At 70.9% G+C, this 57,189-nt stretch carries 52 protein-coding genes and 1 pseudogene (2 of these 53 cut by a window edge); 35 read left to right on the forward strand and 18 right to left on the reverse strand.

Features of this window, described 5'->3' with window-relative positions:
* Window positions 1-1,373 carry the 5' portion of an alpha/beta hydrolase gene (locus ACFFQA_RS04895; RefSeq protein ID WP_377850405.1) on the reverse strand. 7 nt of this gene lie to the left of the window's left edge, so 1,373 of the gene's 1,380 nt are visible here — the first part of the coding sequence; it begins with the start codon at window positions 1,371-1,373; its stop codon lies beyond the left edge, outside the window.
* Between the two features lie 126 nt (window positions 1,374-1,499).
* Between ACFFQA_RS04895 and ACFFQA_RS04900 the strand changes: the two genes are divergently transcribed.
* From ACFFQA_RS04900 to dacB, 3 genes are all read left to right on the forward strand, one after another.
* Window positions 1,500-2,540 carry a GlxA family transcriptional regulator gene (locus ACFFQA_RS04900; protein WP_446681670.1) on the forward strand — a complete coding sequence of 347 codons (1,041 nt, stop codon included), beginning with the start codon at window positions 1,500-1,502 and terminating at the stop codon, window positions 2,538-2,540.
* A gap of 129 nt (window positions 2,541-2,669) precedes the next feature.
* On the forward strand, window positions 2,670-4,937 hold the full coding sequence (locus ACFFQA_RS04905) for a chitinase C-terminal domain-containing protein (protein WP_377850490.1): 2,268 nt from the start codon (window positions 2,670-2,672) through the stop codon (window positions 4,935-4,937).
* A gap of 93 nt (window positions 4,938-5,030) precedes the next feature.
* Complete coding sequence (dacB, locus tag ACFFQA_RS04910) at window positions 5,031-6,590, forward strand: D-alanyl-D-alanine carboxypeptidase/D-alanyl-D-alanine endopeptidase (protein ID WP_377850407.1); 1,560 nt, start codon at window positions 5,031-5,033, stop codon at window positions 6,588-6,590.
* 58 nt (window positions 6,591-6,648) lie between these two features.
* Here dacB and ACFFQA_RS04915 read toward each other — a convergent pair whose 3' ends face one another.
* On the reverse strand, window positions 6,649-7,440 hold the full coding sequence (locus tag ACFFQA_RS04915) for a SigB/SigF/SigG family RNA polymerase sigma factor (RefSeq protein ID WP_377850408.1): 792 nt from the start codon (window positions 7,438-7,440) through the stop codon (window positions 6,649-6,651).
* Window positions 7,437-7,877, reverse strand: a complete 441-nt coding sequence (locus ACFFQA_RS04920; RefSeq protein WP_377850409.1) for an ATP-binding protein — start codon at window positions 7,875-7,877, stop codon at window positions 7,437-7,439. Before ACFFQA_RS04920 ends, ACFFQA_RS04915 begins: the two co-directional genes overlap by 4 nt.
* Window positions 7,878-8,102: 225 nt before the next feature.
* On the opposite strand from ACFFQA_RS04920, the gene ACFFQA_RS04925 reads away from it, so the two are divergent.
* Window positions 8,103-9,626: an ATP-binding protein gene (locus ACFFQA_RS04925; RefSeq protein WP_377850410.1), complete on the forward strand. Its 1,524-nt coding sequence runs from the start codon at window positions 8,103-8,105 to the stop codon at window positions 9,624-9,626.
* Window positions 9,627-9,664: 38 nt separating this feature from the next.
* Window positions 9,665-10,855 carry a glycosyltransferase gene (locus ACFFQA_RS04930; protein WP_377850491.1) on the forward strand — a complete coding sequence of 397 codons (1,191 nt, stop codon included), beginning with the start codon at window positions 9,665-9,667 and terminating at the stop codon, window positions 10,853-10,855.
* 160 nt (window positions 10,856-11,015) lie between these two features.
* Here ACFFQA_RS04930 and ACFFQA_RS04935 read toward each other — a convergent pair whose 3' ends face one another.
* Entirely contained in the window at window positions 11,016-11,438 is a 423-nt protein-coding gene (locus ACFFQA_RS04935) for an STAS domain-containing protein (protein WP_377850411.1), read from the reverse strand.
* Between the two features lie 280 nt (window positions 11,439-11,718).
* On the opposite strand from ACFFQA_RS04935, the gene ACFFQA_RS04940 reads away from it, so the two are divergent.
* Window positions 11,719-12,825 (forward strand): glycosyltransferase family 9 protein, encoded by a 1,107-nt coding sequence (locus ACFFQA_RS04940; RefSeq protein WP_377850412.1) that lies wholly within the window; start codon window positions 11,719-11,721, stop codon window positions 12,823-12,825.
* A gap of 208 nt (window positions 12,826-13,033) precedes the next feature.
* Here the strand turns inward: ACFFQA_RS04940 and ACFFQA_RS04945 are convergent, their stop codons facing one another.
* Entirely contained in the window at window positions 13,034-14,143 is a 1,110-nt protein-coding gene (locus tag ACFFQA_RS04945; protein ID WP_377850413.1) for a YihY/virulence factor BrkB family protein, read from the reverse strand.
* 205 nt (window positions 14,144-14,348) lie between these two features.
* On the opposite strand from ACFFQA_RS04945, the gene ACFFQA_RS04950 reads away from it, so the two are divergent.
* The 6 genes from ACFFQA_RS04950 to ACFFQA_RS04975 all read left to right on the forward strand — a co-directional run bounded on the left by ACFFQA_RS04950 (window position 14,349) and on the right by ACFFQA_RS04975 (window position 21,838).
* Window positions 14,349-16,100, forward strand: coding sequence for a DEAD/DEAH box helicase (locus ACFFQA_RS04950; RefSeq protein ID WP_377850414.1), 1,752 nt, complete (start codon window positions 14,349-14,351; stop codon window positions 16,098-16,100).
* A 114-nt stretch (window positions 16,101-16,214) separates the two neighbouring features.
* Window positions 16,215-16,868 (forward strand): hypothetical protein, encoded by a 654-nt coding sequence (locus tag ACFFQA_RS04955; RefSeq protein WP_377850415.1) that lies wholly within the window; start codon window positions 16,215-16,217, stop codon window positions 16,866-16,868.
* Between the two features lie 276 nt (window positions 16,869-17,144).
* The gene (locus ACFFQA_RS04960; protein ID WP_377850416.1) at window positions 17,145-18,275 is read left to right on the forward strand and encodes a sugar ABC transporter substrate-binding protein; all 1,131 of its coding nucleotides are present in this window, start codon (window positions 17,145-17,147) and stop codon (window positions 18,273-18,275) included.
* Between the two features lie 109 nt (window positions 18,276-18,384).
* Window positions 18,385-19,158, forward strand: a complete 774-nt coding sequence (locus ACFFQA_RS04965; protein WP_377850417.1) for an ATP-binding cassette domain-containing protein — start codon at window positions 18,385-18,387, stop codon at window positions 19,156-19,158.
* A gap of 27 nt (window positions 19,159-19,185) precedes the next feature.
* Window positions 19,186-20,622 (forward strand): sugar ABC transporter permease, encoded by a 1,437-nt coding sequence (locus ACFFQA_RS04970; protein WP_377850418.1) that lies wholly within the window; start codon window positions 19,186-19,188, stop codon window positions 20,620-20,622.
* A 40-nt stretch (window positions 20,623-20,662) separates the two neighbouring features.
* Window positions 20,663-21,838, forward strand: coding sequence for an ROK family protein (locus ACFFQA_RS04975; protein WP_377850419.1), 1,176 nt, complete (start codon window positions 20,663-20,665; stop codon window positions 21,836-21,838).
* Between the two features lie 151 nt (window positions 21,839-21,989).
* Here ACFFQA_RS04975 and ACFFQA_RS04980 read toward each other — a convergent pair whose 3' ends face one another.
* A complete protein-coding gene (locus ACFFQA_RS04980; RefSeq protein WP_030430966.1) occupies window positions 21,990-22,169 on the reverse strand; it encodes a DUF7455 domain-containing protein in 180 nt (59 codons plus the stop codon).
* A gap of 514 nt (window positions 22,170-22,683) precedes the next feature.
* On the opposite strand from ACFFQA_RS04980, the gene ACFFQA_RS04985 reads away from it, so the two are divergent.
* The gene (locus tag ACFFQA_RS04985; protein WP_377850420.1) at window positions 22,684-22,839 is read left to right on the forward strand and encodes a hypothetical protein; all 156 of its coding nucleotides are present in this window, start codon (window positions 22,684-22,686) and stop codon (window positions 22,837-22,839) included.
* 27 nt (window positions 22,840-22,866) lie between these two features.
* Here ACFFQA_RS04985 and ACFFQA_RS04990 read toward each other — a convergent pair whose 3' ends face one another.
* Window positions 22,867-23,418, reverse strand: a complete 552-nt coding sequence (locus tag ACFFQA_RS04990) for a TetR/AcrR family transcriptional regulator (protein WP_377850421.1) — start codon at window positions 23,416-23,418, stop codon at window positions 22,867-22,869.
* Between the two features lie 83 nt (window positions 23,419-23,501).
* On the opposite strand from ACFFQA_RS04990, the gene ACFFQA_RS04995 reads away from it, so the two are divergent.
* Both ACFFQA_RS04995 and ACFFQA_RS05000 read left to right on the forward strand, forming a co-directional pair.
* Entirely contained in the window at window positions 23,502-23,918 is a 417-nt protein-coding gene (locus tag ACFFQA_RS04995; protein ID WP_377850422.1) for a nuclear transport factor 2 family protein, read from the forward strand.
* A gap of 386 nt (window positions 23,919-24,304) precedes the next feature.
* Complete coding sequence (locus ACFFQA_RS05000) at window positions 24,305-24,979, forward strand: hypothetical protein (protein ID WP_377850423.1); 675 nt, start codon at window positions 24,305-24,307, stop codon at window positions 24,977-24,979.
* A 16-nt stretch (window positions 24,980-24,995) separates the two neighbouring features.
* On the opposite strand, the gene ACFFQA_RS05005 is transcribed toward ACFFQA_RS05000, so the two are convergent.
* Both ACFFQA_RS05005 and ppgK read right to left on the reverse strand, forming a co-directional pair.
* On the reverse strand, window positions 24,996-26,372 hold the full coding sequence (locus tag ACFFQA_RS05005) for an RNA polymerase sigma factor (protein ID WP_377850424.1): 1,377 nt from the start codon (window positions 26,370-26,372) through the stop codon (window positions 24,996-24,998).
* A gap of 193 nt (window positions 26,373-26,565) precedes the next feature.
* Window positions 26,566-27,327: a polyphosphate--glucose phosphotransferase gene (ppgK, locus tag ACFFQA_RS05010; RefSeq protein ID WP_377850425.1), complete on the reverse strand. Its 762-nt coding sequence runs from the start codon at window positions 27,325-27,327 to the stop codon at window positions 26,566-26,568.
* 106 nt (window positions 27,328-27,433) lie between these two features.
* Here ppgK and ACFFQA_RS05015 point away from each other — a divergent pair, with 106 nt between their 5' ends.
* Window positions 27,434-28,258, forward strand: coding sequence for an inositol monophosphatase family protein (locus ACFFQA_RS05015; RefSeq protein ID WP_377850426.1), 825 nt, complete (start codon window positions 27,434-27,436; stop codon window positions 28,256-28,258).
* 88 nt (window positions 28,259-28,346) lie between these two features.
* On the opposite strand, the gene cei is transcribed toward ACFFQA_RS05015, so the two are convergent.
* Entirely contained in the window at window positions 28,347-29,042 is a 696-nt protein-coding gene (cei, locus tag ACFFQA_RS05020) for an envelope integrity protein Cei (RefSeq protein ID WP_377850427.1), read from the reverse strand.
* Window positions 29,043-29,491: 449 nt separating this feature from the next.
* Between cei and ACFFQA_RS05025 the strand changes: the two genes are divergently transcribed.
* Window positions 29,492-29,800 (forward strand): DUF4193 domain-containing protein, encoded by a 309-nt coding sequence (locus ACFFQA_RS05025; RefSeq protein ID WP_377850428.1) that lies wholly within the window; start codon window positions 29,492-29,494, stop codon window positions 29,798-29,800.
* A gap of 91 nt (window positions 29,801-29,891) precedes the next feature.
* Here ACFFQA_RS05025 and ACFFQA_RS05030 read toward each other — a convergent pair whose 3' ends face one another.
* Window positions 29,892-30,380 (reverse strand): DUF3093 domain-containing protein, encoded by a 489-nt coding sequence (locus tag ACFFQA_RS05030; RefSeq protein WP_377850429.1) that lies wholly within the window; start codon window positions 30,378-30,380, stop codon window positions 29,892-29,894.
* A 24-nt stretch (window positions 30,381-30,404) separates the two neighbouring features.
* On the opposite strand from ACFFQA_RS05030, the gene dut reads away from it, so the two are divergent.
* Both dut and ACFFQA_RS05040 read left to right on the forward strand, forming a co-directional pair.
* The gene (dut, locus tag ACFFQA_RS05035) at window positions 30,405-30,899 is read left to right on the forward strand and encodes a dUTP diphosphatase (RefSeq protein ID WP_377850430.1); all 495 of its coding nucleotides are present in this window, start codon (window positions 30,405-30,407) and stop codon (window positions 30,897-30,899) included.
* 7 nt (window positions 30,900-30,906) lie between these two features.
* Complete coding sequence (locus tag ACFFQA_RS05040; protein WP_377850431.1) at window positions 30,907-31,539, forward strand: DUF3710 domain-containing protein; 633 nt, start codon at window positions 30,907-30,909, stop codon at window positions 31,537-31,539.
* A 367-nt stretch (window positions 31,540-31,906) separates the two neighbouring features.
* On the opposite strand, the gene ACFFQA_RS05045 is transcribed toward ACFFQA_RS05040, so the two are convergent.
* Complete coding sequence (locus tag ACFFQA_RS05045) at window positions 31,907-32,614, reverse strand: alpha/beta fold hydrolase (protein WP_377850432.1); 708 nt, start codon at window positions 32,612-32,614, stop codon at window positions 31,907-31,909.
* A gap of 103 nt (window positions 32,615-32,717) precedes the next feature.
* Here ACFFQA_RS05045 and ACFFQA_RS05050 point away from each other — a divergent pair, with 103 nt between their 5' ends.
* Together ACFFQA_RS05050 and ACFFQA_RS05055 are read left to right on the forward strand one after the other, a co-directional pair.
* Entirely contained in the window at window positions 32,718-33,098 is a 381-nt protein-coding gene (locus ACFFQA_RS05050; protein WP_377850433.1) for an OB-fold nucleic acid binding domain-containing protein, read from the forward strand.
* Complete coding sequence (locus tag ACFFQA_RS05055) at window positions 33,091-33,759, forward strand: DUF3159 domain-containing protein (protein WP_377850434.1); 669 nt, start codon at window positions 33,091-33,093, stop codon at window positions 33,757-33,759. Before ACFFQA_RS05050 ends, ACFFQA_RS05055 begins: the two co-directional genes overlap by 8 nt.
* 314 nt (window positions 33,760-34,073) lie before the next feature.
* Here the strand turns inward: ACFFQA_RS05055 and ACFFQA_RS05060 are convergent, their stop codons facing one another.
* Complete coding sequence (locus ACFFQA_RS05060) at window positions 34,074-34,730, reverse strand: potassium channel family protein (RefSeq protein WP_377850435.1); 657 nt, start codon at window positions 34,728-34,730, stop codon at window positions 34,074-34,076.
* A pseudogene (locus ACFFQA_RS05065) lies at window positions 34,730-35,431 on the reverse strand (potassium channel family protein); the annotation flags it as partial. The pseudogene ACFFQA_RS05065 and the gene ACFFQA_RS05060, both read right to left, overlap by 1 nt.
* Window positions 35,432-35,538: 107 nt before the next feature.
* On the opposite strand from ACFFQA_RS05065, the gene ACFFQA_RS05070 reads away from it, so the two are divergent.
* Complete coding sequence (locus ACFFQA_RS05070; protein ID WP_377850436.1) at window positions 35,539-37,566, forward strand: APC family permease; 2,028 nt, start codon at window positions 35,539-35,541, stop codon at window positions 37,564-37,566.
* Window positions 37,550-38,764: a class I SAM-dependent RNA methyltransferase gene (locus ACFFQA_RS05075; protein WP_377850437.1), complete on the forward strand. Its 1,215-nt coding sequence runs from the start codon at window positions 37,550-37,552 to the stop codon at window positions 38,762-38,764. Before ACFFQA_RS05070 ends, ACFFQA_RS05075 begins: the two co-directional genes overlap by 17 nt.
* Window positions 38,765-38,834: 70 nt before the next feature.
* Here ACFFQA_RS05075 and ACFFQA_RS05080 read toward each other — a convergent pair whose 3' ends face one another.
* Entirely contained in the window at window positions 38,835-40,016 is a 1,182-nt protein-coding gene (locus ACFFQA_RS05080) for an ROK family transcriptional regulator (RefSeq protein ID WP_377850438.1), read from the reverse strand.
* A 95-nt stretch (window positions 40,017-40,111) separates the two neighbouring features.
* On the opposite strand from ACFFQA_RS05080, the gene ACFFQA_RS05085 reads away from it, so the two are divergent.
* The 12 genes from ACFFQA_RS05085 to ACFFQA_RS05140 all read left to right on the forward strand — a co-directional run bounded on the left by ACFFQA_RS05085 (window position 40,112) and on the right by ACFFQA_RS05140 (window position 53,293).
* A complete protein-coding gene (locus tag ACFFQA_RS05085; protein ID WP_377850439.1) occupies window positions 40,112-41,431 on the forward strand; it encodes an ABC transporter substrate-binding protein in 1,320 nt (439 codons plus the stop codon).
* Window position 41,432: 1 nt separating this feature from the next.
* A complete protein-coding gene (locus tag ACFFQA_RS05090) occupies window positions 41,433-42,308 on the forward strand; it encodes a carbohydrate ABC transporter permease (protein WP_377850440.1) in 876 nt (291 codons plus the stop codon).
* Window positions 42,305-43,144: a carbohydrate ABC transporter permease gene (locus ACFFQA_RS05095; protein WP_377850441.1), complete on the forward strand. Its 840-nt coding sequence runs from the start codon at window positions 42,305-42,307 to the stop codon at window positions 43,142-43,144. Before ACFFQA_RS05090 ends, ACFFQA_RS05095 begins: the two co-directional genes overlap by 4 nt.
* Before the next feature lie 31 nt (window positions 43,145-43,175).
* On the forward strand, window positions 43,176-44,276 hold the full coding sequence (locus ACFFQA_RS05100; RefSeq protein WP_377850442.1) for an ABC transporter ATP-binding protein: 1,101 nt from the start codon (window positions 43,176-43,178) through the stop codon (window positions 44,274-44,276).
* Window positions 44,273-45,658 (forward strand): glucosylglycerate hydrolase, encoded by a 1,386-nt coding sequence (gene ggh / locus ACFFQA_RS05105; protein ID WP_377850443.1) that lies wholly within the window; start codon window positions 44,273-44,275, stop codon window positions 45,656-45,658. Before ACFFQA_RS05100 ends, ggh begins: the two co-directional genes overlap by 4 nt.
* 264 nt (window positions 45,659-45,922) lie before the next feature.
* Window positions 45,923-47,857, forward strand: coding sequence for a 1-deoxy-D-xylulose-5-phosphate synthase (gene dxs, locus ACFFQA_RS05110; RefSeq protein WP_377850444.1), 1,935 nt, complete (start codon window positions 45,923-45,925; stop codon window positions 47,855-47,857).
* A 74-nt stretch (window positions 47,858-47,931) separates the two neighbouring features.
* On the forward strand, window positions 47,932-48,630 hold the full coding sequence (locus ACFFQA_RS05115; protein WP_377850445.1) for a response regulator transcription factor: 699 nt from the start codon (window positions 47,932-47,934) through the stop codon (window positions 48,628-48,630).
* A gap of 8 nt (window positions 48,631-48,638) precedes the next feature.
* Window positions 48,639-49,772 (forward strand): sensor histidine kinase, encoded by a 1,134-nt coding sequence (locus ACFFQA_RS05120; RefSeq protein WP_377850446.1) that lies wholly within the window; start codon window positions 48,639-48,641, stop codon window positions 49,770-49,772.
* A 42-nt stretch (window positions 49,773-49,814) separates the two neighbouring features.
* Window positions 49,815-50,423 (forward strand): helix-turn-helix transcriptional regulator, encoded by a 609-nt coding sequence (locus ACFFQA_RS05125; protein WP_377850447.1) that lies wholly within the window; start codon window positions 49,815-49,817, stop codon window positions 50,421-50,423.
* Window positions 50,420-51,565, forward strand: coding sequence for an aminotransferase class I/II-fold pyridoxal phosphate-dependent enzyme (locus ACFFQA_RS05130; protein WP_377850448.1), 1,146 nt, complete (start codon window positions 50,420-50,422; stop codon window positions 51,563-51,565). The genes ACFFQA_RS05125 and ACFFQA_RS05130 overlap by 4 nt, the downstream gene beginning before the upstream one ends.
* Before the next feature lie 57 nt (window positions 51,566-51,622).
* Complete coding sequence (locus ACFFQA_RS05135) at window positions 51,623-52,048, forward strand: hypothetical protein (RefSeq protein ID WP_377850449.1); 426 nt, start codon at window positions 51,623-51,625, stop codon at window positions 52,046-52,048.
* 270 nt (window positions 52,049-52,318) lie between these two features.
* Window positions 52,319-53,293 carry an MASE1 domain-containing protein gene (locus tag ACFFQA_RS05140; protein ID WP_377850450.1) on the forward strand — a complete coding sequence of 325 codons (975 nt, stop codon included), beginning with the start codon at window positions 52,319-52,321 and terminating at the stop codon, window positions 53,291-53,293.
* A 277-nt stretch (window positions 53,294-53,570) separates the two neighbouring features.
* On the opposite strand, the gene ACFFQA_RS05145 is transcribed toward ACFFQA_RS05140, so the two are convergent.
* The 3 genes from ACFFQA_RS05145 to ACFFQA_RS05155 form a co-directional block, all read right to left on the reverse strand.
* On the reverse strand, window positions 53,571-54,338 hold the full coding sequence (locus ACFFQA_RS05145; protein WP_377850451.1) for an aminotransferase class IV: 768 nt from the start codon (window positions 54,336-54,338) through the stop codon (window positions 53,571-53,573).
* Between the two features lie 116 nt (window positions 54,339-54,454).
* Complete coding sequence (locus tag ACFFQA_RS05150; protein WP_377850452.1) at window positions 54,455-56,578, reverse strand: 3-hydroxyacyl-CoA dehydrogenase NAD-binding domain-containing protein; 2,124 nt, start codon at window positions 56,576-56,578, stop codon at window positions 54,455-54,457.
* Window positions 56,575-57,189 carry the 3' end of a thiolase family protein gene (locus ACFFQA_RS05155; protein ID WP_377850453.1) on the reverse strand. The gene runs 642 nt beyond the window's last position, so the window shows 615 of its 1,257 coding nt (coding positions 643-1,257); its start codon lies beyond the right edge, outside the window; the stop codon is at window positions 56,575-56,577. Before ACFFQA_RS05155 ends, ACFFQA_RS05150 begins: the two co-directional genes overlap by 4 nt.

Consider the following 57,189-nt stretch of genomic DNA (forward strand, 5'->3'; position numbering starts at 1 on the left):
GAGCTGCTGGGCATCTCCAGCGTGAGCAGGTACCGCGCGGTGGCCTCGCGCGCGCACTTGTTGTTGCCCATCCAGGCGGTGTGCCCGACGCCCGGCCAGGTCAGCAGGTGGCTGCCCGGGATCTGGCGGTGCACGCTCTCCGCCCACGTCCGAGGCGTCGCGACGTCGTGGGCGCCGGACACCAGCAGGGTCGACGGGGGAGTGCCGCGCCAGGTGTGCGGGGTCCAGCGCACCGGCTGCGGCCAGCCGGCGCAGCCCGAGGCGATGTCCCAGAGCTCCGAGTACCCGCCGAGGTCCGGGTTGAGCGCGCGGACCTCGCCGACCGCCTCGTGCAGCGGGAAACCGACCGGGATGTCCTGGCAGATGATCGACCGGTACGAGGTGTACATCGGCGAGTTGATCATCCCCTGGGTGAGCATGGACCCGTCGCCGGTCAGCGCCTTCACCAGCCCCGAGGCCATCGCGGGCAGGAACGTGTTCGCGTTCAGCGCCAGGAGCGCGCCCGCCTGGACCTCGCGCGGGGTCACCACGCGGTCACCGGCCTTGAGCGCGCCCCGCTCGGCGAGCGCGGTCACGTCCCGCAGGACCTGCCTGGGGTCCTTGCCGTGCAGGGCGCAGGAGGCGTCGCGGGCGCACCAGTCGACGAACTGCGTCCAGCCGTCCTGGGTGGACACGGCGTTGTCCTTCACGAGTTGCCGAGTCGGCAACGAACGGTCGACGACGCCGTCGAGCGCCAGCGCGCGCAGGCGGTGCGGGAAACGCTCGGCGTAGGCCTGGCCGAGCATGCTGCCGTACGACAGGCCGAGGTAGCTGATCTGCTTCTCGCCCAACGCTTCCCGCAGCGCGTCCATGTCCCGCGCGATCGTGTCCGTGTCGAGGTGGGCCATGACCGGTCCGGTCTTGGCCGCGCAGGAGTTCGCGAACGCCGCGTTCTCCCCTGCCAGCTTCGCCGTGGCGGCGGCGGTCACCGGGAACCGGTCCGAACTCGGGTCGTGCGGCGGCAGGTCGCAGCGGATCGGCGTGCTCGTGCCGGTTCCCCGGAAGTCGAGTCCGATCAGGTCGAACCGGTCGCGGACCTCGTCGGGGAAGACCTCCTTGGCGTAGCGCGCCACGAGTTCGGCGGTGCCCGAGCCGGGACCGCCGGGACTGAACATCAGCGCACCGATCCGGCGCGACTGGTCGCGCGCGGGGGCGCGGGAGACGGAGATGGCGACGCGCTCGCCGGGCTTGTCCCAGTCCAGGGGGACGCTCAGCGTCGCGCACTCCGCCTCGCCGCAGGGTTTCCAGGTCAGGGTGGGGGCGGCGGCCGCGGCCGCGGGCACGACGGCGAGGGCGGCGCCGAGGGCCAGCAGCGCGGCTCCGATCCTTCTCACGGTGTGAGTCCTTTCGGTTGGGAGCGGCCAGCATGCCCCGCCCCCGGACACGGACCCGGCCGTTCCGGGGTGATCTCAGGGAAATATCGGGGGCGCTCCCCCTCCGCTCCGGGACGTGCGCTGGACATGCTGGGACCCGTGTTGCGAAAGATCGTGGTGCTGGTCGAGGACGGGGTCCCGTTGCTCGACGCCGCGGGGGTGACCGAGGTCTTCAGCGTCGCCGCCCGCCACGGCGCGCCCTACCGCGTCCTGCTGGCCTCGCCCGGCGGCCGGGACGTGCGGACAGCGGCCGGTGTCCGCCTGCGCGCCGACTCGGCCGTCGAGGTGCTGGACGGGGAGATCGACACCCTTGTCGTGACCGGTTCCGTCGTGCACGGCACCGAGCGCGGGCCGTTCGTGCGCACCGAGCTGGCCGGGCAGGTCCGCCGCCTGGCGAAGCGGTCCTGCCGGGTGGCTTCGGTGTGCACCGGCGCGTTGCTGCTGGCCTCTGCCGGGCTCCTCAACGGCAGGCGCGCCACGACGCATTGGAGCTGGTGCGACGAGTTCGCCAAGCTGCACCCGATGGTTACCGTCGACCGCGACGCGATCTTCGTGACAGACGGGCCGGTGTCCACCTCGGCGGGCGTGAGCGCGGGCATCGATCTCGCGCTGGCCTTGGTGGAGCAGGACATGGGTGCGGATGCGGCCCGCCGCGTCGCCAGGGCACTGGTGGTGTTCCTGCGGCGACCCGGAGGGCAGGCCCAGTTCGGCGCCTGGGGGCAGGTCCCCGTGCCCACCAGCTCGCCGCTGCGCGGGGTGGTCGAGGCGGTGACCCTGACGCCGGGGGAGGACCACTCGGTGCCCGCGATGGCCGCGCGGGCCATGCTCAGCGTCCGGCACTTCACCCGGCTCTTCAGCCGCGAGATCGGGATGAGCCCCGCCCAGTACGTCGAGCAGACCAGGGTCGACGCGGCGCGTGCGCTGCTGGAGAACGGCGACGACGGGGTCGAGTCGATCGCGCGGCGCTGCGGCTTCGGCACCTCCGAGACCATGCGCCGGGCCTTCATCCGCGTGCTCGGTGTGCCCCCGGTCGCCTACCGCGGCCGGTTCCGGACCACGGGGATCGGCGCTGATCCGTTGGCAGGCAACCACTCCGCCGTCAGGTCACAAGTGGTCCAGACCTATTGACGCTGCCGGTCCGGTCCACTTACGGTCCAGGCTCACACACGCCTCCGCCGCCGCGACACCTGGAGGTGACTCGTGGCCCGGAAAACTGTGCTCGGCGCAGCGGTGGTCGCGTTGTTGTCAGGTTTGCTTGTGGCGGTGGGGAATTCCCCCGCATCCGCCGTCAACGAGGACTGTCGCCCCGACGGTCTGTACCGCGCCGGTGGGGTCGACGCGCCGTACTGCCAGGTCTACGACACCGAAGGCAGGGAGAAGCTCGGCGCGGGCGTCAACCGCCGCGTGATCGGCTACTTCACCGGGTGGCGGCACGGCAAGAACAACCAGCCCGCCTACCTGGTCAACAACATCCCCTGGACCAACGTCACGCACATCAACTACGCCTTCGCGCACGTCGACGAGCAGAACCGGATCTCCGTGGGCGCGCAGAACGCGAACAACCCCGCCACCGGCATGGAGTGGCCGGGGGTCGCGGGTGCGGAGATGGATCCGGCGTTGCCGTACAAGGGGCACTTCAACCTGCTGACGAAGTACAAGAAGCAGCATCCCGACGTGAAGACGCTGATCTCCGTCGGGGGCTGGGCGGAGACCGGCGGCTACATCAACGAGGCGGGTGACCGCGTCAACAGCGGTGGCTTCTACTCGATGACCACCAACGCCGACAACAGCGTGAACACCGCTGGTATCAACGCGTTTGCCGACTCCACCGTGCAGTTCCTGCGCACCTACGGCTTCAACGGCGTCGACATCGACTACGAGTACCCGACCTCCAACAACGACGCGGGCAACCCGTTGGACTTCCAGCTGGCCAACGCGCGACGGGCCGGACTCAACCGCAGTTACCAGGTTCTGATGAAGACGTTGCGCGAGAAGTTGGACGCGGCAGCGGCGGCCGACGGCAAGTACTACATGCTGACCGTCGCCGCCCCCGCTTCCGGCTGGCTGCTGCGCGGCATGGAGGTCTCGCAGGCCACCAGGTACCTGGACTACGTCAACATCATGTCCTACGACCTGCACGGCGCGTGGAACAAGTTCGTCGGCCCCAACGCCTCGCTCTACGACGACGGCAAGGACGCTGAGCTGGCCGCGGGCGGGGTCTACGGGGCTCCGCAGTACGGCGGAATCGGCTACCTCAACACGGACTGGGCCTACCACTACTTCCGTGGCGGTGTCCAGAGTGGACGGATCAACATCGGTGTCCCGTTCTACAGCCGCGGTCACCGCAACGTGGTCGGTGGGACCAACGGCCTCTGGGGCACCGCGGTCGGCTCGAACTGCCCGCAAGGCCTGACCGCCTGTGGTGACGGTGCGCGCGGCATCGACAACATCTGGCACGACAAGGAGAACGGCAAGGAGCTCGGTGCAGGTTCGAACCCGTTGTGGCACACGAAGAACCTGGAGCGCGGGATCGCGGGGAGCTACATCGGGCAGTACGGGCTCGACCCGGCGAACGACCCCGAGGACAAGCTGACCGGGACCTACACGCCGCACTACGACAGCACTCTTGTCGCGCCTTGGCTGTGGAACAACGACAAGAAGGTCTTCCTGTCCACTGAGGACGAACGCTCCATCGGGGCGAAGGCGGACTACGTCGCGAACAAGGGCATCGGCGGCATCATGATCTGGGAGCTCGCCGGTGACTACGCGTGGAACGCGGCCACGGGCGAGAACTACATCGGCAACACGCTCACCACGGTGATCAAGCAGAAGTTCGCGGCGGCCGGACCCTACGGCAACAAGAAGTCGCCGCAGCCCTCGCCGTCCGAGCGGCTCGACGTCAAGGTCGAGTTCGTCGAGTTCCCGTTGGGGGACAACAACTACCCGATCAGCCCGAAGATGCGGATCACCAACGGCTCCACGCAGACCGTTCCCGGCGGCGCGGAGATCCAGTTCGACTACCCGACCACCGCGCCGCCGACCATGGCGCAGCAGTCCGGGTGGGCGATGTCGGTCATCCGCAGCGACCACACCGGGCCGAACAACATCGGCGGGCTCAAGGGCGACTTCCACCGCGTGTCCATGAAGCTGCCCAGCTGGCAGAGCCTCGCGCCGGGCGCGACCGCCGACGTGGCCCTGAGCTACCAGCTGCCGATCTCCGGGCCGTCGAACTACACGGTGACCTTCGGCGGCAAGACCTACGGCATCACGCAGGACTTCTCCAGGGGTTCAGGCGGCACGAACCCGACCACGACGAGCAACCCGACCACGACGACGACCACGACGACCACGACGAGCAAGCCGCCGGTGTGCTCGGACGCGCCGTGGGACCGCGCCAAGGCGTACTCGGGCGGCAACACCGTCTCGCACGCGGGAAAGAAGTGGCGGGCGAAGTGGTGGACGCAGGGTGAGGAGCCGGGCACCACGGGCGAGTGGGGTGTCTGGGAGTCGCTCGGAGCCTGCTGATTCGTTATGAAGCACGGGCGGCGTTCACTTAACTGGACGCAGTGGGCGCCGCCCGTGCCAGGTACGGTCGCCTCCTCACGACGAGGAGGCTCAATGCGTTGGCGATTCACATCCGGCGCGGTCGCGCTGAGCGCTGTGCTGCTGGCCGGACTGGTGAGCGGGTCGGCCCAAGGTGAGCCGACCGGGTTGGACGCGCTCCGGTTGGATCTCGACCGCATCCTGGCCGCGCCCGAGCTCAACGGCGCGCACTACGGGCTGGTGGTGCGCAAGGCCGTCGGCGGTGAGGTGCTCTACAGCCGCGGCGCCACGGGGCGGCTCAACCCCGCGTCCAACGGAAAGCTGCTCACCTCGGCCGCCGCTCTGGAGACCTTGGGCGCGGGCCACCGTTTCACCACCGAGGTGCTCACCGGCGCCAGGACCGCGGGCGGGGTCGTGCTCGGCGACATCCACCTGCGCGGCACCGGAGACCCCACACTGCGCGAGTCCGACCTGAACTCGCTCGCCGACCAGCTCGTCAGCTCCGGCGTCAAGACCGTCACCGGCCGCGTGGTCGCCGACGACACCTGGTACGACAGCGTCCGCCTCGGCTCCGGCTGGGCGTGGGACGACGAGCCCTTCTACTACGCCGCGGAGATCTCCGCGCTGACCCTCGCGCCCAACTCCGACTTCGACGCGGGAACCGTTCGCCTGCAGGCCCGGCCGGGCCCCGTCGGCAAGCCCGCGCAGATCCAGCTCACCCCGGAGACGAGTGTCGTCACCGTCGACAACCGCACCGTCTCGGCCGCGCCCGGCACTCCGAGCTCGCTCAGCATCGACCGCGAGCACGGCGGCTCCCGGCTCATCGTCACCGGCACCATCGGCGCGCCCGCCGAGGACTACCCCACGGTCGGTGATCCCACCGCCTACGCCGCCGACGTGTTCTCGAAAGCGTTGGCTGCCAAGGGGATCACCGTAGCTCGCAAGGACATCGGCCGAGGCGCGGCGCCGGCGGGGGCGAAGGTGCTCGCGACGCACAGCTCGATGACGCTGGCCGAGCTGATGGTGCCGTTCATGAAGCTGTCCAACAACATGCACGCCGAGTCACTGGTGAAGGCCATGGGGCGCAAGGAAAAGGGTGCCGGGACCTGGGCGGCGGGCACCGAGGTCATGGCGAAGAAGCTCGCGGGCCTGGGAGTTCCCGAGGGCGCCTACCGCATGGTCGACGGCTCCGGACTGTCCAGGATGGACCTCATCACCACCGAGCAGCTCGGGAACCTGTTGGTGGCGGCCCAGAACCGCTCGTGGTTCCCGGCCTGGTACGAGTCGCTGCCGGTCGCGGGCAAGGCGGAGCGCATGGTCGGCGGGACCCTCCGCAACCGGATGAAGGGCACCCCCGCCGAGGGCAACGTGCACGCGAAGACGGGCTCGCTGACCGGCGTCACGGGACTGTCCGGCTACGTCACGGCGGCCACTGGCGAGCGTCTGGTCTTCACCTCGGTGATGAACAACTACCTGACGGCGAAGCTGTCGGGCCTTGAGGACGCGATCGCGATCCGCCTGGCCCACTACGCGGGCGCACAGGACCGGTCGATCGCCACGACCGTCCCCGCTCCGCGCGCGGCGGGCCCGAACCCGCACACCGACCTGGAGTGCACCTGGACCCGCACCTGCTGACACCACCCGCACCGCGGTTTCGCGCTGGATGGGCCCATCCAGCGCGAAACCGGTGGGATCACTCCTCGTCGAGGGTGTCGCGGAGCTTGGCCAGGGTGCGGGACAGCAGCCGGGACACGTGCATCTGGGAGATGCCGACCCGGTCGGCGATCTGGGTCTGGGTCATGTTCCCGAAGAAGCGCAGCACCACGATCGTGCGCTCGCGTTCCGGCAGGCGCTCCAGCAGCGGTTGCAGCGACTCGCGCCGCTCGACGTCCGCCATGCCCTCGTCCTCCTCGCCGAGCGCGTCGCCGAGGGAGACCCCGTCGTTCTCGCCGAGCAGCATGTCGTCGAGGGACGCGCTGCGGTAGGCGTTGGTCGCCTCCAAGCCCTCGAAGACCTCCTCGCGGGAGACGCCGAGGTGCGCGGCGATCTCGCTCGGGGTCGGCGCGCGGCCCATCCGCTGCGACAGCTCACCGACGGCCGCGCTGATCGACAGGTGCATCTCCTTGAGCCGCCGGGGAACCCGGACCGCCCAGCTGGTGTCCCTGAAGTGCCTGCGGACCTCGCCCATGATCGTCGGCACCGCGAAGGACAGGAAGTCCACGCCGCGCTCCGGGTCGAACCGGTCGACGGCGTTGATCAGTCCGAGCGTGGCGACCTGGACCAGGTCCTCCTGGTTCTCGCCGCGGTTGGCGAAGCGGCGCGCGATGTGCTTCGCCACCGGCAGGTGCCCGGTAACCAGCTTGTCCCGCAGCTCCGAGCGCGCGGGGTCGTCCTGGTCGAGCGCGGCGAGCTCGGCGAACACCGGCGTGTACTGCTCGTACCCGCCTTTGGTGGAGGTAGTGCTCTGCTCCGCCTGTGAGCTCACGCGCCGACCACCGTCCCACTCGCCTTAGACAACTCGATGCGCACCAGGTGCCTGCCGTCGCCGGTGGCGGTCGTCGACGCGGTCACCTCGTCGGCCAGCGTGCTCAGCACCCGCCAGCCGAACGTGTCGCGCTTGGGCTCGTGCGGCTCGTCGGCCAGCACGCTGACATCCACGACGACGCGGCCAGCGGTGGGCTGGAACCGGCAGCTCAGGATGCCGCCCGCGGTGGCGACGCCGATCAGCGTCGAGCACGCCTCGTCGACGGCGAGCTTCAGGTCGGCGATGGAGTCAAGGTCGAAGTCCTCCCGCATAGCCAGGTCCGCGGCCACCGCGCGGACGACGGACAGGTGAGCCGCGTTGGCGTTGACCCGCACCTCGATGGGCGCGGCTGCGAGGGTCGGATCGGCCGTCGCGGGCTCGGAAGGGGACACGGTCACTCTGCACCTCGTGGTCGTTCGGGGAAGGCGGGGCTCGTCTACGGCTGTCGATGATCCTCCAGGACCGCCGAAGCCACCGGCATGGGGACGGGCGACTCACACCGTCCCCGGCTTGGTACCCGTTCGTGGCGTCGCCGACACCTGGTTTCGCGACGCGGGGGGCAGGGAAGCCAGGCACGGCAGAACGCAGTACGCACACAGGAGTAACGCAGTACGCACACAGGAGTGAACGATGGTCGCCGAGAGCGCGGAGCCGTCGGCCAGGATCCCGGCGGCGCCGACCGATCCTCCCTGCTGGCCGCCGTCATGACAGCGCGACAGGAGCTCGCGAGGCAGGCGGCGGACCAGCTTGGGCTGGCCGGGATCCGCTTCGCCAAGGGCGTGGTCGCGGGGGACCGGGCGGTGGGCCGGGACTGGCACGACGTGCTGGCCATGGGCGACCGGATCGCCCTGGTCGTCGGCCAGGTGCCGCGGCAGCGCGACGAGGAGTCGGCCCGCGTCGTGGTCGAGCGGTTGCGCGGGGTGATCACCGCCCAGCTCCTCCACGGCTGCACCGCGGCGGAGACCGTGCTCGCGCTGCACCGCTACGCGGGCTTCGCCGCGGAGGCCGCGGGCGCGACGCTCTGCCTCGCCGTCTTCGAGCCCGCGACCCGGAGCGTGCGGTGCGCCTCGGCGGGCCACCCCGGCGTACTGGTGATCACCGAGCACGGCGTCATCCGCCAGCTCGTCGGAAGCCGCAGCGGCCCGCTGGCGACGGGATATCCCGCCAGGGCACGGGAGGCGCTGGAGACCGTGGGGGAGCGGGAGACCGTCTTGCTGTACTCGACCGAACTCGGGCGCTGTCATCCGGACGTGCGCCTGGAAACCCTTGCCACGTCGGTGGTCGCGGAGACCGGAGCGGACCCGCGTGCCCTGTGCGAGCGGCTCACCGGGCGGCTGTCGTGCTCGCCGGACGCCGGTGACGCCGTGGCCCTCGTCTTCACCCCGACCCGTGTTCCCGTCGGCCCGTTCGCGCTCAGCTTCCCGGCCGAGGCCGGGCGGCTGTCCGCGCTGCGGCACGAGCTGGCCGACTGGCTCGGCAGGGTCGGAGTGTCCGAAGAGGACACTTTCGCCTTCGTGCTCGCCGTCGGCGAGGCCGCGGCCAACTCGATCGAGCACGGCTACCGGTCCGACAGCGCGACCGGAACGATCACCGTCACCGCGGAGTCCGGTGCGGGCGGCGCGACCCGGGTCACCGTCTCCGACGACGGGCACTGGCGGTACCCGCCGCTCACCGACCACAGCAGGGGACGCGGGCTGCTGATCATGCGCGAGTCCATGGACGAGGTGCTCGTCCACCGCGGCGCGCACGGCACCGTGGTGACCCTGTGCAAACGCCCGAGCAGCCGCGCCGACCGCAACGGCCAGTGCGACCCCGGCGGCTACGAGGTCCGCGTGCGCCAGGTCGAGGGCGCCGTCCGCGTCGAGCTCGGCGGGGAGCTGCCAGCCTCGGTCGCGCCCGCGTTGCGCAAGAGCCTGCTGACGGCCGCCAGGGGCGGTGTCTTCCCGCTGCGGCTCGACCTCTCCGATGTCGGCCGGGACACCGAGGGTCTCGTGCTCGCCTTGTTCTCGGTGGCCGACGCCGCTGCCGCCGCCGGTCAGCCCCTGGTACTGGCCGCCCCCGACCCCAGTCCCGTGCGCGAGGCGCTGGCAACGGCGGGCCTGCACCGGATCGCCCGCGTGACAGACATCCTGGAGACCGCCTCATGACCACCCCCGACATCGAAGAGCACGTCGAGGGACCACCGCTGCGCATCGCCATGGTCTCCCTCGACGACGGCCCCGCCGGACACGAGGGACCCGACCGCCCTGCCGCGCTGTCCCCGGCGGGGCCGCACGTCGCCGCGCTCGCCACCGCCATGGCCGAGGCCGGGCACGCGGTGACCGTCTACGTCCGGGCCACCGCGCCCGGGCTGGACCCCAGAGCCACGGCCGGGCCGGGGCTGGAGGTCGTGCGCCTGCCCGCGGGGCCGCCGCGTGAGCTGGCCTCGAACGACCTCCTGGAACACCTCGGCGAGTTCGGCGGGCACCTGGCCGCGCACTGGACCCGGCACCGTCCCGACGTCGTGCACGCGCACTACTGGTCGGCGGGCGTGGCGTCGGTGCTGGCCGCCCGCGAGGCCAAAGTGCCGGTGGTGCAGACGTTCCAGGCCCTGGGCGCGATCGGTGGCCGCCGCGGTGTCCCCGCGCAGCGGCCCAAGCTGGAGCGTCTGGTGGGCCGTGAGGCCGTGCGGGTCGCGGCGACCAGCTCGACGGAGGCCGACGAGCTGATCCGGCGGGGGGTCTCCCGCGCGATGATCTCCGTGGTGCCCTGCGGGGTGGACCCCGAGCGCTTCACCCCGCAGGGGCCCGCGGCGGAGCGCGGCACGCGGTACCGGCTGGTCTCCGTCGGGGACCTGGTGCCGCACAAGGGTTTCGACACCACCGTGCGCGCGTTGCGGGCGCTGCCGGAGACCGAGCTGGTGATCGCGGGCGGCCCCGCTCCAGCCGAGCTGCCCCACGATCCCGAGGCGCGGCGGCTGTTCGCGCTCGCCCGCCGGGAGGGTGTCACCGACCGCGTGCACCTGCTCGGACGAGTGGCCGACGCGGAGCTGCCCGCGCTGCTGCGTTCGGCGGACGCGCTGGTCTGCTGCCCGTCGGCCGAGCCGCTCGGGCTGGTCGTGCTGGAGGCCATGGCCTGCGAGGTCGCCGTGGTGGCCAGCGAGGTGGGCGGCCTCGTCGACATGGTGATCGACGGTGTGACCGGGCGGCTGGTGCCGCCGCGGGACCCCGACTCGCTGGCCAGGGCGCTCGCCCCGCTGCTCGCAGACCCGGTGACCGCCCAGTCCTACGGCGCCGCCGGACGGGACCGGGTGCGCGCCAGGTACTCCTGGGACCGGGTGGCCGAGGACACCGTGCGGGTCTACCGGCAGGCGGTCGGGGAGTTCGCCGCGCTCTGACGGCGGTTTGTCCGCCGTCGGCCCCGGGAACTCCCCGAAAGTGGACAGGCCGACCGTCCGTGGACGGTCGGCCCGATCGTGGGCACCGCGCCGCGTGAGCGCGCAGGTGCGTTTTGTTGTGTATCCGCATCCCTCCGGGGTGAAACCCGATGATGCGGAATTAGGCCGCTAGTGCCTCACTGACGCTGGGAAAAGTACTGAAGACGTCACCCAGTCCGGTGACAGTGAGCGGGCGTTGCACGGATCGGTTCGCGCTCACGAGGCAGAAGCCGACGCCGTGGTCCTCGGCGAAGTGCTGGCAGTCCACGAGCGCGGCGAGGCCGCTGGATCCCAGGAAGCTCACCCGGCTCAGGTCGAGCACGACCCGACTGTTCTTTCCGGCGAGCTGCTCGTCCAGCGCACTGCGCAACAGCGGCGTGGTGAACATGTCGATCTCACCGCTGACCCCGAGCACCACTGTGCCGGCCGAAGGAGTGAGCACGGACAGCTCGATCAGCTGGTCCGCTTGCGGTGCGGCGAGGTCGGGCATGTCGGGGAGCAGTGACTCCGTGTGGTTCACGGTGTGGATGTGGTTCTCGGCCACGTTTCCTCCTCCGTCGTGTTAGAGGGGACGGAAGGGGTACGGCGATGGGGGCGTCGCGTCTCGAACGCTTCGCGCCACCGGCCTAGAGGATGGGCGCACGGCCCCTCCGACCACGGCTGTCTTTCAACCGCTGTGCAACCCACCGTAGAGACCTCCGTCCTCGCGCACAACCGGTCTGCGTCCGTCCGTGGGACCCCGGGCGGTTTGGCAAGGGACGGAACGGGCATTGAACTGAGTGGTGCGCATTTCCGCACCTCTCGCCCGCCTCTGGAGGTGAACCGTGACCGTGTCCCTCCGAGTGCCCTCGCCGCGTCCGTCACCGGCCCTGCCCCTGCTGTCCGAGCCGTTTCCGTCGCACGTGGACTGGACGGAGCTCAGCCGGATTCTGGTTGTACGACCGGGCAATCTCGGCGATGCGCTGATGTTGGCGCCCGCGCTGCGCGCGCTGCGGCAAGCCGCTCCCGGCAGCCGCGTCGACCTGCTGACCTCGCCGTCGGGCGCCGCCGTTCGCGAGCTCCTCTCGGTGCTCGACGGCGTGGTTGTCGGTACGCCGTCCTGGTACGACCGTTCGACCGCCCCGCGCGAGGACGTCCGTCGCTCGGCACGGCAGGAGCAAGCGCTGATCGGCACACTGACCAGCCGCGGCTACGACGCGATGATCGTCTTCACCTCGGCGGCCCAGTCCCCGTGGGCCGCGGCGCACGCCGGGCTGCTGGCCGGGATCGGTGTCCGGGCGGTGCACTCGGCGGAGACCGGAGGCGTGGTCGCCTCGCACTGCGTCCCGCCGCCGGAGGGACCGACGCACCAGGTGGACCGGACGCTGCATCTGTTGCACGGCCTGGGAGTTCCGGCGAAGGGCACCGTCGTCCGCATCGACCTGCCGGAACGCGCGCGTGCCGCCGCCGACGTCGTGCTCACCGGGACGACAGGCGCGTTCTCGGTGCTCACGCCGGGATGTACTCGAAACGAACTCCGTTATCCCGCAGCGGGTTTCGCCGCCACGGCCGCGTTGCTCGCCGATGCCGGGCTCCCGGTGCTCGTGACGGGTTCCCCGCGCGAATGCGAGCTGATCGCCGAGGTCGTCGGGCGCGCCCGCCACCCCGGCGTGCGCGCACTGGAACCGGTCGGCGTCGCGGTGCTGGCAGCCGTGATCAGCCGCGCGGAAGTGTTGGTCGGCAACGACTCCGGGCCGATGCACCTGGCCGACGCGGTGGGCACCCCGGTGGCGATCGCCTACGGCGGCACGGGCCGCGGTGACGACACCAGGCCGAGATCCGTGCGGGCGCAGCTGGTGCGCGGAACCTCGTCATGTCTGGACATCGCGCCCGCCGACCTGGCGGCAGCGGCCAGATCCGTGCTCCGCCCCGCCTCACTCCTCCTGCCGTAGGAGGGCTCCGCGAACCTCGCCGCCGCCGCGTCGACCCCGTGCCACGGTCTGTGCGCGTTGGACCGGCCGACATGATCGGAGTTTTCGCGTTTTGTCACCTTGATGCGCAAAAGAGCGCTCTCATTTCGCGTTAAGGCTCCACAACGCGAAACGAGGGCGCCGGGTGCGGGCTCCGGGCGAGGTGGTGTCGCTACGTGCGGGCCACGGCCTATGGGTCGCGGTGCACCGGCGTGGTGTCGTGCGTGTCGGCAGGGGAGGAGACCTCCGGCAGCTTCTTGGTCAGCAGCTTGGCCTCGGACGCCTCGGTCTCGGACTCCGCGCGGACCTGCCACTGCTCCCGCTCGGCGTCGGCGCGCAGCTTCCGCGCCGCCTTGTCCATCTCCAGCCGCCGCCAGTTCCGCCGTTCCCGGCCGGTCATCTTCGCGGGCCACAGCTGCTGGATGGCGTTGTTCAGGTGCGCGCCGAGCACGATCGCCAGCCCGATGAAGAACGCGAAGAGCAGGAACGCGATCGGTGTCGCCAGCGCGCCGTAGGTGAAGCCGGTGCTGCTGATCGAGCTGATGTAGAGCCGCAGCACGGTCGCGGAGATCAGGAAGAACACCATCGCCAGGACCGCGCCGGGCAGCCCGCGGTGCCACGGCAGCTTCCTGGGCAGCGCGAGCTTGTACAGCGTGGTCAGCGCGAGCACCAGCAGCACGGCGGTGCCCGGGTAGTAGAACCTGCCGACCCACAGCTCCACGGTGGGCTGCCAGGTGACGGGGAACAGCGTGGGCAGCCACTCCGGGCCGAGCGCGAACACCGGCAGCCCGATGATCAGCAGGATCAGCGTGACCAGGTAGAGCAGCAGCGCCAGGATCCGCTGCCAGACGATGTTGCGCACCCCGTACTGCTCGTGCGCCACGGTGATCGCGTCGATGAAGGACGCGGTGGCCGAGGAGCCCGCCCACAGCGAGATCAGGAAGCCGATCGAGACGACCTCGCCCTGCCCCTTGGTCAGCATCTCCTGGACGGTCGGGCCGATGATCCCGTCGACCACGTTCGGCGTGAAGATCTTGCCGGCGAAGGCGAGGATGCGGTTCTGGACGGCGCCGACCACCTCGGAGCCGAACCACTCGGCGACGTAGCCGATGCTGCCGAGCAGGCCGAGCAGCAGCGGGGGCAGGGACAGCGTCTGCCAGAAGGCGGCCTCGGCCGCCTCGGAGAAGATGTTGTCGTGCCAGGCCTTGCCCATCATCAGCGACAGCAGCCGCCGCAGGCCGCGCCGCTGCCCCGGGCCCCCGGTGGCGTCGGCCGACTGGTTTTCGACAGGCGCGTTCATGTCCGGACCAGCATGCTCCATGCTGTCCGCCGGAGCATCACAGGGCCGGGAAACCGGAGTGTCGCGTGTCGCTTTTCGCGGCCGGGACTCCCGTTCCGGTCCGCCCCACCCCGGCGGCCGATGTAGGCTTCCTGGCGCCCTCGTCGCTTGCAAGAGCGGAGGGCGTTCGCATGTTCAGGACGCGGGCGGAAGGAACGGACAGCACGTGACCGTAACCGAGTCGACCGTCGCCGAACGCCTGTCCACCGCGGAGTTCCGGCCGCTGCGCGCCTGGCAGCGACGGGCGCTGACCAAGTACCTCACCGCCCGCCCGCAGGACTTCCTCGCGGTGGCGACGCCGGGCGCGGGCAAGACCACCTTCGGCCTGCGCGTCGCCGCGGAGCTGCTCGCCGACCGCACGGTCGAGGCGGTCACCATCGTCACGCCGACCGAGCACCTCAAGCACCAGTGGGCCTCGGCTGCGGCGGCCGTCGGCATCGCCATCGACTCCAACTTCCGCAACGGCGCTGGCACCACCTCGCGGGACTACCACGGCGTCGCGGTCACCTACGCGCAGATCGCCGCCCACCCGACGCTGCACCGCGTGCGCACCGAGAACCGCAAGACGCTGGTCATCCTCGACGAGGTGCACCACGCGGGCGACGCGAAGTCCTGGGGTGACGCGGTGCGCGAGGCGTGCACGCCCGCCGTCCGCCGCCTCGCGCTGACCGGAACCCCGTTCCGCAGCGATGACACCCCGATCCCGTTCATCAACTACGAGCCGGACGCCGCGGGCTTCGAGCGCAGTCGCGCCGACCACTCCTACGGCTACTCCGACGCGCTGCGCGACGGCGTGGTCCGTCCCGTGATCTTCATGGCCTACTCCGGCGAGGCGACCTGGCGCAACAACGCAGGTGAGGAGTTCAGCGCCCGCCTCGGCGAGCCCCTGGACGCCGAGCAGACCGCCAGGGCCTGGCGCACCGCGCTGGACCCCAACGGCGAGTGGATGCCCTCGGTGCTCAAGGCGGCGCACATCCGGCTCACCCAGATGCGCAACGGCGGCGTCCCGGACGCGGGCGGCCTGGTGATCGCCACCGACCACGAGACGGCCAAGGCCTACGCCAGGCAGCTGGAGCTGATCACCGGCAAGCCGCCGACGGTCGTGCTCTCCGACGACCCCAAGGCCTCCGGCCGCATCAAGGAGTTCTCCGACGGCGACGAGGAGTGGATGGTCGCGGTCCGCATGGTCTCCGAGGGCGTCGACGTGCCCCGTCTCGCCGTCGGCGTCTACGCGACCAGCGCCTCCACCCCGCTGTTCTTCGCCCAGGCCATCGGGCGCTTCGTGCGGGCGCGCCGCGCCGGTGAGACGGCCAACGTCTTCCTGCCCAGCGTTCCGGTGCTGCTGGAGCTGGCCAGTCAGCTGGAGGCCGAGCGCGACCACGTGCTCGGCAAGCCGCACCGCGAGAAGGAGGGCTGGGAGGACGAGCTCCTGGCCCAGGCCAACCAGCAGCAGGACGAGCCGGGCGAGGAGGAGAAGGCGTTCACCGCGCTGGGCGCCTCCGCCGAGCTGGACCAGGTGATCTACGACGGCTCCTCCTTCGGCACCGCGGCGCTCGCCGGGACCGACGAGGAGCAGGAGTACCTGGGCCTGCCCGGCCTGCTCGCCCCGGACCAGGTCCGCGACCTGCTCCGCCAGCGTCAGCAGCAGCAGCTGGCCAACGCCGCGCGCAAGCGCAAGGACAAGGCCGCCCAGCAGCAGGAGGCGGCCCCACCGCCGCCCCGCCCGCAGTCGGTCCAGGAGCGCATCACCGCGCTGCGCAAGGAGCTCAACACGCTGGTGGCCCTGCACCACCACCGCACCCGCAAACCGCACGGCATGATCCACTCCGAGCTGCGCAAGAAGTGCGGTGGCCCGCCGACCCCGATGGCCTCGATGGAGCACCTCGAAGAGCGCATCGCCACCCTCCGCTCCTGGTAGCCGCCTTCGGCGCTCCCTGAAGGTGATTGGCATTCGGGTGAACGTGTACACCCGAATGGAAAGGTTCTGATCTGACCTTGAGGGCGGCGGGTGGCCGGGCCACGGTCGGCGACCATGAACCTCACTCGTCTGGGTGCAGCGCTCTTCGTGGCGCTCACCGCGGCCGGGGTGGGCGCCGCGCCGCTCGCCTCCGCCGCTCCCGCCTCCGCAGACCTGGACTTCTCCGTCGCCCCGCCCTACTCCGGGTGGGAGCTGCGGCACGAGAACCCCACGCAGCCGACCGTCAAGGACGGCGTGATCAGCTTCGACGAGCGGACCCAGCTCACCATCGCGGAGGGCTCGCCGTGGCTGGCGGTGAGCAACGCGCGCGGCTGGGCCGTGCACACCCGGCTGCGGGTCGACCCGTCCACGCCCGCCGCGCCGGAGTGCGCCAAGGAGCTGACCGGTCACGGCGGCCAGGTCGGCTTGGTGATCTCCGACGGCGCCGTCCCGACCATTCTCGGGCTCAACAAGGACCGCCTCTGCCTCAAGACGCTGGACCGCGCGATCAACCTGCCGATGGACACCACCGACCGCGTGCACTCCTACCGCGTCGAGGGCAAGGGCGCCCAGATCCGGGTGCTCGTCGACGGCCGCGAGGTGGTCGGACTCAAGGACTGGTCGTGCCAGCTGCACGGCGAGCGGTGTGAGCCCGCCCCGATGGTCATGCTCGGCACCTCGGACCTGACCAAGGCTCATGTTGATCATCTGGGCCTTACCGTCGAGTAGCTCTTCGGTCCGTCCCGAAGGGCAACGTCGCAGGTGAGCGCTCTCACGGGCGCTCACCTGCGCTTCTCTGAGTGATCAAAAACCTTCACGTTTCGCCGATTCGTGTGACATTTCGGTTACCTGGCCGTAGCGAAAGCGTGTTGTCTAGGTCACCCTGAATCGATCCACAATCCTTCCGAACTGCCACGAACGGGGGATACGTTGTCGCCCACAACATTTCCGCCGCCGTGTGTCGTGGGGCGCTCGATGCGGTGCGTAACGGAAAGGATCGGGCGGATGCGCAGCAAGACTCTTGCCCTGCTCGCCGCGGGGTCGGGCCTGGCCCTCGCCCTGACGGCCTGTGGCAACAACAGCGCGAACTCGGGCGCGGGCACCCAGCCGAGCGGCGGCGCCACTTCGGGCGGAACCGGCGCGAAGGTCGGCGTCATCCTGCCGGACACCAAGTCCTCCGCGCGCTGGGAGAGCTTCGACCGGCCGCTGCTGGACAAGGCCCTCAAGGCCGCGGGGGTCGAGCCGATCATCCAGAACGCCGAGGGGGACACCAGCAAGTTCTCCACCATCGCCGACTCGATGATCAGCCAGGGCGTGAAGGTCCTGATGATCACCAACCTCAGCGACGAGGGCGGGGCCGCGATCGAGCGCAAGGCCAAGACCGCGGGCATCCCGGTGATCGACTACGACCGGCTGAGCCTGGGCGGCAGCGCCGACTACTACGTCTCGTTCAACAACACCAAGGTCGGCCAGCTCCAGGGCCAGGGCCTGGTGGACTGCCTCAAGGGCAAGGCCAACCCGCAGATCATCCAGATCAACGGCGGCCCCGAGGACAACAACGCCACGCTGTTCAAGAACGGCGCGCTGAGCGTGCTCAAGCCGAAGTACGACTCGGGCGAGTTCAAGCTCGCGGGCGACCAGGCCATCGCCAAGTGGGACAACCAGCTCGGCAACACCACCTTCGAGCAGCTGCTCACCGCCAACGGCGGCAAGGTCGACGGCGTGCTCGCGGCCAACGACGGCCTGGCGGGCGCGGTGATCACCGCGCTGAAGAAGGCCGGTCTCGCCGGTCAGGTCCCGGTCACCGGCCAGGACGCCACCGAGGACGGGCTCGCCGCCATCCTGCGCGGCGACCAGTGCATGACCGTGCTCAAGCCGATCGACCAGGAGGCCAACGCGGCGGCGCAGCTGGCGATCGCGCTGGCCAAGGGCGACAAGGCGGGCGCGGACAAGCTGGCCACCGCCACCGAGCGCGACCCCAAGGGCAACCGCGACGTGAAGTCGATCCTGCTCACGCCCGAGCTGATCACCAAGGACAACGTCAAGAAGGCCACCGACTCTGGCTTCGTCAAGGTCGCCGACGTCTGCAAGGGCGACGTCGCCGAGAAGTGCAAGCAGGCCGGGATCACCAAGTAGGGACCCCGCCCCTCAGGACGGCCGCGGTGGGGCGGCGCCCCGACACCCGCCCCACCGCAGGCACCAGCGCCACCCGACGACGTCGACTTCGAATCCTTCTGGAGGTCCCGTGAGCCAGCCGATCCTGGAGCTGCGCGGGGTGAACAAGAGCTTCGGCCCGGTGCACGTGCTGCACGACGTGGACTTCACCGTCCGCCCCGGCGAGGTGACCGCGCTCGTCGGTGACAACGGCGCGGGCAAGTCCACGCTGGTCAAGTCCATCGCGGGCATCCACCCCATCGACTCGGGCGAGCTGCTCTTCGACGGGAGCCCTGCCACCGTCGGCAACCCCAGGGACGCCGCCGCGCTGGGGATCGAGGTCGTCTACCAGGACCTCGCGCTCTGCGACAACCTCGACATCGTCGACAACATGTTCCTCGGCCGGGAGCGGATGCGCGGGTTCACCCTGGACGACGCGGGCATGGAGGAGGCGGCGCGCAAGGTGCTCGCCGACCTGTCCGTGCGCACGGTGAAGTCGGTGCGCACCTCGGTCGCCTCGCTGTCCGGCGGCCAGCGGCAGACCGTGGCCATCGCCAAGGCGGTGCTGTGGGACAGCCGCGTGGTGCTGCTGGACGAACCGACCGCGGCGCTCGGTGTCGCCCAGACCCGGCAGGTGCTCGACCTGGTCCGCCGCCTCGCCGACAAGGGCCTCGGCGTGGTGCTGATCAGCCACAACATGAACGACGTGTTCGAGGTCGCCGACACCGTCGCGGCGCTCTACCTCGGGCGGATGGCGGCCCAGGTGCCCACCAGGGACACCACGCGCGCCCAGGTGGTCGAGCTGATCACCGCGGGCCGCTCCGGCGACCTCGGCATCGCCGCCCCCGAGACCGCGACCGTCTAGCCCCTTCACCAGCTGAGGACTTCTCTGATGACCGAGACCCAGGCCTCCTCGACCCCGGCGGGGTCGGCGAGCTCGACGGCCGTCTCCGACTTCGGCATCGACACCGCCCAGCGCAGCGTGCGCCAAGCCGTCGGTGACTACTTCGCCAGGCTCTCCGGCGGCCAGCTCGGCGCGCTGCCCGCGCTGGGCGGCCTGCTGGTGCTGCTCGTCGTGTTCACCGCGCTGTCCCCGCAGTTCCTGACGCTGGGCAACATCGCCAACCTGCTCACCCAGGGCGCTGGCATCACGGTGATCGGCATGGGCCTGGTCTACGTGCTGCTGCTCGGCGAGATCGACCTGTCCGCGGGCACCGCCTCCGGGGTGACCGCCGCGGTGTGGGCGCTGCACCTCAAGGTCGACGGCAACCTGCTGGGCGGCATGGGCTCGTGGGTCTTCTACCTCACGGTCGCCGCCATGGCGGTCAGCGCGGTGATGGCGGTGGTCACCAAGCTCTACGTCGCCGCGGTCCCGCCCGCGCTGGCGCTGGTGCTGATGCTGGTCGGACTGCCGGCCAACCCGTGGCTGGAGATGCTGCTCGCGCTGTGCGTCGGCACGGCGATCGGGTGCCTCACCGGCTTCCTCGTCGCCAAGGTCGGCATCCCGTCCTTCGTGGTGACCCTCGCGCTCTTCCTGGCCTGGCAGGGGGTTGTGCTGCTCTACATCGGCGAGGGCGGCACGCTCGCGGTCAACGACGAGGTCCTCTTCGGCGTCGCCAACAGCAACCTCTCCCCGCTCGGCAGCTGGCTGCTGTTCCTCGTCGCGGCGGGCGGCTACGCGGCCGTCGTGCTGGGCAGGCACTTCGGCAGGCTCAAGCGCGGCCTCGTCGTCCAGCCCACCGCGCTGGTCGGGGCCAAGGTCGGCGCCGTCGTGGTGCTGGGCGCGCTGGCCACCTACGCGCTCAGCCTCAACCGCAGCCCGAACGAGGCGGTGGTGATCCAGGGCGTGCCGTACGTGGTGCCGATCGTGCTCGGCCTGCTGGTGCTCGGCACCTTCGTGCTGGACCGGACCCGCTACGGCAGGCACGTCTACGCCGTCGGCGGCAACGCCGAGGCGGCCAGGCGCGCCGGTATCGACGTGACCAAGGTCCGGATGAGCGTGTTCGTGATCTGCTCCACCGTGGCAGCCATCGGCGCGATCATCCTTTCCTCTAAGGTCGGTTCGGTGGACCCGCAGGCGGGCGGCGGCAACACCCTGCTGTTCGCGGTCGGCGCGGCCGTCATCGGTGGCACCTCGCTGTTCGGTGGCAAGGGCCGGGTGCGCGACGCGATCGTCGGCGGTGCGGTCATCGCGACCATCGAGAACGGCCTGCGGCTGCTCGGCGAGCCCGCCGCGGTGGTCTCGATCGTCACCGGCCTGGTGCTGCTGCTCGCCGCGAGCGTCGACGCGCTGTCCCGCCGCCGCTCGGCGGCGACCGGCGTGCGCTGACGCCGCACGGGTCCCACACCGCAGTGGGACGAGGAGGGCAGTGGCCGTCGCACCGACCGCAGGAACCAGACCGGACGAGGTCCGCAGGCACAACCGCGCGGCCCTGCTGCGCCGCCTGCACCTCGACGGCCCGGCCACCCGCGCCGAGCTGGCCGCCGAGCTGGGCCTGAACCGCAGCACCATCAAGGCGCTGGTGGACGAGCTGAGCGCGGTGGGAGTGGTCTCCGAGGAGGTGCCCACCCACCGGCACGGCGCCGGACGGCCCTCGCTGCTGGTCCTGCCGCAGGCCCATGCGGTCCCGGTGCTCGCGGTGGACGTCGGCGTCGAGCAGGTCTCGGTCGCCGTCGCCGGGGTGGGCGGGCGGCTGCTCGGTGCGCGCAGCTGGACCCTGCCCAGGGGCCAGGGCACGCCGGAGGACGTGGTCGCCGGGATCGTCCGCTCGCGGGTGGACCTGGTCGACGAGCTCGGCTGCGAGCCGACCAGGGCCGGGGTCTCGGTGCCCGGGGTGGTGCGCCGAGCCGACGGACTCGTCCACGAGGCGCCGAACCTGCACTGGACCGGGGTGCCCTTCGGGTCGCTGCTGGTCGAGGCTCTGGAGCTGCCCGTGGACGTCGGCAACGACGCCGACCTGGGCGCGCTCGCCGAGCACACCAGGGGAGTGGCCCGCACGTCGCAGGACGTCGTCTTCCTCTCCGCGGACGTGGGCGTCGGCGGCGGTGTGATCCTCGGCGGGGTCTCGCTGCGCGGCAGCGGCGGCTACGTCGGCGAGCTGGGGCACATGGTGGTCAACCCGGCCGGGCGGCAGTGCTACTGCGGCTGCCGGGGCTGCCTGGAGACCGAGATCGGTGAGGACGCGCTGTGCCGGGCGCTGAACCTGCCCACCGGCACGCCCCGGTCGCTGATCGTGGCGGAGCTGCGGTCGCTGGCCGCCGACGACGAGCTGGCGCTGCACCGGCTGGCCGGGTTCGCGGAGTGGCTCGCGCTCGGGCTGACCAACGCGCTGAACCTGCTGGCGCCCGAGCTCATCGTGCTGGGCGGGCTGCTCGCCGTGCTGCCGCCCGCCGTGGTCTCGTCGGTGACCGTCGCCGTGCACCGGCGCAGCCTGGTCGGCAGGGCGGCGGGCTCGGTGCGCGTGGCGACCTCGTCACTGGCCGGGGACGCCGCCCTCATCGGCGCCGCCGAGCTCGCCTTCGAGCGCGTGTTCGCTGTCAGCTGAACGCGGTCCGGCCGGGCGTGTCGCGGCCCGGCCGGGACCCTGATGTTCGCTCAGAGCTGAACCGTCCCGGAAAAGCCGACGGGCGGGAATCCACTGGGGATTCCCGCCCGGTCTCGTGGGCTGTCAGGTTGGAAGGTCTTGATCAGCCGAGTCAGCCTTGGACGATCTGCGCGGCGAGCTCACGCAGCTTCGTCTCGTGTTCGCGGGCGTGGTGACCGCAGAACAGCAGTTCACCGCCGGAGGCGAGAACAGCGCGGACTTGGGCAGCGGCCCCGCAGCGGTCGCAGCGGTCGGCAGCGGTCAGCTCGGGGCGGGTGAGTGTTCCAGGCATTGCGTCTCCCCTCGTCCCGGTACCGGAGGGATTTCCGATACCCGTTGATCCAGCTGCGACCACCGAGATCCGCGCGGGATCGCGGTGCTCGCTAGCTCCACTCTTGCAGACGTTTGGCGCCTCGTCAGTGTTCCCGTGCCGCTGGCGACACCCGTCACGTTTGATATACCCAGATGTCGCAGAGGCCGACACGGCCCGTGGCCGAACCGCGTCTTTTCGTTGATCCACTTGACGCCGAAGCGCACCCCGATCTCCGGAGTGCTCACGTTCCGGTTGTGGGCGTGGCCCGACCGTGACCTCCGCATCGCGCCACCTCCCGCGTCCTTCTCGTCGCCTGGTTCATCTTTGCCACGACCGAGGTGCGCTGTCCACAGTGGTTACCCGGGTTGTACTCCCCGAAGGGAGCAGGGGTAAACCCCGATTCCGCGCGCGCGGACCGCTGGCACGCTCGTGGTGAGGAAGGGAGTCGCCTGTGGCCTGCCGGGACTGTCGCACGTGCACCGACGCGGGGCTGGTGCGTCTGGTCAAGTGGTGTTTCGCGGTGTTCTGCTACGTCGTCACGCTCGGCGTGCTGTACGTGCTCAAGCGCGCGTTGCGGCGGCACTGCCCGCAGTGCCAGCACATCCTGGGCAACCACCGCCGCCGAGATGACGGATCGTTCAAGGACTAGTCCTGGTGGAGGACTACCGCGGAAGGGTTACAGCAGTCCGGCCGCGAGCTGCTTGGCCCGCTTGGCCGCTCCGGGATCGCGCTGGATGCCCGCGACCACGATCGCGCCGTCCACCAGCAACAGCAGCTGGTCGCCGAGCGCCCGTCCACGATGTGGGACGGCGTGCTCGGCGAGCTCGCGCAGGTACCCGAGAACCGCGTCCTTGTGCTCGCGCACGGCCCCGGCCACCACCGCCGAGCTCTCGCCCAGCTCCCCATGCGCGTTGATGAAAGCGCACCCGTGGAAGTCGGCCCTGCCGAACCACTCCTCCAGCCAGTCGAAGACCGCGAGCACCCGCCCGCGCGCCGTCCTGCGCCCCTCGTCCACGTGCGCGGCGAGCTCGGCCCGCCACCGCTGGTCCCGGTTGCGCAGGTACGCGGCCACCAGCTCCTCTTTGGACCGGAAGCACTGGTAGAGCCGCTTCAGCGAGACGCCTGCCGCGCCGCGCACCTCGTCGATGCCGACCGCCTGGATCCCGCGCTCGTAGAACAGCCGCTCGGCGGCCTCCAGCAGCCGTGCCCCGGCCTCCTCGGTGTTCACCCAGCACCCCTTCCCTGGAGAACGTGCGTTCTCTACAGTAGCTGGAGAACGCACGTTCTCCGTTGTTCGGCAAGGAGGAAGTCATGGCGCTGGTGCCCCCGTTCACCCGCGAGACCGCGCTCGCGAAGGTGCAGGCCGCCGAGGACGCGTGGAACACCAGGGACCCCGATCGGGTCGCGCTGGCGTACACAGTGGACTCGCGCTGGCGCAACCGCTCGGAGTTCCTCACCGGTCGGGAGGAGATCCGCGAGTTCCTCCGTCGCAAGTGGACGAAGGAGCGCGAGTACCGGCTGCGCAAAGAGCTGTGGGCCTTCGGCGACAACCGGATCGCGGTGCGTTTCCGCTACGAGTGGCACGACGCCGAGGGGCAGTGGTGGCGCAGCCACGGCAACGAGATGTGGGAGTTCGACCCCGACGGCCTGATGCGCATCCGCGAGGCCAGCATCAACGACATCCCGATCGCGGAGTCCGAGCGGGAGCTGCGGGACACGGCCGAGTAGCGGCTCGGTGGGTCTGGGGCGACCCCACCGGCTCCTGGTCGATCACCCCGAAGTGATCCGGCCGCTCAGCCGCGGACGGTGAGACCGCCGCCGCGCCCGAGCAGCGCTCGGCCCCGCCGAGGACGGCACCGAGGCGGTCGTTGTCGCCGCCGTCGGGATCCGCGCACCACGAGGCAGTCGATCCTCCCGGTGTCCCGGTGTTCCAGCCGGAGTCGGCCGTGTGCCGCTCGGCCGACTCCGCGGTGCGCCGGGGAGAGACATCTCCCTCGGGGGAGGGAACGAACTCACCCGGGGCGGGGTACAGGTCACCCCGGGGCGGCGCTGAACAGGCGGAATGCCGAGGACGGGCGCAGTATCAGTGGGTTGACCGGAGGAGGGAGGCCGCGATGGCCGCCGTGCGCAAGCCCCTGCTGATCGGTTTCGTCGCCCTCGCGCTCGTCCTGCTCAGCTCCTCCGTGCGCGGCGGCGAGCGTCCGCAGGTGCCCGTGCGGCCGGGTGCCCCGGCGGTCTTCCACGGCGACGGCGACGACCGGGTCGCCATCGCCAAGGAGCCAGGAGTCGGTGTCGTCCGGTTCGACTGTCCACAGTGCACAGGCAACACCGTGCTCCGCTCGGACGGTCCGGACGGCTTGCTGGTCAACGAGATCGGTCCGTACCGGGGCAAGCGGTGGTTCGACGTCCGAACGGGGAGCCGGACCACGACGCTGACCGTGACCGCGACCGGCAGGTGGACGCTGACCATCGGCGGAACCGATCTCGCCGCCGTGCGAGCGGGCCACGCGTCCGGAACCGGGGACGACGTGCTGTTCCTGACCGAGTTGTTCCGGTCGGCGTCGGTGGCGAACTCCGGCGAGGGCAACTTCGTGGTGCACGCGGTGGAACTGGGCACCGGCCGGATGAGCTTGCCCGTCAACAGGATCGGGGACTACGCCGGAAGCGTGGAGCTGCGCGGCCCGGTGCTGCTCCAGGTCCGGTCGGCGGGGAGCTGGACCATCGACGCCACCGCGACGAACACCGCGGCGACGACCAAGGCCCGCCCCGGTTTCCGGGACGGGCCTTGAACGAGTGCTGTGGCGCCTAGTCCAGGTAGTCGCGCAGGACCTGCGACCGGGACGGGTGGCGCAGCTTGGACATGGTCTTGGACTCGATCTGGCGGATGCGCTCGCGGGTCACGCCGTAGACCTGCCCGATCTCGTCCAGCGTCCGGGGCTGGCCGTCGGTGAGGCCGAAGCGCAGCCGCACCACGCCCGCCTCGCGCTCGGACAGCGTCGCCAGGACCGACTGGAGCTGGTCCTGTAGCAGCGTGAAGGACACCGCGTCCACCGCGACGACGGCCTCGGAGTCCTCGATGAAGTCACCGAGCTGCGAGTCGCCCTCGTCGCCGATGGTCTGGTCCAGCGAGATCGGCTCGCGGGCGTACTGCTGGATCTCCAGAACCTTCTCCGGAGTGATGTCCATTTCCTTGGCCAGCTCCTCCGGGGTGGGCTCACGGCCCAGGTCCTGGAGCAGCTCGCGCTGGATGCGGCCCAGCTTGTTGATGACCTCGACCATGTGCACCGGGATGCGGATGGTGCGGGCCTGGTCGGCCATGGCGCGGGTGATGGCCTGGCGGATCCACCACGTCGCGTAGGTGGAGAACTTGTAGCCCTTGGTGTAGTCGAACTTCTCCACCGCGCGGATCAGGCCGAGGTTGCCCTCCTGGATCAGGTCCAGGAACGCCATGCCGCGGCCGGTGTAGCGCTTGGCCAGCGAGACCACGAGGCGGAGGTTGGCCTCCAGCAGGTGGTTCTTGGCCCGCTCACCGTCGCGGACGATCCAGCGCAGGTCCCTGCGCATCTGCGGGGCGAGCTTCTCGTTCTCGTCCTCGGCCTTGCGCAGGCGCTCGGCGGCGTAGAGACCCGCCTCGATGCGCTTGGCGAGCTCCACCTCCTCCTCGGCGTTGAGCAGGGCGACCTTGCCGATCTGCTTGAGGTAGGCCCGGACCGAGTCGGCGGAGGCGGTGAGCTCGGCGTCCTTGCGGGCCTGCCGCAGCGCCTCGGACTCCTCCTCGTCCCAGACGAAGTCCTCGCTGCCCTTGGCGGGCGGGGCCTCCTCGGCGGGCTCGTCCGCCGCGAGGTCCTCGGTGAGGTCGACGTCGACGTCGGTGAGGTCGGCGTCGTCCGGGCTGCCGTCGAGGTCGGGCTCGTCGCCCTCGCCCTTGGTGGCGGCCTTCTTGGTGCCCTTGGCCGAAGCGGCCTTCTTCCCACCCGGCGCCCGCGTGCTCTTCGCGGTCGTCTTCTTGGCGGTTCCCTTGGTCGAAGCAGCCGTCGACGGCTTCGTCGCGGTCTTGCCAGCCGCGGTGGCCGTGGCGGCCCTCTCCTCGCCCTCGGCAGTCACGGTCGCCTTCCTGGTCGAGTTGGCGCCACCAGCGGCGGCGGGGCTGGAGCGTCGGGTTGCGATTTCTGCGGCTGCCACGTACGCCCTTTCGCGGAGATGGCTCAACGGCAGACCAAGGGCGCGAACCTCGGTCGCCGGCGTTCTGGGAGTCGTGCCTGACGGGGTCCGCCCCGTGGGCACCGTTCCATTGTAACGACGAAGCCGGACCAGGGTTGCGTCACGATCCACCCTCGATCCGGCTCCACCGCATCAGCGCAGGCAGATCAGGCTGTCACGGGCGAAGACCCGCCGACGCGGCGGCAGCGGCGCCGACGATCCCGGCGTCGTTCTTCAGGGTCGCCGGGACGATCGGCGTGCGCACGTCCAGCAGCGGCAGCCACTTGTGCGCCTTCTTGCTGACCCCGCCGCCCGCGATGATCAGGTCGGGCCAGACCAGGCCTTCGAGCACGTGCAGGTAACGATTCACCCGGGCGGCCCACTGCTCCCAGGAGAGGTCCTTGTCCTCCTTCACGGAGGCGGCAGCGCGCTTCTCCGCGTCGTGCCCGTCGACCTCCAGGTGGCCGAACTCGGTGTTGGGCACGAGCTCGCCGTTGAGGAACACCGCGCTGCCGATGCCGGTGCCGAAGGTCAGCAGCACCACCACGCCGTCCTTGCCCGCGCCCGCGCCGAAGCGCATCTCGGCCAGGCCGGCGGCGTCGGCGTCGTTGAGGACGACGACCTCCTCCTTGGCCCGCCCGAGGCGCTCCGCGAACAGGGCGGCGGCGTCCGTGCCGATCCACGCCTTGTCCACGTTGGCGGCCGACAGCGCGACGCCGCGCTTCATCACGCACGGCAGCGTGACGCCGACCGGGCCGTCCCAGCCGAACTTGTCCACGATGCCCGCGACCACGTCCGCGACCGCGTCCGGGGTGGAGGGCTGGGGGGTCGGGACCCGCAGGCGTTCACCATCCAGCGCGCCTGCCTCGAAATCCACGACACAGCCCTTGATACCGGAGCCGCCGATATCGACCCCGAACCCGCGCGTGGCGCTCATCCCGTGGTCCCTTCCTGTTCGATTCAGATGGGTGGTGGGCAGACCATAGAGGATTGCCGGGCCGAACAGGCCAGTGCTTCCGCCCTCCTGTGGTCGGATGGAGGCCGTGAACCCCAGCGAACTCCCCGACACCGATCTTCTCCGAGCCGCCGCCGTGACCGTGGGCACCGAGGCCGCCGAGCTGGTCCAGCGGCTGCGCGGCGGCCTCGACCGCTTCGCGGGGGAGGTGGACACCAAGAGCACCGAGACCGACGTGGTCACCGCCGCTGACAAGGCTTCCGAGCAGCTGGTTCGCGCCAGGCTGGCCGAGCTGCGGCCCGGTGAGGCCGTCCTCGGCGAGGAGGGCGGGTCGGACTCCTCCGGCGAGCGGCTGCTGTGGGTGGTCGATCCCATCGACGGCACCGTGAACTACCTCTACGGCCTGCCCTGGTACGCCGTGTCGGTCGCCGCGCAGTTCGACGGTGTGACGGTGGCCGCCGCAGTGGTGGAGCCCGCCAGTGGCCGGGTGTGGAGCGCGGTGCGCGGCGGGGGAGCGACCCTGGACGGCGTGCCGCTGCGCGCCGCCGAGACCACCCGTTTGGACCTGTCGCTGGTCGGAACGGGTTACGCCTATGCGGCCGAGCGCAGGGCCAGACAGGCGGACCTGTCCGCGCTGCTCGCCAGGCGGACCCGAGACCTGCGGCGCACCGGCTCCGCCGCGCTGGACCTGTGCGCGGTGGCGGCTGGGTGGCTGGACGCCTACTACGAGCACGGTCTCGGCCGCTGGGACTGGGCGGGCGGCTCGTTGATCGCCGAGGAGGCGGGCGCGGTGCTGCGCCTGCCGGACGGCTCCGACGACGGCCTCGGCGGCGACATCACCCTCGCGGCGGCGCCCGGCATCGCCGAGGACCTCGCCGAGGCGCTGCGCGTCGCGGGTGCGGCGGAGGTCTAGGACTCCCACCCCGGCCTTTCCGGTGTAGCGGACAACGCAAAAGCCCCCGTCACGGTGACGGGGGCTTCTCCGGTCCGCTTGTGGCCGGCTAGCAGTAGGCCGTGCGCGCGGCCTTGACCAGACCCTGGTCCAGCGACGGCGGCGCGGGTGCGGCCTGCTGGCCGCCGCTCTCCGGCTGCTGGTCCGCCCAGATCTTGAGCTGCTCGAAGATCTGCTTCGCCTCGCTGCTCGGCTTGACCCCGTCGAACTTCTGCCCGAGCGCCAGGTCGACGGAGCCGTCCTGCCGCTCGTCCCGGACGAACTGGGCGCAGGGCATCAGGAAGCTCATCGTGCGCGCGGCGGACGCGCCGTTGGGGCCGAACCGGATCTGACCGCGGCAGTTCAGGTCCTGGTTGACGTACACCGGGTCGTCGGCGGGCTCGCCCGCCTTGTTGAAGCCGAGGCTGGAGAGCTCCTCGGCGACCTGACCGGCCTGGCCGCGCTTGCCGCTGCCGTTGAGCACGGTCACCTTGATGTCGTTGGGCGCGATCGGGTCGGTGCGGTCCAGCGCGTCCAGCGGCAGGGCCTGGCCCGGCTTGGCAGGCGCCGCGGTGGCACCCGGCTTCGGCGCGCCCGGCTCTGGGCAGCGCACGGCCGCCTCGATGTCGGCGCTGGTGCTGAAGACCTTGGTCCACACGGACACCGCGAGCACACCCAGAATCGTCAACAGGATCAACGCGGGCACGGGCTTGCGCTTGCGGTACCCCGCCGGCCCGATGATCTGCCTCACACTCGCGGCAGCCAAGACCTCTCGTCCTCCCCCACGTCGGTCCTCACGGACGCCGTCCCCTTGGACACTGTTTCCGATATGGACACTGCTCTCACCGCCCAGCCTAGGACGTTTTACCGACGTCGGTGACATCGGTTCCCCGTCCGTGTCGCGTGTCGGGCCGAACGACCCGACCCATCCGCAAGACGTTCCGCCGCCGCGATTTCGACGCCGGAGTGCGCAAGGACACACCTCGGGGCAAAAGGGTGAGCCGTCGCGCGGTTCCCGCGTCGGTGAGCTACCCTCTGCGCGCTCCGGGGGCATCGTTGGCACTCCGCGCGCGGCCAGAGAATCGCGGGCGGGTTCCACCACACCGGATTTCACGAGACCGCCGTCACGTAAACGGCGGGCACAAATTGGTGCGCTCGGACGTTGTCCAGCGGCACGACACACCAGTCTCAGTTGACCGCAGGGGTGAATGACTAATGGCGACCGACTACGACGCTCCGCGCCGTGGTGAGACTGACGACCTCGCCGAGGACTCGTTGGAGGAGTTGAAGGCGCGGCGCAACGAGACTCAATCCGGGGTGGTCGATGTCGACACCGACGCCCCGGACGAGAACTTCGAGCTGCCCGGTGCCGACCTCTCCGGCCTCTCCGGCGAGGAACTCACCATGAAGGTGGTGCCCAAGCAGGCGGATGAGTTCACCTGCGCCAGTTGTTTCCTGGTTCACCACCGCAGCCGGCTGGCCGAGGAACGCGGCGGCCGGATGATCTGCAGGGACTGCGCCTAGGCAGAGCACGTACGGGCGCGTGCCCCCGGACCCGGCGCAGGGTCGTCACAACGGGGGCACGGCCGGGCCGACCCGCCCGTGCCGTCGCTCCTCAGTCCTTGCGGCCGCCGTGCTCGCGCAGCACGGCGGCAAGGCGCTCCGCGTCGCGGGCGCTGAACAGCCAGTACGGGGTCGGGTCGTTCTCGTCGGTCAGCTCCATCAGCACGACGGGACCGATCCAGCCACGATGCACCACGAACGCGGCGGGATCGAGGTCCCGCCCCAGCGCGGGCCGCTTCTCCGTGGCCGTCAGCGCCGTCACCTCGCCGACGAACTCCAGCGGCAGGTGGGCATCGCCCACCCACAGCTGCCCGTCGCGCACCTGCACGCGCACCCGGCCGAGCCAGACCAGCACCCAGACCACCAGCGGCACCGTGATCAGGTACGGCAGCCAGGAGCGGATGCCGGGGTTGCCCATGTGGATCTCCGCGGCCAGGATCACCGCCGCGGCCAGCGGCAACGGCCAGCCCCACCACGGCACCGAGAGCCGCTCGGAGAACAGGGGCGTGGCTGCGGAGGTCTTGGTCCCACTGGTGCTCACGGCCCCAGGGTAGTCTCGCCCGTCGTGTCCAGCCTTGAGGTGCTGCTGACCCGGACCGATCCGGGCGTCCCGTTGCCGAGCTACGCACGCCCCGACGACGCCGGAGTCGATCTCGTCACCACCACCGATCTCGTCCTCGCCCCAGGTGAACGCGGTGTCGTCGGCACCGGAATCGCGGTGGCGCTGCCCAGCGGCTACGCCGGGTTCGTGCACCCGCGCTCCGGCCTGGCCGCGCGTGCCGGGCTCAGCGTGGTGAACACGCCGGGCACCATCGACGCCGGTTACCGCGGCGAGATCCGGGTATGCCTCGTCAACCACGACCTGCGCGAGCCGATCGTTTTGCGCCGTGGTGACCGAATCGCCCAGCTCGTGGTTCAGCGTGTTGAGCACGCGGTGTTCCGCGAGGTCGAGTCCCTGCCAGACTCCGAGCGCGGCGCGGGCGGATATGGCTCCACCGGCGGCCACGCGGTGCTTGAATCGATGCCGGCCCACGGGGCAGACACGGCGACGGAGGTCTGAGGAGATCATGTTCGGTAGGCGCCGCCGCGAGCGGAAGCAGGCGGAAGAGCAGGCCAGGGTCGATGCCGAGGCGGCGGAGCTCGCCGCCGAGGAGGATGCCGAGGCGGGCGGGCCGTACGACGAGGCCGACGCGCCCCAGGACGAGATCTCCCGGCTGGACCTCGGCTCGGTGAAGGTCCCGGTGCCCGACGGCTCGCAGCTGCAGGTCGAGGTCGGGCAGGACGACGGCCAGCTGCGCGCGGTGCACGTGGTGACCCCGGTCGGCAGGCTGACGGTGAGCGCCTACGCGGCGCCGCGCACCGGCGACATGTGGCGGGAGATCGCCAAGGAGCTCGCGGACCAGCTGCGCAGCGAGGGCCACCGGGTCATCAAGGAGCGCGGCGTCTGGGGCGACGAGGTCTCCGCCGAGGTCGACAGCGACGACGTGGCGCTGCGCTTCGTCGGAGTGAACGGCCCGAGGTGGATGCTGCGCGGCGTGACCGCGGGGCCGCGCGAGGCCGCCGACGAGGCCGCCGAGCTGCTGCGCGAGATCCTGCGGCTGACCGTCGTGGTCCGCGGCCAGGCCCCGATGCCCGTGCGCACCCCGCTGCCCGTGGAGCTGCCGGAGGCGATCGCCCAGCACCTCCAGGCCCAGCAGTAGTCCGCATTTCCCTGAAGTTCGGCGTGAAGGCGCGGTCGGTCGCGGGCCGCGCCCGACGCTGCTGAAGGGGTGGTCTTCCTCGGGGCCACCGCGCTCTTCGCTGCCGAGCCCGGTCAGCGGGCATCCCCTCGGCAGTGCTTTGGCCCGAGCCGGACGCGGCTGACCGGGTGAGGTGGCTCGGCATCGCGTTGTCAGCGCCTGTCGTTTTCCGGCCGCTCGTTTTCCGGCCACTGGTTGGCCGGGCGAGGGTGGCTTTCGCCCGCGCAGGGGTCCCCCCGATTCCAGGGTTGCTGATCGTGGTGGGGGAGGACAAGCCGCGAGGGTGGTGTGGGGGGACCTCCGCTCAGTGGTTGGTGCGGGCCCGGGCTCAGGGGCGTCCGCCTGCCCGGAGGAAGGCGAGGACGGCTGCCCGGCCCAAGGACTCGCGGTCCGCTCCCAGCGCGCTGAGCGTGCTCACCCCGAGCGCGGACCTCGGCATCGCCGCGTGCCACTGGGCCGCCACCGACATCGGGTGCAGGGGGTCGTCCACGCAGCCGACGAGGCCCGTGGGGACCGTGACGGCCGCCAGGTCCTCCAAGGTCGGAGCCGTGGAGCTCGCCGTCGCCCTGAGGACCTCCGGCAGGTTGTCGCCATGGCGGTGCCAGGAACGGCGGAGCTCCGCCGCCAGCCACGGCTCCACCCCTTGGCAGGCCCGGTCCAGCGCCTCCTCCAGGCCCAGCTCGTCCACCGCCGCCGCGCTCAGCCTCGCCGCCACGGCCGCCACGGCTTCACCCGGTCGGCCGTTCCACGCGGGCATCGCCAGGAGTAGGCCCGTGCAGCGATCCGGGTTGCGCAGTGCCCAGTTCGCCGCCAGGTGCGCGCCCAGTGAGATGCCGCCCGCCAGCACCGGCCCCGCCTCCGCCGCTTCGGCCAGGGCCGAGGCGTGCTGCTCGGGCAGGCCCGGACCTGGGGCGATGAGGGTGACGCCGAGGGCGGCCAGCGGGCCTTCGAAGACCGCGCGGACGAACTCGTCGTCCGATCCGGAACCGGGCAAAAGCACCGCACGCGGACCCGATGGGGACGGGGTGAGCGTCATGACAGATGATCCTGCCTTCGTCGGCGTCGTGGTGAACGGCGGATGGCTACTCTGGATCTGACGGCCCGCCCAGGCGGGCCCCTACGGCACGGGAGCAACCAGCATGGGTGGCAACGGTGGTGGCTACTTGCGCCGCCTCATCCGCCGTCTGACCAGCGACGTCGCTGAGTTGGACGCCGATGACCTCTCGCGGAAAGCGGAGCAGCAGGGCGCTCGGCGTGCATGTGACTGCCGTTCCGGTGAAGAGGTCACCGTGGTAGGCAGGTTACGCAGCGTCGAGCTGTGTCCGAAGGACGCGGTCGCGACGCTGGAGGCCGAGCTCTACGACGGTACCGACGGCGTGCTGCTCGTGTGGCTCGGGCGCAGGCGTATCCCGGGCATCGAGCCCGGCCGGACGATAAAGGCACGAGGCCGCCTCGCGGTGCGGGACGGTCGGAAGGTCCTTTACAACCCTTACTACGAACTGCAGACAACTCATGACTGAACCCAGCGAGACCACTGAGACCACCACCAAGCCCGAGCGGGCCGAGCCGACCCTGCTGGAGCAGATGGGCGGTGTCGTCGGGCTGGTCTCGTCGACCATCCCGGTCATCGTCTTCGTCACGGTCAACTCCATCGCCGGGCTCCAGCCAGCCATCTGGTCGGCGCTGGGCGTCGCCGCCCTGATCGCCGTGTGGCGGCTGGTGCGCAAGGAGGCGCTGCAGCCTGCCGTCTCCGGCTTCCTCGGCGTCGGCATCTGCGTGTTCATCGCCAACCAGACCGGCGAAGCCAAGGGCTTCTTCCTCTTCGGCATCTGGGCGAGCCTGGTCTACGCCGGGGTGTTCCTGGTGTCGGTCCTGGTCCGCTGGCCGCTGGTCGGGGTGATCTGGTCCACCCTCAACGACACCGGCTTCGGCTGGCGGGGCAACCGCTCCGCGCGGCTGGCCTACGACATCGCGACGCTGGCGTGGATCCTCGTCTTCGGCGCCCGGTTCGTGGTGCAGAACTACCTCTACGACGCGAACCTCACCGGCTGGCTGACCGTCGCCAGGCTGTCCATGGGCTGGCCGCTGACGATCCTCGTCGGCCTGGTCACCGTGTGGGCGGTGCGCCGCGTCGGCAGGATCGAGAAGTCGCACACGACGTCGAGCCCCGCGACCGCCTGAGACCCGAGACGAGGAGCGGCGTCACCCCGGCCGGGGTGACGCCGCTCCTGTCGTTCTGGGGCGCCCAGCGCCTGTCCCGCAAGTCTTCCCGATGCCCCCGAGGCGGCACGCCGCCCCCGCACCCCCGTGCACGCGTCGGCCAGCTGGCGTGGTCGAGGTTTTCGCGTTTTGTCACCTTAATGCGCGAAAGAGCGCTCTCATTTCGCATCAAGGTGACAAAACGCGAAACGAGGGGCACGTGGGTGAGGGCGCCAGGGGGTGGTGGGGGCTGGGGTGGTGGGGGTGGGGTGGTGTTGTCACTTGCAGGACACGACCTAGAAGCCCAGGGCCGAACGGATGTCGGACTCCACGTCGTCGGTGGCCACGAACAGCAGCTCGTCGCCCGCCTCCAGCGGGTCGTCGCCCTGCGGCACGATCACCCGTCCGCCGCGCAGCACCGTGACCAGCGCGGCGTTGCGCGGCAGCTCCAGGCTGTCGATGGTGCGCCCGGCCAGCGGCGTGTTCTCCGGCAGCGTGACCTCGACCAGGTTGGCCTGGCCCTGGCGCAGCGTCATCAGCCGCACCAGGTCGCCGACGGTCACCGCCTCCTCGACCATCGCGGCCAGCATCCTCGGCGTGGACACCGCCACGTCCACGCCCCACGCCTCGGTGAACAGCCACTCGTTGCGCGGGTCGTTGACCCTGGCCACGACGCGGCGCACCGCGAACTCCGTCTTGGCCAGCAGCGACACCACCAGGTTGACCTTGTCGTCACCGGTGGCCGCGATCACCACGTCGCACAGCTCGATCCCGGCCTCCTCCAGCGAGGCCAGCTCGCAGGCGTCGGCGTGCACCCACTCGGCCTGCTCGACGCTCTGCGGCTCGAAGTGCTCCCGGTCCCGCTCGATCAGCATGACCTGGTGGTTGCTCTCCAGGAGCTCGTGGGCGATGGACCGGCCCACCGCGCCCGCTCCAGCGATGGCGACGCGCATCAGTGCCCCTCCTCCGGCGACTCGGCTGCGGACTTGGCGACCTCGGTCACCGTGCCGGACAGCGCCGCCACGTAGATCGCGTCGTCGGCCTGCACCACGGAGTCCGGCGTCGGCAGCACGCCGGTGCCGAAGCGCATGATGAACGCCACGCGCGCCCCGGTGACCTCCTCCAGCTCGCGCACCGGGCGGCCCACCCAGTGCTCGTGCACGGGCAGCTGGAGCACGGCAACGGTGCCAGAGGGGTCCCGCCACGCCGACGCCGTGCCCTCGGGCAGCAGCATCCGCATGAACCGGTCCGTGGTCCACGGCACGGTCGCCACGGTCGGGATGCCCAGCCGCTCGTAGACCGCGGCGCGCTTGGGGTCGTAGATCCGGGCCACGACGTGCTCGACGCCGAAGGTCTCCTTCGCCACCCGCGCGGAGATGATGTTGGAGTTGTCCCCGTTGGACACCGCGGCGAACGCGCCGGCGCGCTCGATGCCCGCCTCGACGAGCACCTGCCGGTGGTAGCCGATCCCGGTCACCTGCTGACCGTGGAAGTCGCTGCCGAGGCGGCGGAACGCCTGCGCGTTCTTGTCGATGACGGCGACGGAGTGGTCGAGCCGTTCGAGGCCCTTGGCCAGCGACGAGCCGACCCGGCCGCAGCCCATGATCACCACGTGCACGATGTGCCCTCCTGCTGACGCGGCTGCTGCAACGTACCTTCCTCCGTCATTCCACTGGTCCTCGCCGGGAGTATCACCCGGACGGGACTCAACCTACCCACGGCTGCTCCGTCTTGGTGAGTGGAACGAATACCCTTCGTCGCGTGTCCAAGTTCGCTACCGCGGCGAAGCGCCTCCTTCTGGGGCGTCCGTTCCGCAGCGACCGGCTCTCGCACACGCTTCTGCCGAAGCGGATCGCGTTGCCGGTCTTCGCCTCCGACGCCTTGTCCTCCGTGGCATACGCGCCCGAGGAAATCTTCATCGTGCTCTCGGTGGCCGGTTTGTCCGGTTACGTCTTCGCGCCGTGGATCGGTGTCGCCGTCGCTGTGGTGATGCTCACCGTGGTGTTCAGCTACCGCCAGAACGTGCACGCCTATCCCTCCGGCGGTGGCGACTACGAGGTCGCGATGGTGAACCTCGGCAGGTACGGCGGGCTCACGGTCGGCAGCGCGCTGCTGGTCGACTACATCCTCACCGTCGCGGTGTCGATCTCCTCGGCGATGGCGAACCTCGGCTCGCTGTTCCCCTACGTCGCCACGCACAAGGTCGCCTTCGCCGTCGGCGCGATCGTGCTGCTGACCGCGATCAACCTGCGCGGGGTCCGCGAGTCCGGCAGCGCGTTCGCGGTCCCGACCTACGCGTTCATGCTCGGAATGATCTTCATGATCCTCTTCGGCATGGTGCGCGGTTTCGTCTTCGGCGAGGACATGCCCGCCGAGAGCGCCGCCTTCCAGCTCAAGGCCGAGAACGACCAGCTGATGGGGCTGGCCTTCGGCATGCTCATCCTGCGCTCGTTCACCCAGGGCTGCGCCGCGCTGACCGGGGTCGAGGCGATCAGCAACGGCGTCCCGGCCTTCCGCAAGCCGAAGTCCCGCAACGCGGCGACCACGCTGCTGATGATGGGCGGCGTCGCGGTCACCATGCTGATGGGCCTGGTCGTGCTGGCCCAGCTGACCGGCGTGAAGATCGCCGAGCACCCGGAGACCCAGCTCGTCGGGGCGCCGGAGGGCTACCAGCAGAAGACGATGGTGGTGCAGATCGCCAACGCGGTCTTCAACGAGTTCCCGGCGGGCGCGTTCTTCATCGCGGGCGTCACGGCGCTGATCCTGGTGCTGGCGGCGAACACCGCGTTCAACGGCTTCCCCGTGCTCGGCTCGATCCTGGCCCAGGACCGCTACCTGCCGCGCCAGCTGCACACCAGGGGCGACCGGCTGGCCTTCTCCAACGGCATCGTCTTCCTCGCGGGCTTCGCGGTGCTGCTGGTGATCCTCTACGAGGCCGAGGTCAGCAGGCTGATCCCGCTCTACACCGTCGGCGTCTTCGTCTCGTTCACGTTGAGCCAGGCGGGCATGGTGCGGCACTGGAACCGGTTGCTGCGCTCGGAAACCGACGCGGACGCCCGCAAGCGGATCCTCCGCTCCCGACTCATCAGCGGCTTCGGCACGGTGATGACCGGCGTGGTCCTCGTCATCGTGCTGATCACCAAGTTCACCCTCGGCGCGTGGATCGCCATCGTGGCCATGGCCGCGGTCTTCGTGCTGATGACCGGGATCCGCAAGCACTACGACCAGGTCTCCGAGGAGCTCGCGGCCGCCGAGATCGCCGTCGGCAAGGCGATGCTGCCCTCGCGCAACCACGCCGTGGTGCTGATCTCCAAGCTGCACCTGCCGACGATGCGCGCGCTGGCCTACGCGCGGGCGACCCGGCCGGACGTGCTGGAGGCGGTCACGGTCAACGTCGACGACGTGGACACCAGGAAGCTCGTCACCCGCTGGGAGAAGGAGCACATCAAGGTGCCGCTGAAGGTGATCGAGTCGCCGTACCGCGAGATCACCAAGCCCGTGCTGGACTACGTGAAGCGCATTCGCAGCGACAACCCCCGTGACGTGGTCACGGTGTTCATCCCGGAGTACGTGGTGGGGCGCTGGTGGGAGCAGGTCCTGCACAACCAGAGCGCCTTGCGACTCAAGGGAAGGCTGCTGTTCCAACCGGGTGTGATGGTGACCAGCGTGCCGTGGCAGCTGGCCTCCTCGCAGCGGGTCCAAGACAAGGCCGTGGTCGCACCGGGATCGGTGCGGCGAGGGCTAGGCGAACAACCGGGCAGGAATCCCCAGCGTGACAACAAGAACTGACCACAAGCCCGACTGGACCGGCCGCAGGATCGAGCTGGAGGTCGGCGCGGTCGCGCACGGCGGCCACTGCGTCGCCCGGCACGACAACCGCGTTCTCTTCGTGCGGCACGCGTTGCCGGGCGAGGTGGTGGTCGCCGAGGTGACCGAGGACAAGGGCGGCTCGTTCTGCCGCGCGGACGCGGTCGAGGTGCTCAAGCCGTCCGAGGACCGCGTCGAACCTCCTTGTCCCGCAGCGGTTCCCGGCGGCTGCGGAGGGTGCGACTTCCAGCACGCGAGGCCCGAGGCGCAGCGGTCGCTGAAGGCCTCGGTGGTCCGGGAGCAGCTGAAGCGGCTGGCGGGCCTGGACTGGGACGTCGAGGTCGAGGAGCTGGCGGAGAGCCCGCTCGGCTGGCGCACCCGCGTCCGGCTCGCGGTGGACCGCGAGGGCCGGGCGGGACTGCGCGGCCAGCGCAGCCACCGCGTGATCCCGATCGACGACTGCCCGATCGCCTCGCCCGGCGCGCTGCCGGAGGTGCTGCGGCAGCGGTGGAAGCCGGGCGCCGAGGTGCAGGTGACCCGCGACGGCGACGGCGAGCTGCACGTGACGGAGTGGGTGCGCAACCAGCGCCCCCGGTTCGCGGTGGGCAGCGGGACGGCGACCGAGCACGCGGGCGGGCGGGACTGGCAGGTCGACGCCAGCGGCTTCTGGCAGGTCCACCCGGCGGCGGCCGACACCCTGGTCTCGGTGGTCGCGGAGTTCGCGGACGCCGCACCCGGCGCGACGGCCTGGGACCTCTACGGCGGCGTCGGCCTGTTCGCCTCGGCGCTGGCCGAGCAGGTCGGCCCGTCCGGTTCGGTCACGGTCGTGGAGTCCTCGGCGCGGGCGGTGGAGTCCGGCCGCCGCAGCCTCGCCGACATGCCACAGGTGAACTTCGTGACCGGGCTGGTGGAAAAGGTGCTCGGATCGTCCGAAATGGACGGGCAGTGGCCGGACGCGGTGGTGCTCGACCCGCCGCGCAAGGGAGCGGGGCGCGCGGTGGTGGACGCGGTGTGCGACGTCTCGCCGCGCCGCGTCGTGCACATCGCCTGCGACCCGGCGGCGCTGGCGCGCGACGTCGCCGACTTCGCGGCCAACGGCTACCGCCTCGCGGCGCTGCGCGCCTTCGACGCCTTCCCCATGACCCACCACATCGAGTGCGTCGCCCTCTTCACCGACTGACTTCCGGCCATTCGCGGGCTTATGGACGCCTCGGGAGCTCCGAACAGGTCCATAAGCCCGCGAATGGCGGTCAGGTGGTGAGGAGGGTGTCGATGGCGGTGGGGGAGAAGACGGCCTCCGCCGCCAGACCGGCCAGGCCGATGAGGGGCGCCCGGTCGCCAAGGCGGGCGGAGGAGATCTCCAGGTCGCGGAGGGCCACCGGGTGGGCCTGGTCCAGCACCGCCGCCCGGACCGCGTCGAGGAACTCCGGCAGGGCGCCGATCGGGCCGCCCAGGCGCAGGTGCTGGGGGTTGACGATGCTGACCACCGTCGCCAGGACCCCGCCGAGCAGTCGGCCCGCCTCGGTCACCAGGTCCACCGCCTCCTGACGGTTCTGCTCCACCTGGCGCACCACGTCGGGCAGGGTGCGCGCGCCCGACGAGCGCAGCCGCCGGACGAGCGCCCTGCCGCCGGCCACCGCCGCCAGGCAGCCGGTGCGGCCGCAGCTGCAGCGCTCCTCGTGGCCCGCCAGCTTGATGTGGCCGATCTCGCCGGCGCTGCCGGTGACCCCGCGGTACGGGCGGCGGCCGATCACCACGCCGCTGCCGATGCCGGTCGCCACCTTCACGCCGAGCAGGGTGGTCGCGGGTGCCCCGTCGGCGAGGTGCTCGCCGAAGGCCAGCGCGTTGGCGTCGTTCTCCACCAGGACCGGGACGTCGAGCTGGGAGGCGATCAGGTCGTGCACCGCGGTCCCCGACCAGCCGGGCATCGTCGGCGGGGCCGTGTTGGCCCCGGACGCCGGATCGACCTGGCCGGGGATGCCGACGCCCATCGCGCAGAAGTCGTCGGAGCGGCCGGTCTCGTCGAGCAGCTCCCGGCCGATCTCCAGCACGCGGCGCAGCACCGACTCCGGGTCCTGGCGGGCGGGGACGCGTTCGCGGCGGTCGGCAAGGACCGTCGCGGTGAGGTCGGCGACCGCGACCGTCAGGTGGCTGACGCCGATGTCGGCGACCAGGGCGCAGCGGCCCGTCTCGTCGGCCGCCAGCAGCTCCGCGCGCCTGCCGCCGCTCGACGCCTGGTGGCCCACCGTGCGCAGCAGCTTCAGCCTGCCGAGCGCGTCGAGGCGCTCCACCATGGTCGCGCGGGACAGCCCGACCCTGGCCTGCAGCTCCTGGCGGGTCATCGGGCCGTCCCTGCGCAGCACCTCCAGGACCCGGCCTGGGGAAGCGGGCCCCGTTGGGATGCTGACCGCGGCGTTGACGTCGACCTGCACACCACCTATCTTGAGCCACCCGCACTTATGTCTAGCAACTAGACGGAAGTGGTGCCACCGTCCGGATGACGCGGACGAGTCACAAGGAGGTGACTGTGGTCGAACCAGTCCGGCTCTCCCGCCGCGGCCTGCTGCGCGGTGCCCTCGGCACGGGCGCCGCGTCGCTGCTCGGCGGTTGCACCGGGTTCGCCACCTCCGGGACCTCGGGGCTGACGTTCCTGTCGACCCAGTTCACGCCGGTCGAGGAGGCGGAGCGGTTCCGGGCCCTGCTGCGCAAGGGCTTCGACGGCGACGTCGGCTACGTCACCAGCGACCCCGGTCCCTTCGCCACCCAGGTCCGCAGCCAGGTCGACGCGGGCAACGTCCGGGTGAGCCTGCTCGGCGGCCTGCACGGCGACCTCGCGCCGCTCGCCCCCGACCACCTGGAGGACCTCACCGACATCGTCTCCGACTTCAGCTCGCTGGGCTGGCCGCCGGAGTACCTGGAGCTGGCCAGGGTCGGCACCGACCGCACCTGGTACGTGCCGTGGGCGCAGGCCAGCTACGTGCTCGCCGCGCACGTGGACGCCTTGCAGCACCTGCCGTCCGGCGCCGACGCCGAGGACCTGACCTACGACCAGTTCCTGGACTGGGCGGTTGCGGCCCGCCGCGCCAACGACAACCGGCCGATGCTCGGGCTGCCCGGCGGGCCGAAGGGCCTGCTGCACCGGTTCTTCCAGGGGTACCTGCTGCCGTCCTTCACCGGTGGGCAGATCACCACGTTCCGCTCGCCGGAGGCGGTCACCGCCTGGGAGTACGTGCGCGAGCTCTGGCGCAACTGCGCGCCCGCGAGCACGAACTACGACTTCATGCAGGACCCCTTGGAGGCCAACGAGGTCCGCTTCGCGTGGGATCACGTGGCGCGACTGGTCAACGTGCCGAAGCGGGAGCCGGACAGGTGGCGGATGATGCCAGCGCCGCGCGGTCCCAAGGGGCGCGGTTACATGGCCGTGCTGACCGGGCTCGCCATTCCCAAGGGAGCGCCGGACCAGGACCAGGCGCGCCGGTTGGTCGCCGCGCTCAGCCGCGCCGAGACGCAGGTCGAGCTGTTGCGCGCCAACGCTTTCTTCCCCACCGTGCGGACACAGATCCCCGACAACCTGCCGCCTGCGATCCGGATGGAGGCCGCCGCGGTGGCCAAGCAGCGGGAGTCCAAGGGCGCGCTGCTGTCGCTGCCGCCGGTCGGGCTCGGCAGCAAGGAGGGCGAGCTGAGCAAGGCGTTCAAGGACTGCTTCCAGTCCATCGTGCTCGGCGGGGCCGATGTGAGGTCCACATTGGACGCTCAGGCCAAGGTGGTCGGCAAGGTGCTCGCCGAGGCCAAGGTTCCTTGCTGGGCGCCCGATCCACGCGGCACCGGCGTCTGCGAGGTGATGTGAGATGACCGCCGCGGTGAAACGACCGCCCAAGCGGATCGGCATGTCGCCGTGGGTGCTGCTCGCGCCCTCGACCGTCCTGCTGGTGCTGTTGTTCGGCTGGCCACTGGTGCAGGGCGTCCTCGCCGCCTTCCAGGACGGTGACGGGTTCACCCTCGCCCACTGGGAGCGGTTGTTCGGCGACCCGTACTTCGGGCAGGCGTTGCTGAACACGTTGCTGCTCATCGTGATCGTGGTGCCGATCCAGCTCGTGCTCGCGGTCGGCATGACACTGCTGATCCAGGCGAAGCCGAAGCTCGCCGGGCTGCACTTCTACATCTGGGCCATCCCGCTGGCCATCTCCGACCTCGCGGCGGGACTGGTGTGGCTGACGGTCTTCGCCGACCGGGGCTACCTGAACTCGCTGCTGATCGGCCTCGGCCTGTCGGAGAACGGCATCGCCTGGCTGAGCTACGACAACCCGACCACGATGCTGCTGGCGGTGGTGGTCGCGGAGATCTGGCGGGCCACCTCGATGGTCTTCGTGATCGTCGTCGCCGGGGTGCAGATGATGCCGCCGGACTACGACGAGGCCGCCCAGGTCTTCGGCGCGTCGGCGTGGCAACGGCTGTGGCACGTCACGCTGCCACTGCTCAGGCCCAGCCTCCAGGTGGCGCTGATCCTGCGCACGATCCTCGCCCTGCAAGCGTTCGCGGTCGCGCAGGCACTCACCGGGCGCAACTTCCCGCTGCTGGTGGGGGAGACCTACCAGTGGTACGTCAACCTCCAGAACCCGGCGGTGGCGAGCGCGGTCGCGCTGGTGATCCTCGCGCTCTCGCTCGGCACCGCGATCCTCTACATGCGCGCCCTGCGCCAGCCATCGGCGGGAGGACCGCGATGAGGCCGGCCATCGACCTCGCGCCGCTGCGCAAGCGCAGGCGCCAGCGGGTCCTGATCCAGCTCGCGTGCGTGGCGATCTCGGCGTTCATGTTGCTGCCGATCGTGCTCATCGCGTTGTCGGCGCTGTCATCGCGCACCGCGCTCACCGAGTTCCCGAAACCGTTGCTGCCCAGTGAGCTCTCCACGGAGAGCGTCACCGCTTTCGTCGGCGGGACCGGTGTGGTCCCCGCGTTCGGCAACTCCGTGCTCGCCGGGGTGTACACGGTGGTGCTCGCGCTGCTGCTCGGAGCCCCGGCAGGGTACGCGATCTCCCGCTTCAGCTTCCGGGGGCGCGACGCCTACCAGGTGCTGATCCTGTTGGTCCGCGCGCTGCCGATCGTGGTGCTGTCGGTGCCGCTGGCCACGATGTTCCTCCGCGTCGGCGTCGACGACACCGTCTTCGCGGTGACGCTGGTGCACACCGCGCTCGCGCTGCCGACGACGATCCTGATCACCGCGAGCATCTTCGTCGGCGTCCCCAAGGACGTCGAGGAGGCCGCGCTGATCTTCGGCTGCACCCCGGGCCAGGCGATGCGGCGGGTGGTGCTGCCGATGGCGCTGCCCGGGCTGGCCGCGTCCTCGGTGTTCACCTTCGTGTTGTCCTGGAACGAGGTTCTCGGCGCGGCCGTGCTGACGCTGGGGCACCGGACGCTGCCCGCGCAGGTGCTGGCCTCGCTGGCGGACTCGCCCAACGCCTACCGCTTCGCCGGGGGCTTCGTGCTGGTCCTGCCCGCGCTGCTGTTCATCTTCGTGATGCGCCGCTACCTGCTGAACATGTGGGGAACGACCCTGCGCTGAGCCGCCCGACCCACCGAGACGAGAGCACACGATGGCCGAGATCGAACTGCACAACCTGGTGAAGACCTACCCCGGCGGCACCAGCAGGGCCACCGACGACATCAGCCTGCACGTCGCCGACGGCGAGTTCATGGTGCTGCTCGGACCCTCCGGCTGCGGCAAGACCACGCTGCTGCGCATGGTGGCCGGGCTCGAACTCCCCGACGCCGGACAGGTCGTCATCGGCGGCAGGGACGTCACCTACCTGGAGCCGCGCAAGCGCAACCTGTCCATGGTGTTCCAGTCCTACGCGGTGTTCCCGCACCGCAAGGTCGCGGACAACATCGGCTTCGGCCTGCGGATGCGCGGCGCCGACCCGGACGAGATCAAGCGCAAGGTGGCGTGGGCGGCGGACCTGCTCCAGCTCACCCCGTACCTCGACCGCTACCCCGCCAAGCTCTCCGGCGGTCAGCGGCAGCGCGTCGCGGTGGCCCGGGCCATCGTGATGGACGCCGAGGTGCTGCTGATGGACGAGCCACTGTCCAATTTGGACGCACTGCTGCGGCTGTCCTTCCGCGCGGAGCTGAAGAAGCTGGTCGCCGAGCTCGGCACCACCACTCTCTACGTGACCCACGACCAGGTGGAGGCGCTCTCGCTCGGCGACCGGGTCGCGGTGATGCGCCAGGGCCGGATCGCCCAGTGCGACTCACCCACCACCGTCTACGACCACCCAGCCGAGGAGTTCGTCGGCGGTTTCATCGGCAGCCCGCCGATGAACTTCCTCACCGGGACTGTCGTCGCGGGTGGCGACGGCGGTCTCCTGCTCGATCTGGGCGCGCACAGCGTGCCCGTACCGGAGGCCCTGCGCAGCTTCTCCGACCGCCAACTGCGCCTGGGCGTCCGGCCCGAGGCTTTCGAGGTCGCCCGCGGTGGTGACCTCGAAAGCCCCGGGGGGCTCGGCGCCGAGCTGGAGGTCTTCGAACCGCTGGGCTCCTCGGTGCTGCTGACGGTGTCGCTGTCCGGGCACCAGGTCAAGGTGCAGGCGCCGCCGAGCGTGCGCGCGGACCCCGGCGAGCGCCTGCGGCTGAGCCTGCCCGCCGATCAGTGCCGTTGGTACGACCCGGAAACACACCTGCTGCTGGAGACCTCGTGACCCTCGCATCACCGGCCGCCGACCAGATGACCGCGCGGGCCGCCCGGCGGGAGCTGCCCTCCCACCTGCTCGCCGCCAGGGCCGCGTACGTGTTGCGCGGCAACGACACCGGCACGCTGGTCACCGCGGCTCCTCGGCTGTACCCGCACATGTGGAGCTGGGACGCGGCGTTCATCTCGATCGGCCTCGCCCACCTCGACGTCGGGCGCGCGGTCGCCGAGCTGGACACCCTGCTCGCCGCGCAGTGGAGCGGCGGGATGCTGCCGCACATCGTCTTCACCGAGGGCGGCGCGGACGAGTACTTCCCCGGTCCGGACCGCTGGGGCACCCACGAGCTGAGCAGGCAGGCCCCGCGCGGGCCGCTGACCTCGGGCATCTGCCAGCCGCCCGCGCACGCCATCGCCGTCGGCAGGCTGCTGGAGATCGCCAGGAGGGGCGGGCCGGTGGACCGGGCCACCGCGGAGGACTTCGTGCGCCGCTCCTGGCCGAAGCTCTACGCCTGGCACCGCTGGCTGGCCGAGCACCGCGACCCGGGCGGCGACGGCCTGCTCGCGGTCGTGCACGGCTGGGAGTCCGGGATGGACAACTCACCGCGCTGGGACTCCGCCTACGCCGGGGTGCGGCCGGGGGCGGACCTGCCGCCGTACGTGCGGCGGGACCTGCGGCTGGTCGCCGACGCCGGGATGCGGCCCTCCGACGCGGAGTACGACCGCTACCTGTGGCTGGTGGAGGAGATGCGCCGGGTCGGCTACGACCCCGACCGCGTCGTCGCCACGTCCAGCTTCCTGGTCGGCGACGTGTTCCTGACCGCCGTCTTCGCGCTGGCCTGCGACGTGCTCGCGGACCTCGGCGAGGAGTTCGGTGAGCCCGCGACGCAGGTCACCGCGTTGCGGGACTGGGCCCGCCGTGGCCGCACCGCCGTCGCGGCCACGGTGGACCCGGCAACCGGACTGGCGCGGGACCGGGACTTCCGCGCCGGGGCCTGGATCGGCACCCGCACCATCGCCGGGTTCGCGCCGCTGCTGTGCGGCGGGCTGGACCGGGCGGCCGAGCGCACCCTGTTGTCCACATTGGACGGACCGGACTGGTGCGGGCACCCCGGGCTGCTCACCTCGCTGGTGCCGTCGACCTCGCCCGCCGACGACGCGTTCCGGCCCCGGCAGTACTGGCGCGGCCCGCAGTGGCCGGTGACCGGCTGGCTGTTCGGCTGGGCCTTCGCCCGGCGCGGCTGGGCCGAGCGCGCGGAGCGGCACCGCGCCCAGGGCCTGCTGCTGTGCTCGGACGGGGCTTTCGCCGAGTACTACCACCCGCTGACCGGCGAGCCGCTGGGGAGCCTCGACCAGTCCTGGACCGCCGCGGTTGTGCTCGATTGGCTGTGCTGAATCGCTGGATCGTGTGAGAAACCACTCCGATGCATTTACGCAGAGCATCGGGGTAGTCCCGTTCCCGACTGCGATCTCTTGGTGTTCTCGCTCACGTGAACAGGTGCGATAGCGGCTTCTTCGGAGATATCCGAAGCCCGTTTTCGCAGATCAGCCGGTGATGCGGCAACGACGCCCGATCGGCCGAAGGCATTTCCGCGCGTCTCCGTAGACTGGCCGACAGCCGCCACGCCGACGGTACGAACGGCACAGAGGAGGGAAACGGTGACGCTGCTCGACTCCGTGCAGGGGCCCGCCGACCTGAAGCGCCTGACCCACGACGAGATGGTGACGCTCGCCGAGGAGATCCGCGCCTTCCTGGTCGACAAGGTCTCCCGCACCGGTGGGCACCTCGGCCCGAACCTGGGCGCCGTCGAGCTGACGTTGGCCGCCCACCGCGTCTTCGACTCCCCGCACGACCCGATCCTGTTCGACACCGGGCACCAGTCCTACGTGCACAAGATCGTCACCGGTCGGCAGGACTTCGCCGCGCTGCGCCAGAAGGGCGGGCTGTCCGGCTACCCCTCGCGGGCGGAGAGCGAGCACGACTTCATCGAGAACAGCCACGCCTCCACCGTGCTGTCCTACGCGGACGGCCTGGCCAAGGCGTTCCAGCTGCGCGGAACCCGCAGGCACGTGGTCGCTGTTGTCGGCGACGGCGCGCTGACCGGCGGCATGTGCTGGGAGGCGCTGAACAACATCGCCGGGGACAAGACCCGCCCCGTGGTGATCATCGTCAACGACAACGGCCGTTCCTACTCGCCGACCATCGGCGGCTTCGCCGACCACATGGCGACCCTGCGGCTGCGCCCCGGCTACGAGAAGCTGCTGGAGGACGGCAAGCGCACCCTCCAGAACATGCCCGTGGTCGGCAAGCCGGTGTACGCGGCGCTGCACGCGGCCAAGCGCGGCATCAAGGACGCGCTCAGCCCGCAGGTGATGTTCGAGGACCTCGGACTGAAGTACTTCGGCCCGGTCAACGGGCACGACATCGTCGCCATGGAGGCGGCGCTGGAGCGGGCGAAGGCCTTCGGTGGTCCGGTGATCGTGCACGCGGTGACCCGCAAGGGCATGGGCTACGCGCACGCCGAGAACCACGAGGCCGAGCAGATGCACGCCATCGACGTCATCGACCCGGCCACCGGCAAGCCCACCAAGGTCGCCAAGCCCGGCTGGACCTCGGTGTTCTCCGACGAGATCGTCCGGATCGGCGCGGAGCGCGAGGACGTCGTGGCGATCACCGCCGCGATGCTCGGCCCGACCGGCCTGGAGAAGTTCGCGCAGGCGTTCCCCTCCCGCTGCTACGACGTGGGCATCGCCGAGCAGCACGCGATGACCTCGGCGGCGGGCCTGGCCATGGGCGGCCTGCACCCGGTGTTCGCGGTGTACTCCACGTTCCTCAACCGCGCGTTCGACCAGCTGCTGATGGACGTGGCGCTGCACAAGCAGGGCGTCACCGTCGTGCTCGACCGCGCCGGTGTCACCGGCAGCGACGGCGCCAGCCACAACGGCATGTGGGACCTGTCCATCCTCGGCGTGGTCCCGGGCATCCGGATCGCCGTGCCGCGCGACGCGATCAGCCTGCGCGAGCAGCTGCGCGAAGCGGTCGAGGTCAAGGACGCGCCGACGGTGCTGCGCTACCCCAAGGGCGCGGTCATCCCGGAGGTGCCCGCCGTCGAGCGGTTGGACGTCGTGGACGTCCTGCGCCGCCCGTCCGCGGACGAGGGCAACGACGTGCTGCTGGTCGCGGTCGGCGCGTTCGGCCAGCTCGCGGTCGAGGCCGCGCAGCGCCTGTCCGACCAGGGCATCGGCGTGACCGTGGTCGACCCGCGCTGGGTGTTCCCGGTGCCGTCGGAGGTCGTCGAGCTGGCCGCGGCGCACCGCGTGGTCGTCACCGTCGAGGACTGCGGCCGCCACGGTGGCTTCGGTTGGGCCCTCGCGGCCGCGATGCGCGACGCCGGACTGGTCATGCCCATGCGGGACCTGGGCATTCCCAACCGGTTCCTCGACCACGCCTCGCGTGACCAGATCCTCGCCGAGCTGGGGCTGACCGCGCAGGACATCGCCCGCCAGGTCACCGAGTGGGCCTCGGAGTACGGCAGCGAGCACGACGACTCGTCGGCCGCCGAGATCGGGGTCCCCAAGCTGAAGAAGTCGTGAGAACACGGCCCGGATGTTCGAACTCGAACCTCCGGGCCGTCCTTCGCGGCCGAACCTGTGGCACGGTGGAACTCGTGCGAATCCTGGTGGTAGAGGACGAACAGCCGCTCGCCGACGCGGTCGCGCGCGGACTGCGCCGCGAGGGCATGGCGGTGGACGTCGCCTACGACGGCGAGTCCGGTCACGAGAAGGTGAGCATCACCCGCTACGACGTGGTGGTGCTCGACCGGGACCTGCCCGGCATGTCCGGTGACGAGCTGTGCAGGCAGATCGTGGGCTCGGACGCGCTGAGCCGGGTGCTGATGCTCACCGCGAGCGGCGCCGTCGAGGACCGCGTCGCCGGGCTGTCCCTCGGTGCCGACGACTACCTCGCCAAGCCCTTCGCCTTCCCCGAGCTCGTCGCGCGGGTCCGGGCGCTGGGCCGCCGCGCCACCCCGGCAACGCCGCCGGTGCTCACCGCCGGTGACCTCGTGCTCGACCCCGCCAAGCGCCGGATCACCCGCGCGGGCAGGCCGATCGAGCTCACCCGCAAGGAGTTCGGCGTGCTGGAGGTGCTGCTCTCCGCGGGCGGCAAGGTGGTCAGCAGCGAGGAGCTGCTGGAGCGGGTGTGGGACGAGAACGCCGACCCGTTCACCACCACGGTCCGGGTGACGGTGATGACCCTGCGCAAGAAGCTCGGGGAGCCTGGCATCATCGACACCGTGGTCGGCTCCGGCTACCGAGTGCCGGACGCGGCGCAGGGCGAGGCCGGAGGCGCTGGCAACCCCGGCTGAGAGAGGTCATGCGTCGTCGAGGTCCCGGGCTCCGTGTCCGGCTCACCCTGCTCGCCACGGTCCTGGTGGCCAGCGTCAGCGCGCTGCTGCTGTGGCTGGGCTGGATGCTGGTGGGCAACGTCGTCGGCGGCGCGCCCCGGCTGCCTCCCGGCTCCACGGTCACCGTCCAGGGCACCTCGCTCGACGCCCAGCAGCTGTCCACGCTGTTGCAGGACCAGGCCCGGCAGGAGGTCCTGGAGGCAGGGGCGATCGCGTTCCTGTGCGTGGTCGTGGCCACCGCGCTGCTGGTGTGGACGGTCAGCGACCGGGTGCTCCGGCCGTTGCACGAGGTCACCCACGCGGCGCGCAGGCTGTCGGCGGAGTCGCTCGGCGAGCGCATCGAGCTGACCGGTCCCCGCGACGAGGTGGCCGACCTGGCCGACACCTTCGACGAGATGCTCGACCGCCTCCAGGCGTCCTTCGAGGCGCAGCGCAGGTTCGTCGCCAACGCCTCGCACGAGCTCCGCACGCCGCTGGCGGTGGTGCGCACCGAGCTCGACGTGACCCTGTCCGATCCGGACGCCGACACCGAAGAGCTGCGGCGGATGGCCGGGGTGGTCCGGCAGGCGACGCTGCGGGCCGAACAGCTCGTCGAAGGCTTGCTGCTGCTCGCGCGCACCGACGGCGGTGGGCTGGCGGTGCGTGAAGCCGTGGACCTGACCGTGCTGGTGACCAGCGCGTGGCACGCGGTCCGCGCGGAGGCGGCTCAGCGCGGCATCGAGGTCACCATGGACACCCGCCCGGAGCTGGTGGTCGGTGATCCGGCGCTGCTGGAGCGGGTCGCGGGCAACCTGCTGGAGAACGCGGTCCGGCACAACCTCGACGGTGGGTGGATCAAGGTCCGGGTCGGCGAGTCCGGTGGCCGCATCCTGCTGGAGGTCTCCTCCTCCGGTCCGGAGCTCCCCGCCGCCCAGGTCCCGGAGCTGTTCGAGCCGTTCCGCCGCGGTGGTGTCGCCAGGACCGCCAAGCACGGAGCCGGGCTCGGCCTGTCCATCGTCCGGGCGGTGGTCCAGGCCCACGGCGGCGACGTCCAGGCGGAGCCGGTGCCGGGCGGCGGCTTGGCGGTCCGCGTCCACCTCCCCACGGCTCCCGCGGCGATCTGACTCTCTGGACAAAGTGTCCGGGCTGGACATAGTGTCTGATGGGTGAGTGGGGATGCGCGAGTGGAGCGGTACGGGCCGATGTGCGCGGCTGTCGCCGCGTTGCTGAGCCCGCGGGCCGAGGTGGTGTTGCACGATCCGGAGGACGACGTCGTGCTCGCGGTCTGGAACCCGTTCTCCGGGCGCAAGGCGGGGGATCCGTCGCTGCTGGGGGACCTCGCGGCGATGACGCCCGGCACCGACGGGGTGCTCGGCCCTTATCCGAAGGTGCTCGCGGACGGGCGGTCGTTGTCCTCGGTGAGCGTCGTCCTGCGCGACCCCGACGCGGTGCTGTGCATCAACCTCGACCGCACTCCGTTCGAACAGGCCGCCGCGTTGCTGTCCGCGTTCGCCGCCCCCGTGGCTCCGCGCCCGGAGCCGCTGTTCGAGCACGACTGGTTCGACCGCGTGAACCAGGCCGTGGGCTCCTTCGTCCGGCGCCATGGCCCGGTGGAGCGGTGGAGCAAGGCCGAGCGGCTCGAAGTCCTGTCCGAACTGGACAGTGCGGGCGTGTTCGCCGTGCGCGGCGCCGCGCCGGAGGTCGCACGGGCGATGGGGATCTCCCGCTCCACCGTCTACGCCCTGCTCGCCGAGCTCCGTGAGGAGAAGTCATGACCGCGCTGCCCGACTTCAGGCTGGAAGCGTTCTTCTCGAAGTGGGAGTTCACCGCCCGCTACCACCTCAGCGCCTCCGACGCGCAGACCGTCACCATGGCGGAGCTGGTCGCGATGGCCGACGACTCGGATCGTGCGGCGTGGGAGAGCCTGGACCTCGGTTACACGCAGACCCACGGCGATCCGGTGCTGCGCAAGACGATCGCTGAGACCTTCGACGGTGTCGACGCGGACGACGTCGTCTGTTTCGCCGGTGCGCAGGAGGGTGTGCTGCTGGGGCTCCAGGTGTTGCTGGGGCCGGACGACCACGCCGTCGTCGTCACGCCGTGCTACCAGTCCGCCGAGACGGTCGCGTTGTCCCTGTGCGAGGTCACGGGTGTGGCGCTGAACGCCGACGCGGACTGGGCGCTCGACCTCGACGAGCTGACCGCCGCGCTGCGCCCCAACACTCGCGTCGTGTACGTGAACTTCCCGAACAACCCGACCGGAAAGCTGTTGTCGCAGAAGGATTTCGCCGCACTGGTGGCGTTCTGCGACGAACGCGGGATCGTGGTGTTCAGCGACGAGGTCCATCGTGGACTGGAGCTCGACCCCGCACGGACCCTGACCCAGGCCGCCGACCTCTCGCCTCGCGCGATCTCGCTCGGCGTGACCTCGAAGGCGCTCGGGCTGCCGGGGTTGCGCGTCGGGTGGATCGCCTGCCGGGACAAGGAGATCATCGCCCGCCTCGAACGCGCGAAGCACTACACCACGATCTGCACGAGCGCGCCGAGTGAGCTGCTCGCCCGCATCGCCATCAAGGCCCGCGACCGCCTGCTGGCCAGAAACCGCGCGCTGGTCTCGGAGAACCAGGAGATCTTCGGCGCGTTCTTCGCGGAGTTCCCCGACCTCTTCGAGTGGTCCGCGCCGGACGGTGGTTGTGTGGCGTTCCCGCGCTACCTCGGCTCCGACGGCGCCGACGACTTCTGCGGCCGGCTGGTCGAGCAGACCGGAGTGCTGCTCGTGCCCTCCAGCATCTTCGCCTCCGACCTGACTCCGGTGCCCACCGACCGCTTCCGCGTCGGGATCGGCCGCGCGGACCCGGAGCCCGCGCTGCACGCGTTCGGCACCTGGCTCCGGGAGTCCGGTCACCCGCGAGCATGATCCACGGCCGGGTGACCCCGGTTGCCGGTCCACCGGCAGCGCAGCAGGCTTCGCGCCATGATCACGAAGATGACGCGGTCCCTGGTGGCCGGCGCGCTGGGTCTGGCTCTGGTCGGTGCCGCCGCACCGCAGGCCGTCGCGGCGCCTCCGGCCGAGATCACCGTCGCCCAGGAGGCGAAGCTGGTCAAGAACGGTGCCGCTGCCCAGATCGAGGGCACCTACAGCTGCTCGGGCGGCGCGGTCGACATCCTCGTCGACGTCGACCAGAAGGGCCACGCCGCGGGCAAGGGCAAGGGCGCGGGCCAGGCGTGCACGGCGGCCGAACGCGCCGCGGGCAAGAAGAAGTGGAAGGTCACCGTTCCGGTCCAGAGCCGCGGCGGCCTCTTCGTCGCGGCATCGGCCTTCGTCTCGGTCCGCCTGTGCGGCGCGGGTTCCCTCGACGTCTTCGCGAGCCTCAACCTCTGGGTCAGCCTCCGCCTCTGAACCGTCCGAGCCGACTGGCCGGGATCGCCGGGCCCGAAAGGCCCGGCGATTGTCAAGCACAGGCGCAAAAACCAGTCAACAAGTCAAAGGCCACCAGCTCAGGTGGGGCGCTAGGCGGTTAGAGGGAACGGCGTTGCGTCGCCGAGCCGGGGGAGGGGAGAGTGCACGGGTCCCGATCCTCGGCTGCCTCCTTCGTGGTGGACGCCCCGGACGAGCAGGCGACTGGTGATACCCACTGCGCACCTCCAGAGGCTCACAACTGCCGCGACGATGAGCGCACGGCTTCTCGTCGTGATCGCCGCCTACTACGTGACCGCCAAGGTCGGGCTGCTGCTGGCGCTCGTGCACACCCAGGTCACGCCGCTGTGGCCGCCAACTGGCATCGCGTTGGTGTTGCTGTACCGATGGGGCCTGCCGATGGTTCCCGGTATCACCCTGGGTGCGTTCCTGATCAATCTGCCGATCGGGCCGACGTTCTGGGCGGCCGCGCAGATCTCCGTTGGCAACACTCTCGCGCCGCTGTGCGCCTACCTGTTGCTCAAGGCAACAGGGTTCCGCGTCGAGCTCGACCGGCTGAAGGACGCGTTGCTGCTGGTGTTCCTCGGTGCCTTCGCGGGCATGGTGATCAGCGCGACCGTTGGCAGCCTCGCGCTGCTGTGGTCGGGAGTTCTCGCCGCCGGTGCTTTCTGGCAGACCTGGTTGGTGTGGTGGACCGGGGACGCCATGGGAGTGCTCATCGTGGTGCCGATGGCGCTGACCGCGCTGGCCGGTCCGTTGTCCTGGCGCGGCAGGCGGATCCGCTGGCTTGAGGCGGTCCTGCTGCTGGCGTGCACGTTCGGCGTCGCGCTGTTCGTCACGCTGACGTCGTTGCGGATGCTGTTCCTCGTCTTCCCCTTCATCATCTGGGCGGCACTGCGCTTCCAGCTCGTCGGCGCCACGCCCTGCGCCCTCATCGTGTCGGTGCTGGCGATCCTGGCCGCCGTGGAGGGAACCGGCCCGTTCGCCGAGAACGACCTCGTGGTCAGGATGGCGACGCTGCAGTCGTTCACCGCGTCCGTCGCGCTGACGGCGTTGCTGCTCGCGGCGATCACCAGGGAGCGCAACGAGGCCAGGAAGGCGATCGACAGGGCCTGCACACAGCTCGCGGACGCGGTGGCCGCGTTCCCACCGGGGGTGGACCTGCTCCGTGGCGACCTGCTCAAGGCCGTCACCCAGGCGAGGTCCCGTGCGGCACGGGACGAGTAGCAGCTCCTGCACGTGACAACACCACCCCACCCCCCACCCACCCCAGCCCCCACCACCCCCTGGCGCCCTCCACCCGCCGTGCCCACCGTTTCGCGTTTTGTAGCCTTGATGCGATTTGGGAGCGCTCTTTTGCGCATTTAGGTGACAAAACGCGAAAACTTCGACCACGCCAGCTGGCCCACGCGTGCACGGGGGTGCGGGGGCACGGGGGTGCGGGGGGAGTGGTGAGGGGGCGCCAGGGGGTGGTGAGGGGGTGCCACCACGTGCAGGACAGGCGCTAGACCGGTTCCGGTCCCGACGCCTCGTAACACTTGCGCAGCAACGCGTTCAGCTCACCGTCGACCTCGAACTCCGTCTCGTCGACGGAGGCGATCGGCAGCGTCCGGAACGCCTCGTTGGTGGCGAAGGCCCATCGGAACGACGACAGGTCGGCGAGGCGCAGCTCGCGCACCTCGGACGGAACGCCCGCCCGCTCCAGGCCCGCGCGCACCAGTCTCATGGCGATGCCCGGCAGCGCGGGCGCGTTCGGCCAGATCACCCGGTCACCGTCGAAGAACGCCACGTTCCAGATCGTGCCCTCGGAGATCCGGCCGCGCCGGTCGAGCAACAGCGCGTCGTCGTACCCGTCGAGCCGGGCCAGCCGCCGGTGGCGCAGCAGCCCGAAGGTGCCGACGTGCTTGACCTCGGGCAGGTCGCGCTCGTACTCCACGGACCGCACGCGTAACGCGGTGGTCGGCAGGTCCGGCGCGTCCCGCACGGTGACCAGCAGCTCCGGGGTCACCACCGCGTCCGGCCGGGCCATGCCGACCTCGTGCGAGAAGACGTTCACGCGCACGGTCACCGGCCCGGTCCGGTCACCCAGCTCGGCGCGGATCGCGCGCCGGATCACCTCGGGGTCCAAGCCCTTGCCGAAAACCGTGCGGGCGTCGCGGTCCAGGCGTTCCAGGTGCAGGCCGAGACCGTGCACGGAGCCGTTCTCGACCCGCATCGAGGTGAAGTGCCCGTAGTTGTACTGCGCGACCCAGCGCAGGTCCTCAACGCTCATGACGAGCCGGTGATCACGTGCGTTCCCATGGGTCCGAGCGTATCCCGGAGGTAGCCGCCCAGAACGCGGGCGAGCCCGGTCCGAACGTCGGACCGGGCTCGCCTCGCGCGACGGCTCTACGCCGGGACGCTGGCCACGCCGGGAGCCAGGAAACGCGCCCCGGTGACCTTCTCCGAGATGCCGGAGCGGTCCAGGTACGGGGTGATGCCGCCCAGCCAGAACGGCCAGCCGGCGCCGAGGATCATGCACAGGTCGATGTCCTGGGCCTCGGCGACGACGCCCTCGTCCAGCATGAGCTTGATCTCCTCGGCGAGCGCCTCCAGCGCCCGCTGCTTGACCTGCTCGCCGGTCAGCGGGGTGTCGCCGAGCTTCCACAGCTCCGCGACCTCGGGGTCGACGGTCTGGTTGCCCTGCGCGTCCCACTGCCACACCGCGGTCTTGCCCGCGGCGACGAACGCCTTCATGTTCTCGCTGACGCTGAAGCGGTCCGGGTACGCCGCGTGCATCGTCTCCGACACGTGCAGCGCCACCGCGGAACCGACCAGCTGCAACAGGATCAGCGGGCTCATCGGCAGCCCGAGCGGCTCGGTTGCCTTGTCCGCGACGTCGAACGGGGTGCCCTCGTCCACGGACTTGAGCACCTCGCCCATGAAGCGGGTCAGCAGGCGGTTCACCACGAAGGACGGCGCGTCCTTCACCAGCACGCTGGACTTCTTCAGCTGCTTGCCGGTGGCGAAGGCCGTGGCGAGCGTGGCGTCGTCGGTCTGGTCCGCGCGCACGATCTCCAGCAGCGGCATCACCGCGACCGGGTTGAAGAAGTGGAAACCGACGACGCGCTCCGGGTGCGCCAGCTTCGAGGCCATCTCGGTGATCGACAGCGACGAGGTGTTGGTCGCCAGCACGCACTCCGCGGAGACGTGCTGCTCCAGCTCGGCGAACACCTGCTGCTTCACACCGAGGTCCTCGAAGACCGCCTCGATCACGAAGTCCGCGTCCGCGAAGGCCGCCTTGTCCAGCGAGCCGGTCACCAGCGCCTTGAGCCGGTTGGCCTCGTCCGGGGACACCCGGCCCTTGCCGAGCAGCTTGTCGACCTCGCCGTGCACGTAGCCGACGCCCTTGTCGAGGCGGGTCTGGTCGATGTCGGTCAGCACCACCGGCACGTGCAGGCGGCGGGCGAACAGCAGCGCCATCTGACCGGCCATCAGGCCCGCTCCGACAACGCCGACCTTGGTGACCGGGCGGGCCAGGCCCTTGTCCGGTGCGCCGACCGGCCGCTTGGCCCGCTTCTGCACCAGGTTGAACGAGTACAGCCCGGCGCGCAGCTCATCGGTCATGAGCAGGTCGGCCAGCGCCTCGTCCTCGGCGGCGAAACCGCGGTCGAGGTCGTTCTCGCGGGCCAGCTCCAGCAGCTCCAGCGCCTTGTACGGGCCAGGGGCCGCGCCGTGGGTCTTGCCCTCCACGATCGCCTTCCCGCGCGCGAGGGCCGCGTCCCAGCCCGCGCCGCGGTCGATCTCCGGCCGCTCCGGGGTGACCGCGCCCGAGGCCACGCGAGCCGCCCAGAGCAGCGACTGCTCCAGGTAGTCGGCGGAGTCGAACAGCTCGTCGAAGATGCCCAGCTCCTTGGCCTGCTTGGGCTTGAGCATCCGGTTCTGGTTGAGCGCGTTCTCCAGGATCACCGTGACGGCCTTGTCCGGGCCGATCAGGTTCGGCAGCAGCTGGGTGCCGCCCCAGCCGGGAACCAGGCCGAGGAAGCACTCCGGCAGCGAGATCGCCGCGGCGTTGGAGGACACGGTGCGGTAGTGGCAGTGCAGCGCGATCTCCAGGCCGCCGCCCATGGCGGCGCCGTTGACGAACGCGAAGGTCGGCACCTCCGAGTCGCGCAGGCGGCGGAACACCGCGTGCCCGAGTTGCCCGATCGCCAGCGCCTGCTGGCGACCCTCGACCTTGACCACACCGGTCAGGTCGGCCCCAACGGCGAAGACGAAGGGCTTGCCGGTGACCGCGATGGCGGCGGGGCTGCCCGCGAACGCCTCGTCCAGCGCGGCGTCCAGGCTGGCCAGCCCGCCCGGCCCGAAGGTGGACGGCTTGGTGTGGTCGAAGCCGTTGTCCAGGGTGATCAGCGCGAGCCTGCCGTCCAGGCCCGGCACGGTCACGAACCGGGTGACGGCCTTGGTGACGACCTCCTCCGGGTCCGCGACAGCGGTGACCCCGGCAGCGGTGACGGTGGTTGCCTCGGTCACTTGTCCGCTCCTTCGATGGTCGAGCCCGCGAGCGGCTCTTCGGCCTGCCAGTGCGGGTTCTCCCAGATGACGGTGCCGCCCATGCCGATGCCGATGCACATGGTGGTGATGCCGTAGCGCACGTCGGGGCGCTCGGCGAAGTGCCGCGAGAGCTGGGTCATCAGGCGAACGCCCGAGGAGGCCAGCGGGTGACCGCAGGCGATCGCGCCGCCCCACGGGTTGACCCGGGGGTCGTCGTCGGCGATGCCGAAGTGGTCGAGGAAGGCAAGCACCTGGACGGCGAAGGCCTCGTTGACCTCGAACAGGCCGATGTCGTCGATGGACAGTCCGGTGCGCTCCAGAGCCTTCTCGGTCGCCGGGACCGGGCCCACGCCCATGACCTCGGGGTCCACGCCCGCGAAGGCGTAGCCGACCAGCCGCATGCCGACCGGCAGGCCCAGTTCGCGCGCGGTGGCCTCGTCGGCGAGCACGCACGCGGTGGCGCCGTCGTTGAGCCCGGCCGCGTTGCCCGCGGTGACCCGGCCGTGCGGGCGGAACGGGGTCTTCAGCGCCGCCAGGGTCTCCACGGTGGTGCCGGGACGCGGCGGCTCGTCCGCGCCCGCCAGGCCCCA

The organism is Allokutzneria oryzae (assembly GCF_042429765.1).
GTDB lineage: Bacteria > Actinomycetota > Actinomycetes > Mycobacteriales > Pseudonocardiaceae > Allokutzneria > Allokutzneria oryzae.

Bases quoted from the DNA above. Each gene is read 5' to 3' on its own strand.
- ACFFQA_RS04900 (WP_446681670.1), top strand. From the start codon at position 1,500: ATGCTGGGACCCGTGTTGCGAAAGATCGTGGTGCTGGTCGAGGACGGG.
- dacB (WP_377850407.1), top strand. From the start codon at position 5,031: ATGCGTTGGCGATTCACATCCGGCGCGGTCGCGCTGAGCGCTGTGCTG.
- ACFFQA_RS04945 (WP_377850413.1), bottom strand. From the start codon at position 14,143: ATGAACGCGCCTGTCGAAAACCAGTCGGCCGACGCCACCGGGGGCCCG.
- ACFFQA_RS04955 (WP_377850415.1), top strand. From the start codon at position 16,215: ATGAACCTCACTCGTCTGGGTGCAGCGCTCTTCGTGGCGCTCACCGCG.
- ACFFQA_RS04960 (WP_377850416.1), top strand. From the start codon at position 17,145: ATGCGCAGCAAGACTCTTGCCCTGCTCGCCGCGGGGTCGGGCCTGGCC.
- ACFFQA_RS04970 (WP_377850418.1), top strand. From the start codon at position 19,186: ATGACCGAGACCCAGGCCTCCTCGACCCCGGCGGGGTCGGCGAGCTCG.
- ACFFQA_RS04980 (WP_030430966.1), bottom strand. From the start codon at position 22,169: ATGCCTGGAACACTCACCCGCCCCGAGCTGACCGCTGCCGACCGCTGC.
- ACFFQA_RS04995 (WP_377850422.1), top strand. From the start codon at position 23,502: ATGGCGCTGGTGCCCCCGTTCACCCGCGAGACCGCGCTCGCGAAGGTG.
- ACFFQA_RS05000 (WP_377850423.1), top strand. From the start codon at position 24,305: ATGGCCGCCGTGCGCAAGCCCCTGCTGATCGGTTTCGTCGCCCTCGCG.
- ppgK (WP_377850425.1), bottom strand. From the start codon at position 27,327: ATGAGCGCCACGCGCGGGTTCGGGGTCGATATCGGCGGCTCCGGTATC.
- ACFFQA_RS05025 (WP_377850428.1), top strand. From the start codon at position 29,492: ATGGCGACCGACTACGACGCTCCGCGCCGTGGTGAGACTGACGACCTC.
- ACFFQA_RS05040 (WP_377850431.1), top strand. From the start codon at position 30,907: ATGTTCGGTAGGCGCCGCCGCGAGCGGAAGCAGGCGGAAGAGCAGGCC.
- ACFFQA_RS05045 (WP_377850432.1), bottom strand. From the start codon at position 32,614: ATGACGCTCACCCCGTCCCCATCGGGTCCGCGTGCGGTGCTTTTGCCC.
- ACFFQA_RS05050 (WP_377850433.1), top strand. From the start codon at position 32,718: ATGGGTGGCAACGGTGGTGGCTACTTGCGCCGCCTCATCCGCCGTCTG.
- ACFFQA_RS05055 (WP_377850434.1), top strand. From the start codon at position 33,091: ATGACTGAACCCAGCGAGACCACTGAGACCACCACCAAGCCCGAGCGG.
- ACFFQA_RS05060 (WP_377850435.1), bottom strand. From the start codon at position 34,730: ATGCGCGTCGCCATCGCTGGAGCGGGCGCGGTGGGCCGGTCCATCGCC.
- ACFFQA_RS05090 (WP_377850440.1), top strand. From the start codon at position 41,433: ATGACCGCCGCGGTGAAACGACCGCCCAAGCGGATCGGCATGTCGCCG.
- ACFFQA_RS05095 (WP_377850441.1), top strand. From the start codon at position 42,305: ATGAGGCCGGCCATCGACCTCGCGCCGCTGCGCAAGCGCAGGCGCCAG.
- ACFFQA_RS05100 (WP_377850442.1), top strand. From the start codon at position 43,176: ATGGCCGAGATCGAACTGCACAACCTGGTGAAGACCTACCCCGGCGGC.
- ACFFQA_RS05120 (WP_377850446.1), top strand. From the start codon at position 48,639: ATGCGTCGTCGAGGTCCCGGGCTCCGTGTCCGGCTCACCCTGCTCGCC.
- ACFFQA_RS05130 (WP_377850448.1), top strand. From the start codon at position 50,420: ATGACCGCGCTGCCCGACTTCAGGCTGGAAGCGTTCTTCTCGAAGTGG.
- ACFFQA_RS05135 (WP_377850449.1), top strand. From the start codon at position 51,623: ATGATCACGAAGATGACGCGGTCCCTGGTGGCCGGCGCGCTGGGTCTG.
- ACFFQA_RS05140 (WP_377850450.1), top strand. From the start codon at position 52,319: ATGAGCGCACGGCTTCTCGTCGTGATCGCCGCCTACTACGTGACCGCC.
- ACFFQA_RS05145 (WP_377850451.1), bottom strand. From the start codon at position 54,338: ATGAGCGTTGAGGACCTGCGCTGGGTCGCGCAGTACAACTACGGGCAC.